Here is a 55,640-nt window from a genome sequence, read left to right on the forward strand (position 1 = left end):
CCCGCGCGGTGGGGGAGGGGCGCCGTACGCCTGAGAAGGGGAGTTGCGCGCCGGGGAGGGGCGCCGCGCCCGCGCGGGCGTCCGCTCTTGCTCTTGTTTCCACCGAATGACACCCTGTGCCGGGGACCGGTCCGGTGGCGCGACCGGCGCGGTGGGGGTGCCATGATCCTGCGAGTTCCGGCGAACGGCATCGAGATCGCCTACGACTCCTTCGGCTCCCCGGGAGGCCGTCCGCTCCTGCTGATCATGGGGCTCGGCTCCCAGCTGATCCACTGGGACGAGGAGTTCTGCGAGCTGCTCGCCGGACACGGGCACCGCGTCGTACGGTTCGACAACCGGGACGCCGGGGAGTCCACCCACTTCCACCACGCCGAGTCACCCGTTCTCGGCAGTGACGAGGCCCCCTACCTGCTGGACGACATGGCCGACGACACCGCCGGGCTGCTCGACGCGCTCGGCTGGGAGTCGGCCCACCTGGTCGGCGTCTCGATGGGCGGCATGATCGCCCAGCTGACGGCGATCCGGCACCCGAACCGGGTGCGCAGCCTCACCTCGATCATGTCCACCCCGAGCCCGCAGGCCGCCCCGCCGACCGACGCGGCGATGGCGGCGCTCACGGCGCCGCCCGCGCCGGACCGCGAGGCCGCGATCCGGCGCGCGCTGGCGGCCTGCGACGTCCTCGGCTCGCCGGGCTACCCGCCCGACCTCGAGCGAATCGCCCGGACCACCGGGCTGGGCTACGACCGCTGCCACGACCCCGCCGGGGGAGCCCGGCAGCTCGCCGCGATCGTCGCCTCCGCCGACCGCGCCCCGCGGCTCAGGGAGCTCACCGTCCCCACCCTGGTCATGCACGGCCTGGACGACCCGCTGGTGCCGGTGGCCGGCGGGATCGCCACCGCCGAGGCGGTCCCCGGGGCCAGGCTGCTCACCTTCCCCGGCATGGGACACAACCTGCCGCGCCCGCTCTGGCCCGAGTTCGCCGCCGCGATCGGCGAGCTCACCGCCTCCGCCGAGGTCGTCGCCTCCGAGGGATGAGCCCCGGTACGGCCCGCGCCTCCCCGGGGCGTGTGCCGTACCGGAGGATCAGATTTCGAGCCGCTCCTCGATGCCGCGCAGGATGTGCCGCGCGAGCGCCAGGTTGGCCCGGCCGCGGTCGAGCGCCATGTAGAGGAAGAGCCCCTTGCCGTTGCGGCCGGTGATCGGGCGGATGATGTGGTACTGGTTGGTGAGCGTGATCAGGATGTCCTCGATGCCGTCCTTGATGCCCAGCGACTCCATGGTCCGCATCTTGGCCCTGACGACCTCGGTGTTACCGGCCGCGGCGACCTGGAGGTCGAGCTCCTTCGAGCCGCCGATGGCACCCAGGGCCATGCCGCTGTTGTAGTCCACGACCACCGCGCCGATGGCACCGTCGATCGCCATCATCTCCTTGAGGGAGATGTCCATGTTGCCCATTCATGCCTCCGGTCACTGGGTTGTCCACGTACGGGATGTGATGGCGGCCACGTTCGCCGCCGTCTTGCGCCCCTCCAGTCGCAGCAGCCCGAGGTTTGTCCCGGGACGGGCGAGAACTGTGAGGACGATCTTGGGTCCGGCCGCGTAGAAGGCCGCGTAGCCGTTGGTGCCGGAGATCAGCGTCTCCTCGAAGGTGCCCTTGCCCACCATGTCCGTCATCTGGCGGCTGAGGGCCAGCAGCGCGGAGGACAGGGCGCCGGTCTGTTCGACGGCGCCGTTCAGGTCACTGGCTATCGTCAGGCCGTCCACGCTGCAGGCGACGCTTCCGTCGACGTCGGGTATCCGCTCGCGCAGCAGCGTCATCTCCCGGCGCACCTCGTCGCACAGCTCCACTGGCATCCTCCTTCCGGTCCGCTTCAGCGTCCGTAGCCTTATCGGCATCGGTCCGGGCTCATGTGAGTGCCTCCAATGCGTTTCTCAGGCGGATGAGCAGGTTCACGTCGCCGGGGTTCCCCGTCGTCGCCGGGAGCCACTGCGCCGCCCCGGACGGGCGGGGCGTGTCCGCCACCGCCCCTCTGATCTCCCCGGCGCCCGCCACGCGCCGGGGCAGCGCGTCACCGGACGCTCCCGGGCCCCCGGGCGTTGCGGGCCCCCCGGACGCTCCGGGTCCGGCGGGCGTGCCGGCGCCGGGAGAAGGACCGGGCAGGCCGGGAGGGACGGGCTCGGCGGGGGGCGTGGGGGCGGTGGGGGAGGTGGGCGCGGTGGTGAGCTCGCCCCGGGGGACGCGGAGCAGCCCGGCCGCGGCGAGCTGCCGTACGGCCAGCAGCACCGAGTAGGCCGGGCGTCCGAGCCGGTGGGCCAGGTCGGCGGGGGTGGCCGTCGAGTCGGCACCCGTCACGACCTCCCACTGCAGAGCGGTCAGCACCACCCGCTGCGCGGGCACGCGGCCGACGGGGACGACCGGAAGCGAGTCCAACTCGGCGGACGGCCAGGTCCGGTCCAACTGTGTCCTCCTTCGCTTGCACTCCCGGAGCAGTCCGGCCACGTCGAAGTAGCAATGGGGGCCGAGCCAGTGCCGCTCTCCGGGCCGGAACTTCGGCCGCCGTCCCGGGGGATCCGGCGGGTGGGGCGGTTCGAGCAGGAAGTACACGGCGTCGAGCACCGCGCAGAGCACGCACAGCTCCAGCTCGCCCCTGGTGAGCACGCCCTGGGAGATCAGCAGCTCGCCGCCCTGCCTGCCCTCCTCGGTGGCGTGCATGGCCTGCCGTACGGCGTGGCCGGAGACCCTGCCGCAGGCGGCCAGCAGGTCCTCCACCCGCGGGGCGGCCGGACTCTCGGCGTAGGTCACGCGTCCGCCCGTGAGGTAGAACGTCCCGGCCCCTCCCAGATGGAGGGCGCCGGTGGCGCGGTGGGCCGCGAGCCCGCTGAGTACGTCCTGCACCGTGGGCATCGCTTCACATCGTTACGAGGCGGCCGGACAGTGCCTGAAGCCGGTGGCGTGCCAGGGCGAGGTTGGAACGCTGTGAATCGAGGCGAAGATAAATCACCAACGGGCCGTCGAACACGGTTTCAATGGGTTTTAGTAAATGGTGTCCGTCATCGGTGGTTATCATCACATCGCAGATCCGGACGGTCGCCCCGGCGGAGGACGCGGCGAGCCCGTCGAGTATGGCCCGGAGCGTTTCCCCCAGTCCCGCGGCCGCTCTTTCCGTGTCGGCGTCACTGGTTCCGCCGCCGGTCGCCAGGGCCGTCCCGCTGGTCTGATCGATCAGGATCGCGTCCAGCGCGCCGGGGATGGCCATGATCTCAGTCAGGCAGTCTTCGATTCCGAGCACGGGATCTCCCTCGCCAACGACTTCACAACGTCGCCCGGTCAGCGTAGGGACATCCCTTGCGACCTGAGGGTCTTAATGAAAAGTCGGATATGGCGAGGGAGGTGATTGTCTGTCGTGGTAGAAGATTGTTCATTCAGAGTGGAAGATATTTCCCTACTCTTCGGGAAGAAGTGCCTTTTCGTCCCGTTTGTAAACAAGAACATTCTTCACGTATGACTCCACCGCGGCGGGCAGCCCGACGTCCTGTCCGGCCGCCTCCGACATGAACCAGCGGTGGTCGAGCACCTCGTGGAAGACCTGGGCGGGCTCCAGCTTGCGCCGCATCTCCACCGGGACGGCCTCGACCGTCGGCTGGAAGACCTCCGCCAGCCACCGGTGGGCCACGATCGCCTCGTCCTCGTGGCGCAGCCCCCGCGCGACCCGGAAGGAGTCGAGGTCGTTGAGCAGCCGCCTGGCCTGGTTCTCCTCCACGTCCAGGCCGGTGAGCCTGAGCAGCCTGCGCTGGTGGTGACCGGCGTCGACGACCTTGGGGCGGACGATCAGACGCCCGGTGCCCGCCTTGCGGCGGACCATCATCTCGGCGACGTCGAAACCGAGGTCGTTCAGCCTGCGGATCCGCTGGTCGATCATGTGCCAGTCCACCTCCTCGATGATCTCGTCGGAGGTGAGCTCGCCCCAGAGCCCGTGATAGCGCGCGCAGACCGAGTCGGCGACCTCCTCCGGGTCGATCGAGGAGTGCAGCAGGCCGCCCGCCTGGAGGTCCAGCATCTCGCCGAAGAGGTTGGTGTGCGCGAGGTCGATGTCGTACAGCCGCTGGCCCTCGCTGATCATGGGGTGCAGCTCGCCCGTCTCGGCGTCGACCAGGTAGGCGGCGAAGGATCCCGCGTCCCTGCGGAACAGCACGTTCGACAGCGAGCAGTCACCCCAGTAGAACCCGTTCAGATGCAGCCTGACCAGCAGTACGGCCAGCGCGTCGAGCAGCCGGTTGAGCGTCTCGGGGCGGACCGTCCCCGACATGACCGCCCGGTAGGGCAGGGAGAACTGCAGGTGCTGGGTGATCAGCGCGGAGTCGAGCGGTTCCCCGCCGGGGGTGGTCCGGCCCGTGACCACGGCGACCGGCTCGACCGAGGGGGTGTCCAGCCGGTTCAGGTCCCACAGCAGGCGGTACTCGCGCTTGGCGTAGTACTCGCTGATCTCCTTGATCGCGTAGACCTTGCCGGAGATCCGGGCGAAGCGGACCACATGCCGGGAGATGCCCCGGGGCAGGGACACCAGATGGTGGGACGGCCACTCCTCCAGGGGGACGTCCCAGGGCAGCCGGATCAGGTCCGGATCGTTCGGTGTGCCGGTGAGCTGGAGGGGCATCGTGTCAGTCCTCGTGTCGGAGGGCCCGGGATCGGGGCCCCGGAGGGGAGTGCGGCAGGCGCCGGGAAACCCGGGGGAGGGCGGACTCGGGGGAGGCTCGGGGGAGGGGGACTCGGGGGAAGGTGGAGCCGGGGAGGGCGGGACGGGTCTCCGGGCGGGTCTCAGCTCTCCCGGCGGGAGAACGGGGCGGGGGTCATGCCCCGCCGCGCGACCGCGGCCAGCTCTTCCTCGGTGAGCACGCGAGGTTCCCCGACGGCCCTGGCGCGCACGTAGACCTCGCACAGCCATTCGAGCAGCCGGGTGGCCTCGAAGGCCTGGGCCAGGTCGTCGCCGACGGTCACCCCGCCGTGGTTGGCGAGCAGTACGGCCCGCCTGTCCCCGAGGGCGGCCCTGACGTTGGCGGCCAGTTCCGGGGTGCCGTAGGTGGCGTAGTCGGCCACCCTGACCGTACCGCCCAGCAACATCGTGTTGTAGTGGACGGGCGGAAGCTCGGCCATGGTGGCGGAGACGACGGTGGCGAAGGTGGAGTGGGTGTGCACCACGGCGCCGGCGTCGGTCGCCGTGTAGATCGCCAGGTGCAGGGGGGTCTCGGAGGACGGCTGCGCCTCCCCCTCGACCGGGTGTCCCTCGATGTCGATCACCGGGCAGATCCCGGGCTCCAGGCGGTCGAGGGCGACCCCGCCCGGGGTCACCGCGACCAGGTCGCCGAGGCGGACGCTCAGGTTTCCCGAGGTTCCGATGACGAGCCCGGTCTGGACGGCCCCGCGGCCGTACTCACACAGCAGCCGACGCTGCTCCGCCAGCAACATGTCCTAAAAGTAGGGTCTTGCGGTACTACGCGGCAAACCACCATTATCTGGTCTAGACCGGCCGTCCCCGGTAGATTGCCGGAGCACCACGGTCCTTTACTCACGTGCAGGTCACGAGTCAATGGTCATGTGCGAAGTATCGGATATTGTGTGGAAATCTGTCAGGGCTCGGATGGGTTTGGTGCCTGGTTGCTACCGGATTTGTCGCGAGGACATCACGGCTCGGTCTAGACCGGCTGCGAACTCTTGACGGTGGACTCCGGGGCTACGTACCTTCAGGCAAACGTTTAGGAAACTTTCCTAATTGATCCCCCGCCCAGGAGGGTTACAATGTCCTACTCGGCCGGTACGCCCGGAGATATCACCCGGCGGCAGATGCTCCGCCGGATCGGCCTGACCGCCCTGGTGGCAGGTCCCGCAGCCGGGCTGCTCAGCGCGTGCGCCACGGGCGGCAGCTCCGCCCCCGCCGCCACCACCTCGGCCGCTCCCTCCTCGGGTGGGGCGGTCTCGGCCGCCAACCCGTTCGGTGTCGCCGCCGACGCCCCGCTCGAAGTGGTCATCTTCAAGGGCGGCCTCGGCGACAGCTACGCCACCGAGATCCACGAGCCGCTGTACAAGAAGGCCTTCCCCCAGGCCACCGTCAAGCACGTCGCGACCCAGCAGATCGCGCAGACCCTGCAGCCCCGCTTCGCCGGCGGCGACGTGCCGGACATCATCGCCAACTCCGGCACCGACCTCATGGACAACGGAGCCCTGCAGCAGGAGGGCCAGCTGCTGGACCTCACCGAGCTGTGGGACGCCCCCTCGATCGACGACCCCAACAAGAAGGTGCGCGACACGGTCGCCCCGGGCACCGTCGAGTCGGGCCTCATCGACAAGAAGCCGTACCTGATGAACTACGTCTTCTCGGCGTACGGCCTGTGGTACGACTCGGCCCTGTTCGAGAAGAACAGCTGGACCCCGCCGAAGACCTTCGAGGAGTTCAAGGCCTTCTGTGAGAAGGCCAAGGCCGCCGGCATCACCCCCTTCGCCTACGCGGGCAAGAACGCCTCCTACTACGCGTACTGGATGATCCTCATCTCCGCCGCGAAGATCGAGGGCAACCAGTTCCTGATCGACATCGACAACCTCGTCGACGGTGTCTGGAAGCGTGACTCGCTCAAGCAGTCCGCCGCCGCCTGGGCCGAGATCGGCAAGTACATGGACAAGTCCTTCGAGGGCCTGATCCACACCGAGGTGCAGACCCGGCAGAACCAGGGCAAGGTCGCCCTCTACCCGTCGGGTTCCTGGCTGGAGAACGAGCAGAAGAGCCAGACCCCCAAGGAGTTCAAGTACGCCCTGACGCCCACCCCGAGCGTCACCGCCGCGGACAAGCTGCCCTTCGAGGCGATCCGCGCCGCCGCCGGCGAGGCCTACATCGTCCCCGCCAAGGCCAAGAACCCCAAGGGCGGCCTGGAGTACCTGCGCATCATGCTCTCCAAGGAGGGTGCGCGCGGCTTCACCGAGAAGTCCGGCAACATCACCGTCGTGACCGGTGCCGCCGACGGCCTGGACCTGTCGCCGGGCAACGCGAGCCTCAGCGCCGCGCAGACCGCCGCGGGCCAGAACATCGTCACCCGCAGCGACTTCGAGAACTGGTACAAGGAGCTGGAGACCGAGCTGCGTAAGCAGACCAACGCGCTCATGTTCGGCCGCATCTCCGCCGACGAGTTCTGCGACAACATGCAGAAGGCCGCGGACAAGACCAAGGCCGACTCGTCCATCACCAAGCAGAACCGGACGGTGTAGGTCGCCATGCGGCACGGCAGGTATCGGTTCATCGTCGGCTTTCTCGCCGCGCCGGTGATCCTCTACGTGGTCTTCGTGATCAGCCCGTACATACAGGCTTTCTACATCTCGTTGACCAACTGGAAGGGCATCTCGGCAAACCCTCAGTTCATCGGCCTGGAGAACTACACCCGGCTGCTGGACGACGAGGTCTTCTGGGCCGCGGTGCGTCACCACGGTGTTCTGCTGCTTGTCATGCCGCTGGTCACCATTGTGATCGCCCTGTTCTTCTCCTTCCTGCTCAACCTGAGCGGAGGGCAGCGGGGCGGTCAGATGACCGGGATCTGGGGCTCGAAGGTCTATCGTGTGATCTTCTTCCTGCCCCAGGTCCTGGCGGTGGCAATCGTCGGTGTGCTCTTCCAGGCGATCTACCGGCCTGACGAGAGCGGTGTGATCAACGGCCTCCTCGGCCTGGTCGGCATCAAGCCCGTCGGCTGGCTCATCGACCCCAACCTCGCGCTGTGGTCGATCATCGGGGTGATGGTCTGGCAGGCGGTCGGCTTCTACGTCGTACTGTTCTCCGCGGGCATGTCCTCTATCCCCAAGGACGTGTTCGAGGCGGCCGCGCTGGACGGCGCGGGCCGGTACACCCTCTTCTTCAAGATCACGCTCCCGCTGCTGTGGGACACCATGCAGGTCGCCTGGGTCTACCTGGGCATCGCCGCCTTCGACGCCTTCGCCCTGGTGCAGGTTCTCTCGGTCGACCGGGGCGGTCCCGACAACTCCACCACGGTGCTCCCGCTGGAGATCTGGCGGACCGCGTTCAACTTCTCCAAGTTCGGCTACGCGTCGGCGATGGGTGTGGTGCTGTTCTTCTTGACCATCACTTTCGCGGCGCTCACTCTGCGCGTGACCCGGCGCGAGAGGATCGAGTTCTGATGGCTATGGAAACGGCGTACAAGCAGGCCTCGCGCTCCGGGGCCTCCCATGGCCGGCCGAGGCGCAAGCGCGGGAACCAGATGGGCGCCTTCGGCGCCCTGTCCCACCTGGCGCTGCTGGTCTGGGCGATCCTGATCATCGGCCCGATCCTGTGGACCTTCCTGGGCTCCTTCAAGACCAACACCGAGATCTTCGGCGACCCCATCACGCTCCCGGCGACCTACCACTGGGACGCCTGGGGCCGGGCCTTCCAGAAGGCCCACATCGGCCAGTACATGCTCAACACCATCTTCGTGGTGGCGTGCAGTACGGCCCTGACCATGCTGCTGGGCTCGATGGCGGCCTACGTGCTGTCGCGCTACACCTTCTTCGGCAACCGGGCGATCTACTTCCTGTTCGTCTCCGGCATGACCTTCCCGGTCTTCCTGGCGCTGGTCCCGCTGTTCTTCGTGGTGCGCAACCTCGGCCTGATCGACACCCACCTCGGGGTGATCCTGGTCTACGTCGCCTACTCGCTGCCCTTCACCGTCTTCTTCCTGTCGGCGTTCTTCAAGACGCTGCCGACCTCGGTGGCGGAGGCGGCGATGATGGACGGCTGCTCGCACACCAGGACGTTCTTCCAGATCATGGTGCCGATGGCCAAGCCCGGCCTGATCAGCATCACGATCTTCAACATCCTGGGCCAGTGGAACCAGTACCTCCTGCCGATCGTGCTGCTGTCCGGCAACGTCGAGGACAAGTGGCTGATCACCCAGGGCGTGGCGAACATCTCGACCAACGCGGGCTACGAGGCCGACTGGCCGGGCCTGTTCGCCGCGCTGAGCATGGCGATCATCCCGGTCATGATCATCTACATCATCTTCCAGCGTCAGATCCAGTCGGGCCTGACCTCCGGCGCCGTCAAATAATGTCACTTCGACGGTAATCCGGACGGGGCACGAGGGAGTCGTTCTTAATCGTGACGAACCCCGAGTACTCCGGAGATCCGTACATGCCAGATCTGGAACCCCAGGCCTTCCCCTTCCCGTTCTTCGGGGCGGGGGAGGCCGGTTACTACATGTGGGCCGAGGTCCACGTGCGCTTCGGCCGTGAGCCGTCGTGCACCCAGCGCGAGACCATCGTCGGCACCGTTCCGGTCCCGCTGCGCGGCACGGTCGACTGGTGCGAGGGCCGCCAGCTCATGGTGGCCAGCGACCTGTTCCTGCACGGCGCGGTCGCCCGCGCCTACCCCGCGGCCGGGGACGAGACGGACCGGATCGGCGACGACGGCTGGCTGTACGCGGCGCCCTCCCGGATCGCGGCGCTCAACGCCGACATCGAGGCCTGGCTCGGCCTGATCCACGCGCAGTGCCCCGTCCTGCTGGCCTACCGCGCCGAGGACCCCGACGGGGGCGGTACCCGCCTGTCGCCCTGGCACGACTGGAGCCTCACCCGGGTGCCGGTCCTCATGCCGGAGCTGGAGCGGCTCCTCGACCAGACCCGCCACGCCGCGACCATGGCCAGAGGGGTCATGGCGATGGCGCGGCGCGCCGGAATCCTGCCCCGGCTTGGCGTCACGTCCGCGGACGTGATCTCCTGGAGCCATGGACCTGCTTGACGACCCGGCGATCGAACGGAAACTGGCCGGGGTGCCCGACTGGAGCCGTGAAGGCGACGAGATCCGCCGGACGATCACCGCTCCGGACTTCCCCACCGCCATCCGCATCGTCGACGAGATCGCGGTGGAGGCCGAGCGGCTCAACCATCACCCGGACATCGACATTCGCTGGCGCCGTCTCCACCTGGTTCTTTCCACGCACGACGCGGGTGGTCTGACCGAGCTGGACTTCAGCCTCGCCGCGCGCATCGACGAGATCGCCGCCTCGCACACCTGAGGCACGCCCGCGCCTCCGAGTCGTTCCCGCGCGGTGGAGCCCTCCCGGCGCGGCCGGGAGGCTCTCGCGCTGCCGGGGCGCCCGTGCGCTCCCGGGACGCGGGGGCCGCGGGCGTGTCCGAGGCGCGGGACCCGGTGCCGCGCGCCTCGGACGCGGGGATGCCCGTGCGGCCCCCGCGAGATCATGAGGGCACGCCGCTCGCGAGCCGTTCCTGCTCGGCCAGCAGTTCGCGCAGTTGCTCCGCGCCGTCGGCGTAGAGGGTCATGGCCAGGTCGGCGTCCAGCTGGGCCCGTGACAGGGCTCTTGTCAGCCGGGTCGCGTACCAGCGGCCCGCGTCGCTCCGCCAGATGGACCACGCGTCGGCGTACTGCCCGCGCATCCGCTCCCAGTCAGCTTCTTCCACAGAGAACCGCACTGTGTCACCACCTTCGTGCTCGGTGTCGCACGGCCCATGATGAGTTCGCCGGAAGCGGGCCGGTAGTGAGAGATGCTCTCCGTGAGTCCTGGAGAAGCGCTCTCCGAAGGCGGAGAGGGGTCTTCCTGAGATGCTCCCGCACCTGCGGGTTCGGTGGCCCGCCGCACCGGAGGCACGCTCTCAGGGCACGTGCGCGGCGTCCGGTCCCGCGCCGCCGGCGTCAAGATGCGGTCGCGGGCCCCCGAGTCCGCGGCCGCACCGTGATCAGCCGGTGTAGGACGGCCTGACGACGGCGGGCTCCTTCGGGCCCGCCGTCTCCGTGAGCGTGGGCCGCTGGTCGGCCGGCACCGGGCTGGGCACGAGGGACGGCTCCTTGGGATCGGCCGCGGCCGTGCCCGAGAGGCTCGCGAGGCCCGCGGTCAGGGCCAGCACGGCGCCGATGCCGATGAGCGTGGCTTTGATCTTCATGGGGTTCTCCTGTTCACTCAAGTCGGGCCTCAGCCCTGTACGACGACCGGAGTACCGATCGCCAGGTTCTTCGCCATCCAGGTGATGTCGTCGTTGCTGACCCGGACGCAGCCGTGACTGGCCCGCGTGCCGATGGCGGAAGGCTTGTTCGTCCCGTGGATCGCCAGCTGGCCCGGGCCGCCGGCGAAGCTCTTCAGCACCGGCGAGAAGCCGCTCAGCCCGAATGCGTAGGCGCCGTAGGCCCCGTTCCGGTCGGCGGGCCTCACCAGCTCGGTGAAGAAGTAACGACCCGGGGGCGTCGGCGTGCCCGCTTCGCCCGTCGCGACCTTGCCCGTCCTGACGACCCTGTCGCCGTCGTAGACCGTGAACCTGAACGCCCCGCGGTCGATCTCCACCCGGTGGGCGGTCTTCGCGAGCGTCACGTCGGCGGCCCTGATCCAGCCCTTGCTGCCGTTCGGCCGGATCGGCAGCAGCACCCGGAGCCACTCGCCCTCGTCACGTTCCACCAGGAAGACGCGCGCCGCGCCGTAGTCGTTGGGGCTCGTGATCGTCCTCCGCGCCGCCCCTCCCTTGGTTCCGTAGACCGTGATCCGAGATCCCCTGACGGTGGCGATCTTCGAACCGGCGACAGGGGTGATCTTCGAACCGGCGCCGGTCACCGGCTCGGGCCGTACGGCGCCGCCCGCGCCGCCCGTGCTGCCCGTGCTGCCCGTGCTGCCCGTACTGCCCGTACTGCTCGCGCCGCCCGCGCAGCCGGTCAGCAGGAAGGCGAGTGTCGTCGCGGCGGCCGTACGAAGCAGGTTGGTTCTCACCCGCCGCAGCATGGCGGCAGAATGTGTGAAACCTGTTTGGTTGTCATGTTGATCTCATTTGCACCCCTGATATGGGCATAGCCTCAGCCCATGTGCGCGCACGTGCTGGTCGCCGAGGACGATCCCAAGCAGGCCGAACTGCTCAGGCGGTACCTGGAGCGGGAGGGCCACGAGGTCCTCGTCGTGCACGATGGGCGTTCCGCGATCGACGAGGCGCGGCGGGTGGATCCCGACCTCGTGGTGCTCGACGTGATGATGCCGGGGGCCGACGGGCTGGACGTCTGCCGGGTGCTGCGCGCCGAGTCCGATCTGCCGATCCTGATGCTGACCGCCAGGTCCACCGAGGACGACCTGTTGCTGGGGCTCGACCTCGGTGCCGACGACTATGTCGCCAAGCCGTACAGCCCGCGTGAGCTAATGGCCCGCGTGCGGACCCTGCTGCGCCGCACCCGGAGGTCTCCGGAGGCGGATCGGCAGGTGTTCCAGGTGGGCGATCTCCTCGTGGACCCGGTCAGGCACACCGTCACCGCGGCGAACACGCCGGTGGACTGCACGCTCGCGGAGTTCCGGATCATCGAGACGATGGCCGCCGAGCCGGAGCGGGTGTTCACCAGGCGGCAGTTGCTGGAGCGCATCCACGGCTTCGACAGGTTCATCACCGCACGCACGGTCGACGTGCACGTGATGAACCTGCGCAAGAAGATCGAGCCTGATCCGCGCCGCCCGGTCCGGCTGCTGACCGTGTACGGAGTCGGCTACAAACTGACCTGCGCATGAGGTCGTTGTTCGTCAGGTTGCTCACGAGTTCGGCCGTCGTGGCGGTCTGCTCGATCACGGCGACCGCGTGGCTGGCCGCCAGCAGTACCTCCGGCGCCATCCAGCGTGAGCAGGGCCAGACGCTGGCCAGCGACGCCCGGATCAACAACAGCCTGCTCGGCTACGCCTCCCGCCACCCGGACTGGTCGGGGGTCGCCGCCACCCTGCGCGACCTCGCCGCCCGGAACGGCCGGCGCATCGCGCTGGCCACCGAGAACGGCACCCTCATCGCGGACTCGGCGACCGCGGGGACCCCGCTGCCCGCCAAGGTGACGGCGGTCGTCGACCCGCTGGCGGTGGACGTGACCCTGGTGCCAGGGGCGGCCAAGGACCGTATCGATCCGCGCGCGACGGGTCCCTACCTGCTGTCCGCCCGTGATCGCGACCGGCTGAGGAAGGCCGCCGACACCTATGCCGTCTGCATGGGCCGCACCGGGCAGGCCGTACGGGTGACCGTCTCGAACACCGGCAGGCCCCTCGTCACGACGCTCAGCCAGGGGGTCGGTCAGAGGCCGAGCCCGATGCCGGTCGAGGTGCCCACCATGCTGGAGGTCTGCGACGCCATCCCTTTCAACACGCCGACACGCACCGAGAAAGCCGCGTTGAGACAGCTCAACCTCCTGGTCGGCAGATGTCTCAAGGGCAAGGGCAAGGGCGTGGGGAGGGGCTCGGTCGGCCTCGACTTCACCTGGGTCTCCAGGGAGAAACAGCCGGCGCCGCCGGTCGGCGAACCAGACCAGGCGATCTCCTCCTGCGTCGCCACCGCCCGCAGAGAACAACTCGACCCCTACGTCGCCCCCGCGGCGTACCTCTACATCGGCTTCCCCGCCGAGGCCACCGGCCAGCGCATCCCGCTGTCCTCGATCGCCGGTGTCGCCCTCCTCGTGCTCGTACTGACCGTGAGCGTGAGCGTCATGGCGGCCAGACGCCTGGTCAGGCCCGTCAACGCGCTCACCCACGCCGCGCGGCGGATGCGCGACGGGGACGGCTCCGCCCGCGTCACGGTCAGGACGACCGGCGAGATCAGCGAGCTCGCCACGGCGTTCAACGAGATGTCGGAACACCTCCAGCGCATGGAGGAGCAGCGCAAGGCCATGGTCAGCGACGTCTCCCACGAGTTGCGCACACCGCTGAGCAATCTCAGGGGCTGGCTGGAGGCCGCCCAGGACGGCGTCGCCGACCTGGATCCCGCGCTGATCGCTTCGCTGGTCGAGGAGATCCTGCTGCTGCAGCACATCGTCGACGACCTTCAGCAGCTCGCCCTCGCCGACGCGGGCAAGCTCCGCCTGCATGTCGAAACCGTCCACCTCGGCGACCTTCTCGACCAGGTGACGACCGCCCACCGTGGCCGGGCCGAGGCCGCGGGGCTCACGCTGACCACCGCGGTCACCGGTGACCCTCCGCTGACCGCTGATCCGGTACGGCTCCGCCAGGCCGTCGGCAACCTGGTGACCAACTCCCTGCGCTACACGCCACGCGGCGGGCACATCACGCTGGGCGCCCGCCAGGACGGCGACCAGGTCGTCGTCGAGGTGACCGACACGGGGATCGGGATTCCCGCCGAGCACCTCCCGCACGTCTTCGACCGCTTCTGGCGGGCGGAGAAGTCCCGCAACCGCCAGACCGGCGGCAGCGGGCTCGGACTCGCCATCGTGCGCAACCTGGCCGAGGCGCACGGTGGCACGGTCACGGTCGCCAGCGTGCCGGGTGTCCGTACGACGTTCACCCTGCGCCTTCCGGCGTAGCGGACCGTGGCGGGCCCGCGAGTTCCGTCCGGGCGGGTTCGGCCCGCCCGGGTGGTAGAGGCCGGCGGATCAGGCGTGGCCGGCGGGGATGGTGCCGAGACGGCCGGCCTGGTAGTCCTCGAAGGCCTTGGTGAGCTCCTCGTGGGTGTTCATGACGAACGGCCCGTAGTGCGCGACCGGCTCGCCGATGGGCTCGCCGCCGAGCACGATGATCTCCAGGCCCGACTTGGGCGAGGCGGTGATCGTGATGGTCTCGGCGTCGGTGCCCAGGCCGGACCGGTTGCCGAAGCCCTCGAAGACGGCGAGCTGGCCGCTCGTGATGGGGGCCTTCTCCGCGCCGACGCCGCCCTTGCCGGACAGCGCGTACACCAGGGCGTTGAAGTCCTTGCGCCAGGGCATGGTGAGCTGAGCCCCGGGGCTGATGCTGGCGTGGAGCAGGGTGATCGGGGTGTGGGTCGCACCGGGCCCGGCGTGCCCGGCCACGTCACCGGCGATCACGCGGACCAGGGCGCCTCCGTCGTGGCTGCTGAGCAGGGCGACCTTGGCGCGTCCGATGTCCTGGTACTTCGGGGTGAGCATCTTGTCCTTGGACGGCAGGTTCACCCACAGCTGGATGCCGTGGAAGAGGCCGCCCTGCTGGACGAGCCACTCCGGCGGGGCCTCGATGTGCAGCAGGCCGGATCCGGCGGTCATCCACTGGGTGTCCCCGTCGGCGATGACACCGCCACCGCCGTGGGAGTCCTGGTGGACGAACGTTCCGTCGATGATGTAGGTGACGGTCTCGAAACCGCGGTGCGGGTGCCAGGGCGTGCCCTTGGGCTCGCCCGGCGCGTAGTCCACCTCGCCCATCTGGTCCATCATGATGAACGGGTCGAGATACTCGAGCTTGATCGCGGCCAGGGCCTTGCGGACGGGGAAGCCCTCTCCCTCGAAGCCGCTGGGCGCGGTCTCGACGGCGAGCACCTTCCGGCCGATCCCCAGGTTCTCCGGGATGCGGGGCAGGGCCAGGATGTTGTCGACGGTTACGGCGGGCATGTCAGCGCTCCCTTCAGCGTGCTTCGCCACCCACAACTAAGTTGATACTTCAACTATTCCAGGGGTGGTCCGGGACGCCGGACCAGGCGTGCCGTTGGCCGACGTGGCACCGGCCGCCGGCGGCGACCCGGCCGAAGTGAAGAAGGCGGACGGCTGAGAACAGAACAACGGCCCCCCGGATGAGGGGAGCCGTTGTGGCGGGGAATGTCTCAGTCGTCGTCCTCGGTGTCGTGGTCGCCTGAGCCGTCGCCGTGGTCGCCGCCTCCGCCGCCGGACCCGGTGGCGCTGTCACCGTCGTCGTCCTTGTCGGCCTTGCCGGTGATCAGGGAACCGGTTTCGGCGTCGACGGTGAATTCGTGCTCGCCGCCGTTGTCGCTCCTCACCTCGATCTCCCAGGTCTGGCGGCCGTGTTCGGTCTCGAGCTCGGCGGAGGTCACCCAGCCCGCGGGGACCTGGTCCAGGGCCGTCTTCTCCGCCTGCGAGCTGGAGATCTTGGGGGCCGTGGCGGTGCCGTGATCATCGGAGGGGCTCGATGTCGTGGCGGCGGGAGTGGGCTCGGCGTCGGCGGCCGCCATGGCGGCTCCGCCACCTGCCACGAGTACGGCCGCCGTGGCGATACCAGCGATGATCATGGGCTTGCGCATATCCGAACCTCCGGTGCGGTCGACGTCCTTGCTGACGTCTCCAAGCCTGCTGTGACGGGTGATAGCGCGGGCCTGTGGCAGTCCTAAAGGCGGGTTAACGTGGGCCGGGCCCGAACTCCACGGTGATGTGGGCGCCGCCGGCGGGGCCGTTGGCCGGTGTCATGGAACCGCCGGATCGTTCGGCGGTACGGCGGACGATGTCGAGACCGAGACCGGTGGAGGACGCGCCGCTGACTCCGCGCACCGCGACGCCGGGGTGCTGAAATCCTGGCCCCTGGTCGGTGACGACGAGTACGGCTCCGCCGCCCGGACGAGCCGACAGCCGTACCCCGAAGCCCGTGCCCTCCGGGGTGTGGGCGAAGACGTTCTCCAGCAGGGCGTCGACGCAGGTGGTCAGGGCCTCCTCGCCGATGCCCACCGGCAGAGGCGGATCGGTCAGCTCACGGCTGACCAGGCGGTCCTGGTCACGGGCGAGCATCGACCAGTGCTCCAGGCGTTCGGCCACGACCCGGGCGGCGTCGCATTCCCCCGGCGCGTCGTGGCGGGCGCGCCGTGCCTCTTTGATCACCCGCGTGACCATGCGTTCCATCGACTCCACGGCGGCGCCCACGCGGGCGGCCTGCTCGCTTTCGGGGAGCCCGTCGGCTTCCAGCCGCAGCACGGTGAGCGGGGTGCGCAGCTGGTGGGACAGGTCGGCCACCGTCTCCCGTTCCTGCGCCAGCAGGACGCGGATGCGCTCGGCGAGATGGTTGAGCGCTCCGGCCACCTGCCGAAGTTCCTCGGGGCCCTCGCCCGGTGCTCTGGCGGTGAGGTCTCCGGCCGCGAGCCGGTGGGAGACCTGTGCGATGCCGGTGATGAGGCGTATCTGCGAGCGGGCGAGCCGGTCGGCGACGACCAGGCTGACGGCCAGCACGCCGGCTCCGACCAGCGCGAGGATCAGCCAGGCACGCCTGACTCCCCTGGTGAGGTCGGCGTCGGAGACGAAGGCGCGGATGACCGTGGTGCCCGCCGAACGGCCTGCGACGGCGACGAGGATCTCCCGGCCGCCCTGTGCCTGGGCGGTCAGGCTGCGTCCGGTGAAGGCGAGTCGCACGGCCTCGGAGCGGGGGGCGGGCTCGCCCAGGACCACGCCGCTGGGCAGGAAGACCGTCAGGGGGTGGCCGCGGGTGCTGTTGGCCTGTTGCACGGCCACTTCCAGGGCGGGGCCTGTGCCGGCCGAGGCCACGGGGACCAGCGACTGTGCGCGCACGAGCGCGTCGGCGGTGGCGCGGTCCGCGGCCAGCGTGAGCGCCAGCAGCGCCAGCGGCACCAGGAAGGCCACCAGTGCCAGGGACACCATGGAGGCGACCAGGATGAGCAGGCGGCGTCTCATGTCGCCGGATCCACCAGTTTCACACCCACCCCGCGGACGGCGCGGATGTAGCGCGGCCGCTGCGCGGACTCGCCCAGCTTGTTACGCAGCCAGGACAGGTGGACGTCGACGGTCTTGTCGGCGCCGCCGTAGGGCAGTTGCCATACCTGCGTCATCAGTTCGCGTTTGCTGACCACCTGGCCGGGCCGGGCCGCCAGGTAGCACAACAGATCGAACTCCTTCGGCCGCAGGTCCAAGGCGCGGCCCGCCAGCGTGACGTGGCGGCTGCGTGGGTCGACGCGCAGCTCGCCCACCACCAGGGGCTGGGAGGCGTCGTCCTCTCCCTGGAGGCGGCGAAGCACGGCGCGGATGCGGGCGTCGAGCTGGACCGCGCCGAACGGTTTGACCAGGTAGTCGTCGGCGCCGGCGTCCAGGACGCGGGCGATCTCCCGCTCGTCGTCGCGGGCGGTGGCGACGATGAGCGGCACCGGGCTGACCGCCCGCAGCATGCGAATGACCTCGTACCCGTCGATGTCGGGAAGGCCGAGGTCAAGGATGATCAGATCCGGGCGGTCGTCGACGGCCATGCGCAATCCCGACATGCCGGTGACGGCCGAGGTGACCGCGTGGCCGCGCTCGGTCAGGGCCCGCATCAGCGCGGAGCGTACGGCGGCGTCGTCTTCGACGAGGAGTAGCTGTGCCATCGCCTCCACCGTACGAGCATCGGGGAGCGTCCCGAACGGTTCCCCCGTGGCGTTGAGGTGGCGTTAGGCGGGCGTTAGGAGTGGGCATGGCAGGCTGGCACGGTGAAACGTCGCTCTCTTCTCGGGGTGCTCGGCTGGGTGGCGGTCGCCTCCGCCACGACGGTGACCACCACCTGGGCGATCACGCTGTTGGGGCAGGGGCTGAGTCAGCAGGTCGTCTCCCCGATGAGCCATGCCCAGATCACCCAGGCGCTCGCCCGGGCCACGACGGCCGGTGAACCGGGTGGCCCGGTCTCCCCCACGGAGGGGGCCGGGGGGGTCAGCAGGGCCTTCACCACCCCCGGGGGGTCCGTCGTCGGCAACTGCGCGGCCGGCCAGGCGTCTCTGCTCGCGTGGAGTCCGGAGCAGGGGTACGCCACCGACGATGTGAGCGAGGGGCCGGGTCCTTACGCCTCGCTGGAGTTCGAATCCGAGAGCGACAAGATCACCGTCAGGATCACCTGCGTTCGAGGTGCTCCCTCGATGACCTTCAAGGGCGACGGCGACAGGCACGGCGACTAGGCGCCCCCTGCCGCCTCACCGGCCTGAACCGGTCAGGCCCGCTCCCCGGCCGGCCTCGGTGAGGGACCCCGTCGACCACCGGATGACCCCCCGTCCTCGGCCGCTCCCGGCCACCGCCCTCGCCTCAGAGCACCGTTGACATCTCCCGGAGCAGGAAGGCCCCGAGGTCGACGAGGCGGGTCGGTGGCATGCGGGAGGTCGGCCCGGACAGGGCGATCGAGCCGATGCACCTGCCGCCGTGGTTCAGGGGTGCCGCGACGCAGGACGCGCCGACGAGGGTCTCGTCGAGATCGAGGGCGAAGCCGACGCCGCGGGTCTCCTCGACCCGTTGGCGCAGCTCCAGCGGTCCCTTGGGGGCGCGCTCGGTGCCGCCCGAGTAGTTCAGGGTGCCGAGGACCTCGTCGAGGGCGCTGTCGTCAAGTGTCGACAGGTAGGCCCTGCCCACCGCGGAGCAGTGGATGGGCCGTACGGTGCCGAGCCGTTCGCGAAGGGTGAGCACCTCCGACGAGGGCTGGTACTGGACGTAGACCATGTTGCCGCTGGCCGGGGCGGCGAAGAGCGACGCCTCGCCGGTCTCGCCGGTCAGCCGCTTGAGCAGAGGCCCGACCTTCTCTATCAGCTGCTCGTGGGCCGGGTGGTTGACGATCAGCCCGTAGAACCGCTCCGGGCGGATGGTGAACTCCTTGGTGGCGTCGTCGCGGGCGACGTAGCCGGCGTCCACGAGGTCGCCAAGGATCCGCAGCGCACTGCTGCGGTTCACATTGACCAACCGCCCTACCTCGGCCGCCGTCGCAGACTTCGTGGCCAGTTGCTCAAGAACCATGAGACCGCGCCTGATGTGCGACATGCTCCCGAGGTCGCCGTTGTCCTCTGATCGCTTGTCTGGCATAGAGAAATTCTCCCCTTACCAAGATCTGGACTGATCGTTTTCTCGGAATCTTCTCAATGCGCCGTGGGACGTGCCACGCACTGAGGTGTGTTGCGCTCGCGACAACATATCACGCTCACTGAGAGCGGGGAAGCGTCCAGATCCCTGTGTGTATCGGTCCCTGTGTCCATATTTATGCCACTTCATCGCGGGTGAACCCTTGACACGCCTTCCGGGGCTGCCTATGTTCGTCAGCCATACGCGTTGCATTGATTGCAACTTTATCGAGGAGTTGAGGATGTCCGAGATGGCGGAGGGCGTCCAGGTCGCCGACCAGGTCGCGACGGGCGGTGAGGTTGAGTTGGACGGCCTGACGAAGAGATACGGAACCGTCGAGGCGGTGCGCGGTGTCTCGCTGAACATCCGCCGCGGCGAGTTCCTGGCGATCCTGGGTCCCTCCGGCGCGGGAAAGACAACGCTGCTCAACATGCTCACCGGCTTCGAGATACCCACGAGCGGTGCGATCCGGATCAACGGCCGGGACGTCGCGCGGCTGGCGCCGCACAAGCGCGGGATCGGTGTCGTCTTCCAGCACTACGCGCTGTTCAAGCACATGACCGTCGCCCAGAACGTGGGATTCCCGCTGCGCATGCGACGGATGCCGCTGAAGGAACAGCGCAGCCACATCCAGCACGCCCTTGAACTGGTCAAGCTTGAGGGGTACGCGACCCGCTTCCCCGACCAGTTGTCCGGTGGCCAGCAGCAGCGGGTCGCACTCGCCCGCGCCATCGTGTTCCGGCCGGCGCTGCTCCTCATGGACGAGCCGCTCGGGGCGCTCGACAAGCGTCTGCGCGAGCACATGCGCGTCGAGATCAAACGCCTCCAGCGAAATCTCGGTGCGACCGTCATCTACGTGACCCACGACCAGGGCGAGGCGCTCACGATGGCCGACCGCGTCGCGGTGATGAACGACGGCACCGTCGAGCAACTCGGAACGCCCACCGACCTGTACGAGAGGCCGGCGAGCGCCTTCGTGGCCGACTTCGTCGGGGAGACCAACTTCTTTCACGGCCGGTCCGTGCTCGACACCGACGGCCGGGTCCGCGTCGTTCTCGACGGCGACCGGCTGGAACACCGCCGAGAGGTGGACAACGCGGCCTCGCTCAAGTCCGACGGCGCTGTCGAGGTCGGGGTGCGCCCGGAACAGGTCTCGCTGCTGCCCGTGGAGGACGCCGACGAGCTGGCCGTACCGGGCACGGTGAGCGAAGTGCTGTACGAGGGCGCGACGGCCCTGCACGTCGTCGAGACGGCGATCGGGAACCTCAACGCGCGCCTCTCGCTCAAGAACCTCCGAGAGCCCCGATGGGCCGTAGGCGACCAGGTCGCCGTTCATTGGGACGCCCGGGCGGCGCGGGGCTATCACGTCGCGGGGTGAGGTTCACCCCCTCGTCGTGACACCGCGGTCACGCCTTCGGCCCTGGATGCCGACCAGGGCTCCAACCCGCGTCAGAGATTTGCATGACAGAAAGGTTCGGCTGATGAAGTTTTCTCGGAAGACCGCGCTGGGGGCCGCGGTGGCGGTCAGCACACTGCTCGCGACCGCCGCCTGTGGAAGCGGCGGCGACTCGGAAGGTGCCCCTTCCGCCGGTAAGGTCGTCGTCCCCGACCCCGGCGGTGACCTGGGCAAGGCGATGAAGAAGGCGTTCTTCGACCCGTTCGAGAAGAAGACGGGAATCGACGTCGTGCTCAGCTCCGGTGAGTTCGACGCCGCCGTCGTGCTCGCGGGTGTCAAGGCCGGCGCCCCGGCCTACGACCTGATGAACCCCAACGGCGCGGTGCTCCAGCGCTTCCGCGAGAGCTCAGCGCTCGAACCGATCGACTACACGCTCTGGCAGGACGGGATCCGCGACAAGATCTCCCCGGTGAAGGCCGCCGCCGACGCGGTACCGGCCTACTACATCTCCGTCGTTCCGGCCTGGAGCACCGCCAAGCTCGGCGACCAGGCGCTGACCTCGTGGGCGGACTTCTGGAACGTCGGCAAGTTCCCCGGGAAGCGCACCCTCGCACCGGGCTCGTGGGGAGCAGGCGGCGCGACGTTCGAGATCGCGGCGATGGCCGACGGCGTGGCGGCGAAAGACCTCTACCCGATCGACTACGACCGGGTGTTCGCGAGCCTGGACAAGCTCAAGCCGAACCTGGTGAAGTTCTGGGAGACCGGCGCCGAGCCCATCCAGTTGCTCACCGGCGGTCAGGTGACGGCCAGCAGCGCGTGGAACGGCCGTGTCGCCGGAGCCCAGGAAAAGGGCGTGCCGGTGGCCGGCACGTGGAACCAGTCGATCCTCCAGTACGACAACTGGGCGATCCTCAAGGGCTCCAAGAACGCCGAGAACGCGCAGAAGCTCCTGGCCTTCATGATGGAGCCCCAGCCCCAGGCGGACTTCGCGAACGCGATCACCTACTCGCCGGCGAACTCGGCGGCCTTCGACCTGCTCTCCGCCGACCGCGCGGCCCTGCTGCCGACGTCGCCGAAGAACGTCGAGACCGCCGTGACCCAGGACTACGACTGGTGGACCGCCACCGCGCCGGGGACAGACAAGAGCAATGAGGAAGTCGCCATCGAACGCTGGCAGGCGTGGGTCTCGAAGTAGCCCACGGTCTGTCTGCGATCAAGACGACCTCGATCTAGGAGATCCATGTCGGTCGACAGCTCCCTGGAGCGGTTCGCCGGTGGTCTGGCCGCCCGTCCGCGGCGCCGGCCAGACCGCCGGTGGCTCACTCTCGTGCCGCTCCTCGCAGTCCTGATCCTGCTGTTCGTCGTCCCGCTGTGCTCGCTGCTGGTCGACAGCTTCCGCGGCGCGCAGGGATTCACACTGGAGAACTACCGCGAGCAGGTGACCTCGCCGGTCTTCTGGCGCGCGATGCGCCGCACCCTGGTCATCGCCGCGCTCTCGACGGTGATCTGTGTCGCGCTCGGGTACTGCATGGCCTACGCGCTCACCCGTATGCCCAAGCGTCTGCGGGGCGTGCTGATGGTCGTGGTGCTCGTGCCGTACTTCACGAGCATCCTGATCCGCTCCTACGCGTGGATCGCGATCCTGGCGCCGAACGGGCTCGTCGCCCAGACGCTCGCGCTGTTCGGTGTGGACACTCCCCCCGAGATGGTGTTCAACCAGACCGGCATGCTGATCGGGACCGTGCAGATCCTGCTGCCGCTGGCGCTGCTGCCGATCTACAGTGTGATGAGCGGCATCGACCGCGCCGCGGTACGCGCCGCGCAGAGCCTGGGAGCCTCGCCCGCCGTCGCGCACTGGCATGTGTACCGCCCCGCCACGTCGTCGGCGGTCATGGCGGCCGCCGCCCTGGTCTTCATCAGCACCCTCGGCTTCTACGTGACGCCCGCGCTGCTCGGCGGACCCGGTGACGCGCTCATCGCGCAGTCCATCCTCGTGCAGTTCTCCAACCTCGTCGATCCCGCCGGGGCCGCGGCGCAGGCCGTACTGCTCCTGCTGGTCGTCCTGGCGCTGTTCGCCGTCCTCTTCCGTTACCTCGCGCCCTCGCTCTCCGTCGAGAGCACGGAGAAGACGCCGGCGACCACCGCGCGGCCCGGCCGGCGTCTTCTTCGCCGCACCGAGGGTTCCTCCGAACGGCAGGACGAACTGCGCGCCCTGCGCGCGCGGATCCTCGACACCGTTCTCGACGTCGTCGGGCGGCTACGCCTGCCCATCCTGCTGGGCGGCTGGATCCTGGGCGCGGCGCTGCTGGTCACGCCGCTGGTCGTGGTGGCCATCTGGTCCTTCAGCGACGCGACGTACCTGACGTTCCCGCCGGAGGAGTACTCCACCCGGTGGTTCGCCGACTACTTCGCCGACGACGCGTGGATCGGCTCCACGTTCCTCAGCCTGGGCATCGCCTCCGCCGCCGCCGCGGTCAGCGTCGTCATCGGCGGCTTCGGGGCCTTCGGTCTCGTCCGGGGCCCGGAGCGCCCGCGGCTGCCGATCGCGATCCTGGTCGCGATGCCGCTGATCGTCCCTCCGATGATCTACAGCCTCGGGTTCTTCGTGTTCGTGGCGCCGCACAACGTCGTCGGCACGCCCGCGGGCCTGCTCCTGCCCTACGTGGTCCTGGGACTGCCCTTCGCGGTGTCCATCACGGCGGCGGCGCTGCGCAACCTCGACCAGCGACTGGAGAACGCCGCGCGCAGCCTGGGCGCGGGGCCGGTGTCGGTGCTCCGGCACGTCCTGCTGCCCGCGCTGCGGCCGGCGCTGATCAGCGGCTTCGTGTTCGCCTTCCTGGCCGCGTTCGACGACGTCGTCGTCGCCACCTTCATGTCCGGGCCGACGGCGGTGACGCTGCCGCTGCGGATGTTCCAGGACATCAAACTCGAAGTGAGCCCGAGGACAGCCGTGGTCGCCGTCGTCCTGCTCGGAGCAGGAGCGGTCGCGGTACTCCTCCGGTTCGTAACGGCATGGCTCGTGCGCGCCGTACGGGTGGCGCTGAGCCGAATGGGAGCCTCATGAACACCACAGCGAAGAACGACCCGGCCGCGGTCATCGCGGAGATGACCGCACCCTATGTCGAACACCAGGAGTTCCCCGGCATCGTCTACCCGACCTCGGTCACGGCCACGCTGGAGGCCTTCCGGCGATCGTTCCCGGCCGCGAGCCGGCTCGTGCCGGAGGAGGACGACGGGGCGGCGGCGCTGAGCGTGCACAGCCGCGACTACGTCGACTTCGTCAAGGAGGGCAGCCGGCGACCGGAGGGCGCCACGAAGTTCCCCCTGAACGTCATCGCGCTCCCCGAGCTGAGGGTCTCCGAGCCGCGTACCTTCGAGGGGCGGCACACGCGGTACTTCTTCGACGAGGTCACGCGGGCCACGCCCGCGGTGTGCGAGGGAGCGCTGCGCAGCGCGGCGGCGTCCGGGCAGGGGGCCCGCTGGCTCGCCGACACGGTCGCCGCGCAGGCGGCGGAGCCCGCCGGCCGGTCGTCGCAGGCGATGGTGCTCGTGCCGTCCCGTCCTCCGGGTCACCACGCCCTGCCCACCGTGGGCGGTGGCCTCTGCCTGTTCGCGAACGCCGCCATCGCGGCCCGCGAGCTCTCCCGCAGCGGCCGGGTCGCCGTGCTCGACATCGACCAGGACCACGGCAACGGCACCCAGGCCGTGTTCTACGACGACCCGTCGGTCCTGACGGTCTCGATCCACGCCGAGGGCTGGCCGCACGTCGCCGGGTTCGCCGAGGAGACCGGAGGCCCCAACGCGCCCCACAGCAATCTCAACCTCCCGCTGCCCACCGGCTCGGGGTTCGCCGCCTACGCGCCCGCGTTGGAGACCGCGCTGGAGGCGATCGCCCGCTTCGAGCCCACGTACCTCGTCCTCGCCCTGGGCTACGACGCCCAGAAGGAACAGGGGTTCGGCGCGCTCCGCCTGGAGACGGAGGAATTCGGCGTCCTCGGCCGCCGTATCGCCGACCTGCGCCTGCCGACGCTCGTGACGACCGAGGGGTGCTACGGGTACTACGAGTCGACAGCCGTGGCGGCGAGCCTCTTCTTCGAGGGGTGGGCGGAGCGATGGCGGTGAGCGCCACCATGCGCGCGGCGCTCCTGACCGGGATCGGCCGGCCGCTGGAGATCCGCGAGGTCCCCGTCCCCCGGATCGGGCCCGACGAGGTCCTGGTCCGGACGCTGTCCAGCGGCGTGTGCCGAACGGACCTGCACATCCAGGACGGCCTGGCCTACGTGCCCGGACTGCCGCACATCATGGGCCACGAACCCGCGGGCGTCGTGGTCGAACGCGGCTCGGCGGTGTCGGAGGTCGAGGTCGGCGAAGTGGTCGTGCCGCATCTGTTCGTCGCGGACGGGGAGTGCCGCTTCACCCGGGCCGGCGCCGACGCGCAGGCACTGCACCTGCGAGGAATCCTCGGCGTGACGCTGCCCGGAGGGTTCGCGGAGTACTTCGGCGCACCCGCCCGGAACCTCCTGAGGGTTCCCGAGGGACTCGATCCCAGGATCGCCGGGCTCTCCAGCTGCGCGGTCGTCACGGCCCTGCACGCCTACCGCCGCGGCACGGTGACACCGGTGAGGACCGCGGTCGTGATCGGCGCGGGCGGTATCGGGCAGATCCTGCTCCAGCTCCTGGCCGACGGCGGCGTGTCGGCCGCGGCCGTCGACGTGCGGGAGGACAACCTGGCACTCGCGATCCGCAACGGCGCCGACCACACCGTGTCGGCGTCCGCGGCGGACCGCGTGCCGGCCCTCCGCGCCTGGGCCGAGTCCCGGGCCGGCGACACCGGCGCCGCCGACGGCGTGGACCTGGTGATCGACCTGGTGGGGTCGTCGGCCTCGATGGCCGACGCCGCGCAGTACGTGCGCCGCCGGGGCCGGATCGTCGTCGTCGGCGAGGAACCCGACTTCCCCGGCATCAGCTCGACGATCCTCGCCCAGCGCGAGCTGGAGATCATCGGTTCGCGCAACGGTGACCGGAGCGATCAGCACGACGCGCTGCGGCTGCTCGCCGAGGGGGTCATCACTCCGTCGCTGGACGAGGAGTACCCCCTGGAGCGTGCCAACGAGGCACTCGCCCGCCTGCGAAGCGGCCGAGCGAACGGCCGGGTCCTCATCACGCACGAGGCGTTGCGCCGGCACCGGGGCGACTGACATGACGACGCCCGTCGCGGGGCCTGCGGGGCCTGCGGGGCCTGCGGGCGACCGGCGGCGACCGGCGGCGCAGTGTGAAACACGTGAGACAGACAGGCCTGTCGTGGACAGGAACAACGATCAGCGAGGAGCGAGATGAAGATCGCGACTGACACGTGGATGCTACGTCCACAGCCGATAGACACGGTGTTCTCGACCGTACGGGAGGCGGGCTTCGAGTATCTGGAGCTCTCGCCGCGGCCCGACGTGATGCCGAGCTACGGAGGCAGGCGGGCGTCGAAGGCCAAGATCGCCGAGATCGCGGAGGCGTCGAAGACCCACGGCGTCGAGGTCGCGTCCATCTTCATCGAGCAGGCCTGGGGAAGCTCGGAGGAGGACATCCGGCGGGCGGCGGTCGGCTACTGGAAGCAGACCGTCCAGCTGGCCGTCGACCTGGGCTGCGACCGGATCAACTCCGAGTTCACCGGGCGCCCGACCGCCCCGCAGGCCGGCGAGGCCGCGATGCGCCGCTCCCTGGAGGAGGTGCTGCCGCTGGCGGAGTCCGAGGGCATCACGCTCGCGCTCGAACCGCATCCGGGTGACTGGGTGGAGTCCGGCATCGAGGCCGTCGACTTCATCCGGGGCCTGCAGAGCGACTACGTCACCTACCTGCACTGTGTGCCGCACACCTACTACCTCACGGGCGTGGAGGACGAACGCGGTCACCTCAAGGGCGTCAACCGCGACATCATCACCTACGCGGGCGACACCATGGACCACGTCCATCTGGCGGACACCCTGCTGCCCGGACGTACCTTCCTCAATCCCGGGAGTCCCGGGGTGCGCAACCACCAGCACCTCGACATCGGCCACGGCGACATCGACTGGGACGAGGTGTTCTCCGCCCTCCGGGAGGTCGGGTTCGACGGCGTCGTGTCGGTGGCGGTCTTCCGGCACGAGTCACGGGTGATGGAATCGCTCACCCACAACCGGCGCATCATTCGCGAACGCCTTGAAGGGGGTGTCGACCAGTGACCGAATCGGTACGCTTCGGCGTCGTCGGCCTTGGAGAGATCTACCAGCTCGCCCACCACCTCGCCTACCAGCGGGCGGACGGCCTGGAGGCCGTGGTCGTCTGCGACCTCGACCAGGACGTCGCCGGGCGGACGGCGCAGTCACTCGGCGCGGAGGCGAGCACCGACTACCGCCGGCTCCTCGAGGACGACCGGATCCAGGCCGTCGACCTCGTGCTTCCCCACAACGTGCACTACAAGGTCGCGCGTGAGTTCCTGGAAGCGGGCAAGCACGTTCTGATCGAGAAGCCCATGACCGTCGACGCCGCGCACGCGCGCGAACTCGTCGACCTCGCGGCCGCCAAGGGCCTCAGGTTCACCGTCAACGAGAACACGCGGTTCATCCCCGCCTACCAGGCGGCTCTCGACGCCGTCAACGCCGGCGAGATCGGGGACGTGACACTCGTCCGCACCCTGATCAGCGGCAACGAGTTCGAGCGGCTCGGCAACCCGAAACTGTGGAAGGGACGCCAGGACGGCTCGGGCGGCGGCACCATCATCGACGCCGGCGCGCACTCCTTCTACCTGCTGAAGTGGATGTTCGGCGAAGTCGCCTCGCTACGGGCTCTCTCCGAGCGTCTCGTCGACGCCAGCCAGGTCGAGGACTGGTCGATCGTGTGCGGCCGGATGGAATCGGGCGCGCTCTTCTCAGTGGAGTCCACCTTCACCTCCGGGGGGCCGTGGAACGAGCGCCTCGAGGTGCACGGAACCGAGGGGCTCATCGTCGTCGACCAGCACCAGGACCCTCCGGCCATGCTTTTCCGGGGCAAGCGTGACCACGCCGGATCGCCGCTGCCCGGCACGGCGTACGAGCCGCGTACCTGGAAGTACAACTCGATCGCGGCCGGGATCGAGAGCTTCGCCCGTTCGATCGCGAACGACGAGCCGACCGACGTCGCGCCCGAGGACGGCGCGTACGCGGTACGGATCATCGAGCTCGCCTACGAGTCGGTGGCCACGGGCCAGGCCGTCAAGGTCTGACCGGCCCGGCTCCGGCACTCCGGCTCCGGTACTCCGGCTCCGGTACTCCGGCCTGACCGGCCGGACCCCGCCGGTCCGGTCTCACGGTACGGCCGTACCGGTCGGACCTCAGCGGTCGGACGTCACCCGTCTGACCTCAGCGGTCGGACCTCGGCCGTCAGACCTCAGCGGTCAGACCTCAGAGGTCCAGCCCCGGGCGTCGGAGTTCCTCCCGCCCAGGGCGTGGCGCGCGCCGCCCGCGTCGACGCGCCACGACGCAGCACCCATCACCCACGAGCAACACCACCAAAACGCACAGGAAGCGACAAGGAGACCCCATGGATCCCCTCATCATCACCGTCACGGTCGACAGCACGATGTCCTATCCCGGCTACAAGGGCATGCCGGCCATCGAGGACACCGACAAGGTCGGCCAGGAGTACATCGACTCGGTGAACGCGGGCGCGACGCTCTGCCACCACCACGGTGTCCACTACCTGGAGGACGCCATCCAGGCCGACGGCAAGAAGCTGTCCAAGATCGACTTCGAGGGCTGGAAGAACCTCACCGAAAAGATCCGGACGGTGGGCACCGACCCGATCATGCAGTTCGGCATCGCCAGCGCCCGGCTCCCCGAGAAGGTCGAGCTCATGTCGCTCAAGCCCGACATGATGTCCTACGCCTTCAACGTGCACGACGAGTACTTCCAGCCCGACCCGGCCTACCCCGCCAACGAGATGTACTCCCTGCACCCGCGGGACGAGCTCGTCGAGTTCGTCACGGCGGCGGAGGCGAACGGTGTGAAGCCGGAGATCGAGTGCTTCTACACCGGAGCGTTCTGGAACCTCGAGTTCGTCCGGCGGCAGGGCCTGCTGAAGGAGAAGGCGTGGGCGACCCTGTTCTTCGGCTGGCAGGGCGGCGCGTGGACGCCTCCGACCCCGGACGCGCTCATGTACATGGTCAACCACCTCCCGCCGAACACGAACTGGAACATCAGCGTGATGGACCCGATCGCGCAGTGGAAGCTGCTGCCGCTGGCCATCGCGCTGGGCGGCCACGTCCGCGTCGGCTGGGAGGACAACCCCTACCTGCCCGGCGGTGAGCCCTCGCGCAGCAACGCCGAGCTGGTGGAGGTCGTGGTCAAGATGGCCGAGCAGATCGGCCGTCCGATCGCGAACGTCGAAGAGGCTCGGCGCATCGCCGGGGTGAGCCGGTGACGACGGCCCCGACCCCGGGCGCCTCGGCCCCGTCCACGGTGCGAGGTCTGGCGCGCGCCCGCCTCAACGGCCAGGTCGTGCTCGTCCGGATCTCGCAGGGCCACGCGACGGTGCTCGCGACCGAGTCCGACCATCCCGCCGCCGACGTCCTGCGGGAGGCGCTGCACACCGGTGCGTGGCGCGCGGACCGCGATGACGCCGGTGACGCGAGGGTTCCGGTCGAGGATCTCGAACTGCTCGCTCCGGTCGCGAACCCCTCGAAGATCCTGTGCGTCGGCCTCAACTACCTCGACCACGCGGACGAGTCAGGAGTGCAGGCCCCGGCCAGGCCGCTCCTGTTCGCGAAGTTCCCCAACGCGCTGCGCGCCGACGGGGATGTCGTCGAGGTACCGGGCGACCTGTCCGGCGAGCTCGACTACGAGGGTGAGCTGGCCCTCGTGATCGGGCGCCGGGCGAGCAACGTCACCCCGGACGAGGCTCTCGACCATGTCCTCGGTTATGTCGCGGCGAACGACCTGTCGGCGCGGGACGCCCAGTTCTCCGACGGTCAATGGCTCCGCGGCAAGTCCGCCGACGGTTTCTGCCCGGTCGGGCCGATCGTGGTGCTCGCCGAGGACGTCGAGGATCCCCAGGCGCTGAGCATCACCACCCGGCTCAACGACCGGGTCGTCCAGGACGGCTCGACGGCTGAGATGATCTTCTCCGTGGCGGAGATCGTCTCCTACGCCTCGCGCTACCTGACGCTCGAACCGGGAGACCTCATCCTGACGGGTACTCCGCCGGGTGTGGGCTTCGTGCGCAAGCCCCCGCTCCTGATCCGGGACGGCGACGTGGTGACGGTGACCGTGGGGGGCATCGGCAGCGTCGCCAACCGGGTGCTCGTCACATGAGACGACCGGCGGCCGGCCCACGGTGATCGTGGCACCGGACGGGTTCCGGCGCCGGTGCGTTTGACCGACCGGCTGTTCGTCAAGACCTGACGACGAGGCAACGGGACTCCCGCCGATCGTCCTGCGACCGGGCAGGAAGATCAACGGGAGTCCCGTTCGCCCGTGCGGGCCGGTCATCGTGGAAAACATCCTCTGGGCGACGATCGGCGGGAGACATCGGGAGACATCAGGTGAGCCATGACATGACAGGGATCACGGCGGGGGTCACGGTGGGGGGCACGGCGGGGATCACAGCGGGGCGGGTCGTCGTCGCGCCGGACAAGTTCCGCGGGTCGCTGACCTCTCCGGAGGTGGCCGCTCACGTGGCCGCCGGGCTGAGTTCCGCCGCTTCGGGACAGGTGCGCGTCGTCCGGCTCCCGATCGCCGACGGCGGCGACGGCACCGTCGACGCGGTGGTCGCGAGCGGGTTCACCCGGGTCGGGACGGAGGTGACCGGGCCGGTCGGTGAGCGGGTTCCGGCGGCCTACGCCGTACGCGACGAGCCGGACGGCCGGGTCGCGGTGATCGAGCTGGCCGAGGCGTCGGGCCTGCGGCGGCTGCCGGAGGGAGCCGCACCGGCGCCGCTGACCGCCACAAGCCGCGGTACCGGCGAGCTCGTCGCCCACGCCGTACGGCACGGCGCGACGCGGATCGTGCTCGGCCTCGGCGGCAGCGCCTGCACCGACGGCGGCGCCGGCATGGTCCAGGCGCTCGGTGTGCGGCTGCTGGACGCGGCCGGGAACGACCTGCCGCCGGGCGGGGCCGCGCTGCGCGACCTGCACGCGATCGACGTCTCCGGCCGGCTGCGCGGCTTCGAGGTCGTCGTGGCGAGCGACGTGGACAACCCGCTGCTCGGGCCGTACGGCGCCGCGGCCGTGTACGGCCCGCAGAAGGGCGCGACCCCCGAGGACGTGGCCGTGCTGGAGGCCGGCCTGGCCAGGCTGGCGGCCGTCGCCGCGCGCACCCGCGGTCTGGCGGGTACCGCCGAGCACGGCGGCGTCGTACGCGCGACGGACGTGGCAGGGCGGCCGGGCGCGGGAGCCGCCGGAGGGACGGGGTTCGGCGCGCTGGCCTTCCTGGCGGCGGAGATCCGGCCGGGCATCGGCTATCTGCTGGACCTGGTGGACTTCGACCGGCACGTGGCGGGCGCCCGGCTGGTGATCACCGGCGAGGGCTCGATCGATGAGCAGACGTTGCGCGGCAAGGCCCCCGTGGGCGTCGCGGCGGCCGCGGCCAGGCACGGTGTGCCGGTCGTGGCGGTCTGCGGCCGGCGTTCGGTGGGTGACGAGGAGCTGCGGGCGGCCGGCATCGAGGCCGCGTACGCGCTGACCGACGTCGAGCCCGACGTGCGGCGGTGCATGACCGAGGCCGGGCCGCTGCTCGAACGGCTCGCCGGACGGATCGCCGCCGCGTTCATCAGAACTCCTTGAGTGTGGAGACCCCCGCCTTCAGGCGTGGGAGGAGACATCGCGACCTGAAACGACCCGCCGAGGGCTGTGGGCGGCGGGCTCCCCGCGGTCACGGCGGGCATGCGGGACCCTCTGCCGCGGGTTCCGCCGCCGCGGACCACGTTGATTCCCCTGCCGTCCCGCGACGGCGGGACCGCGGTCGGGGAGCGCCGCGGTCCCGGAGCCCGGACCGGCTACCTCGCCCTGACGAGGGAGAACGCCCCCTTGGTCAGGGAGATCAGCTGGGGGACCACCGTGCTCTCGTCGAGAGCCTTCTTGGGGTCGTTGGTCAGCGAGGTGACGACGTAGGTCCTTCCCGAGGCGGAGCGTCCGAGGTAGCCCAGGCTCAGCACCCCGAGCTCGGAGCCGCCCTTGAACCAGACGGTCGGCCACTTCTTGCGGTCGAGGTCCAGCCCGTCGGCGCCGGACAGCGCGTCGTCCAGCTGCCTGGAGTACAGACCGCCCAGGCCCACGTAGGCACGGCAGACGTCACGCGGGGAGCCGAACCACTCGATCGTGCCGATCTCGCGGGGCTCGGTCCCCTGCCTGATGTCCGTCAGCGCCTGTTTGGCGACGACGTTCTTCAGGTACGCCCGCTTCTTCGCCGTGCCGAGCGCCAGGTAGGTCCTGGCCTGCTGGGGGTGGTTCACGCCCTTGAGCAGGAAGAACTCACGCGTGGTCAGGAAGGGGATGTTCTGCTTGGCGTGGTCCGACCACTGGCGGACCTTGGCCTCGACGGCCGCGCGGCCGACGGTGTGGATGAGCAGGTCGGTCGCGGTGTTGTCGCTGATCGAGATCATCAGCTTCGCCGCCTCGCGGACCGTCGTGGTGCTGTTGTCCGGCCGCTCCCACAGGCCGCCCTCGCTCGGGCTCTTCCACTCCGGCCTGATCGTGAGCTTGGTGTTCCAGCGCAGCTCGCCGTCGCGGATCTTCTCCGCCACCGCGCCCAGCACGTAGAGCTTGAAGATCGAGCCCAGCGGCTGCGGCCGGTTCTCGTTCACGCCGTGCACGACCCGGCACCGTCCCCCGTCGATCTCGGCGGCCAGGAAACCGACGTTGGGCGCGACCTGGCGCAGCCGGGTGTCCAGCTCGCCCCAGCTCTTGGGGAACGGCGGGACGGGCCCCGGCGCCGGGGGCAGCTGCAGTCCGTTGATCTTTCCGGCGTCGTCCACGGAGATCGCCAGGAGGAACCTCTGCTCGCCGAGCGTCGCCGTGCCCTGTAGCGCCGTGGGCTTGACGGTGGTCAGACTCTCCAGCGTCAGCCCCTTGAGGGTCCCGGCGAACTTGTTGATCTCGTCGGCCGGAACCGCCGTCAGGAAGCTCTCGGTGAAGTGCTCCCGCAGCTCGTCCTCCGCGATGGGCGTCCGGGACAGGGCGTCGAAGAACCAGGTCAGCTGCCTGCCCGCCGGGCTGTCCGGGATCTCCGGGGCGGAGACGACGGTCCGGGCGGTCGCGGTCGCGGTCGTGGTCACGGCCGTGGTCGAGGCCGCGGTCACGGTCGCGGCCGTGGCCGCGCTCTGCCCGCCGCCCGCGAGGACGGCCGCGGGTACGACCGCCGTGACGAGGGCCAGGGCCGGCAAACGCGTCGATCTGAACGGCAATCTCACGAGGAGCTCCTTGTCGGAACCTGTTGGAACGGAAAGTCGCGGCCACCCCCCGGCGGCCTCGATCCGAACCTAGGTAGGCCCCCCTCCCGCGGACCACCAGGCCGTCCTCCGTTCTGCGGGGTGCGGCAAACTGCACCGGGTGTGCGGACAACCTCATGGACGGCGCCCGTCGTGGTGGGCCACGCTGCGAGCCATGACTCGCGCGACCCCGGCCCCCGCCCTCGCCGCGTCGCTGGCCGCGGTGTCCGCGGCCGGGATCGTCTCGGGCGGGCTGCTGGAGACCGGCCTGCCCGCGCCGCCCGGCCAGTGGCTGTTCATCGTGATGTGCCTGATCCTGCCCACGGTCGGCTGGCTCGTCGCGGCCAGGCGGCCCGACAACGTGTACGGCTGGCTGATCCTGGCCGCCGCCGACTGCCTGGGACTGGGCGCGTTCGGCGCCGGCGCGCTGCTCAACGATCCGGCGGCCCGCGGCCCGCTGGACGGTGTGGCCACCCTGCTCGCCTCGCTGTTCACCGTCTTCTACGGCCTGACCTGGGTCTTCCTCCCGCTGTTGTTTCCCGACGGGCGGCTGCCCTCGCGTCGCTGGCGCATCGGCGCCTGGATCGCGGTCGTCTCGATCACCGTCCACTGGGCGGGCGTCCTGCTGAGCCCCGACGAGGTCTACGAGACCATCTTCTCCAGGGACAACCCGCTCGGGCTCGACGGGCCGGCCGGGCTGGTCGCCCTGCTCATGGGTACGGCGGGGCAGCTGGTGACCTACCTGGTGGCGCTGGCGGTGCTGGTCTCCCTCGTGCTGCGCTGGCGGCGGAGCGCCGCCGTCGAACGCCGGATGCTCCGCTGGATGATTTTCGGGTCCGCGAGCACCCTGGCCGGGTTCACGCTGGTGGGGCTCCTCCAGTTCGACGTCTACGGCGTGGGCCTCGGGGTGGGGCTTCTGACCTCGATGGTCACGCTGCCCGCGGTGATCGTCGCGACCGTGTTCCGGCACAACCTGCTCGACATCAGGGTGGGCGTCAGGGGGTCCAGGCTCTTCCTGGTCTTCGACCTGCGGCCGACGGTCGGCGAACTCCTGACCGAGCTCGGCCCGGTGCTGGAGGAGGCGGAGCCGGTGGAGCAGCTGAGCAGGCTGGCGGAGGCCGTACGGGCGGGGCTGGAGACCCGCTGGGCCGCCGTCACGCTCGCCGACGGCACACGGCTGGTCGCGGGGCACGAGGAGGGCGAGGCCGCGCTCACCGTGCCCGCCGGGCTGGGGCGCATCTCGTGCGGCCCCAAGACCGTCGGGCGCCTCACCGCCGAGGACGGGCGGCTGCTCGGGGCGCTGGCGGTGCCGATCGGGCTGGCGATCCAGAGCGCGGGACTGGCGGCCAGGCTGGTCAACGCGCAGGAGGCGGAGCGGCGGCGGATCGAGCGCAACATCCACGACGGGGCGCAGCAGCAACTCGTCGCGCTCATCGCCGGGCTGGAGCTGGCCCGGGCGACCGGCGGCGGCCCCGACTCCCTGGCCGTCCTGCGCGAGCAGGCCCGCCAGACCCTCACCGACCTGCGGGAGTTCGCGGCGGGCATCCATCCGTCCGTGCTCAGCCAGGGAGGCCTGGTCGAGGCGGTCGAGGAGCGCTGCTCACGGCTGCCGGTGACCACCACGGTGACCGCCGACCCCGGGTTGCGCGCGCGGCGCTTCCCCGACGAGGTCGAGGGCGCGCTGTACTTCACGGTGAGCGAGGCGGTCGCCAACGCGCTCAAGCACGCCGAGGCATCCCGGATCGAGGTACGGCTGACGCAGGCCGACGGACGGATCCAGGCCGTGGTCTCCGACGACGGGAAGGGGTTCGACCCGGAGACGACGGACCGCCGGGGGCTGGGAACGCTCGCGGACCGGATGAGCGCGCTCGGCGGGGGACTGCGGCTGACCGGCGGCCCCGGAGCGGGCACGCGGGTGCGGGCCTGGGTGCCCTCGCAGGCCTGAGGCGCTGAGCCGGAAGGCGGAAGGCGGAAGGCGGAAGGCGGGAGCCGGGAGCCGGAAGGCGGGAGCCGGGAGGAGCTCTTCGCGACACCGGTGACGCGGGGGCGCTCCCGCCTCAGCCGAACACCTCGGGCGGGGGGACGGGGATGACCACGGCGTCGCCGTCGCGCAGCGGGGGCGCCCCGGCGACGAATCTGGTCAGCTCCTCCCCGTACAGGCACCGGGCCTGGACGAGGCCGCCCGCGGCCCGGCGGGTCAGGCCCGCGAAGGGAAGCTCGACGCGGGAGGCGGCGACGATGAGGTTGCCGAAGCGGCGCCCCCGCATGACGCCGGGATCGGCCAGCAGCACGGTGTGGCGGAAGGTGCCGCGGACGGTGGAGAGCAGCCGGCGGGCGAAGGCCAGCCCCTTGCCGTCGGCGACGTTGGCCACCAGCGTCCCGGCCGGGCGCAGGACCCGCGCCACGTCGCCCATGTACTCCGAGGTGGCCAGGTCGATCGGCATCGTGGCCCCGCTGAAGGCGTCCAGCACGACCAGGTCGGCGGAGGAGTCCGGCAGGGCGGCGGTGGCCGTACGGCCGTCCAGGACCCTGACCTTGAGCCGGGGTACGGACTTCAGCCTGAGCTGGTCCCTGACCAGCTGAACGAGCCCGCCGTCCGGTTCGGCGACGATCTGCCGCGATCCGGGCCGGGTCGCCGCCACGTAGCGGGGCAGGGTGCAGGCGCAGCCGCCCACGTGCACGGCGTCCAGCGGGCCCTCGTCGAGCAGGTCGATCACCAGCGCCATCAGCTGCACGTACTCGAAGTCGAGATACGTGGGATCCTCCAGGTCCACGTAGGACTGGGGCACGCCGTCCTTGGAGATCACCCATCCGGAGGGGCGGTCGAGGTCCCCCAGGAGGTCGACCTCGCCGAAGCTCACCGGATAGCGGCCCGGCATCGGCCCCGGTGGTTCCCGCCTTATCACTTTTGCCCCGCTTTCCAGTGCCTCTGCTGTACAACCGAGGGGGACACCCCTGGGAGAAACCGTATGCGTACTCGAGCTGTCCTCACGCTTACCGCCGTCGTGCTCCTCATCGTGGGGGCGGGGATCTTCGCGGTGCTGAGGCCCGGTGAGCAGAGGGCGCGCGCCGCGGCGGTGGCCGGTCCGGAGGAGACGGGCAGGGCCTACCTGGACTCCTGGCAGGACAGCGACTTCATCACGATGCGGGACATGGTCGCCGACGCGCCCGCCGACTTCGTCCAGCGGCACGTCACCTTCGGCCGCGACCTGGACATCGAGTCGCTGAAGCTCACCCCGGGCACGCTGCGACGGCGGGGCGAGCAGGCGGCGGAGCTGCCCTTCGAGGGGGTCAGGAAGGTCAAGGAGCTCGGCGAGTGGCCCTTCGCCTCCACACTGCGCCTGGCCCTGCGCGACGGCCGGTGGAAGGTGCTGTGGCGCCCGGACACGCTCCACCCCGCGCTGGTGAACGGCGGCCGGATCGAGCTCAAGGAGGTCCCCGCGCCCCCGGCCGAGCCGGTCACCGACTCCGGGGAGCCCTTCCCCCGCGACAGCGGCGCGGAGAGTTACTTCGGCGCGTTCGGCGCCGGCGCGAAGGAGAGCGAGAGCGGCTACGCCCTGGAGGCGATCCAGGCGGACGGCAGGACCCGGGAACTGGTCGCGTTCAAGCCGCCGCACGCCAGGAAGGTCCCGACCACCGTCTCCCGCTCGGTCCAGGCGGCGGCCGCCCGCGCGCTCGACGGCGTGGACCTGCCCGCCGCGATCGTCGCGATCCGGCCCCGCACCGGTGAGGTCCTGGCCATCTCCGACCGGCTGGGCGACCGGAACAGCGGGCGCAACGCCTTCCTCGGCTACTACCCGCCGGGCTCGACGTTCAAGGTGATCACCGCCACCGCCCTGCTCACCGGCGGTCTGAGCCAGGACGCGCAGGTGCCGTGCCCGGCCACCTACACGCCCCCTCAGGGCAGGGAGTTCGGCAACGCCGGGGGGCGTACCGTCCCCGGGACGATCACCCTGACCGGCGCCTTCGCGATCTCCTGCAACACGACCTTCGTCGAGCAGTCGGTCCGGCTGCTACCCGACGGCGCAGGCCTGGTGCGGGCCGCCGAGCTGTTCGGGTTCAACAAGGACATCGACGGCCCCGGGGTCTGCGGCAGGATCCAGCCCCCCACGACCGTCGACGAGCTGGCCTCGGACGCCATCGGCCAGGACTCCGTGGTGGCCAGCCCGCTCTGCATGGCCCTGGTGGCGGCGGCCGTACAGGACGGCGCCTGGCACCAGCCGGTCATCGTCAAGGGACGCCCGCCGTCGGCGGGGCCGGTCGCGCTGCCGCCGAAGGCGGTCGAGGGCCTGCGCGCGATGATGCGGGCGGTCGTGTCGGAGGGCACCGCCGCCTCGGCCGCCTTTCCCCCCGGTACGGCCGGCAAGACGGGAACCGCCCAGGCGGCCGGGGGACAGGAGCACTCCTGGTTCATCGGCTACCGAGGGGAGGTGGCCTTCGCGGTCCTGGTCGAGAACGGCGGGAGCGGCGCCGAGGCGGCGGTTCCCATCGCGGCCAGGTTCCTCAGGGCCCTCTGACGGCCACTGACGGCCACTGACGGCCACTGACGGCCCCTGGGGGGCGCGTGAGGCCGGGCCCGGTGACGTGGGACATCCGGTGGGGCGCCGTGGACGTCACGGCCGTCACGGCCGCCGTTGAGGGTGATCCGCCCTCTTCGCACCGGTTCGGGATTTCCATGTCGCACCGGGCGGGGCGGCGTTAGATTCGACGCGACGGGGTGCGGGCGTCCGCGCCGTCGGGGGCCTTCGCACCGAAGGCAGGGGGAGCTTTCCGCATGGATGTGGATCGTGTTGCTCCGGAGGGCGGCCAGCGGGTCCGGGCGTACGACCGGGCACAGCAGGCCGCGCAGTACGGCGGAACACAGATCAACAACTTCGGGGGCGGGGCGCCGCGCCGGCTGGAGGGGGCGCTGGACACGCTGGTGCCACCGCCGGCCACGATGGTCGGGCGTGAGAGGGAGCTGGCCGGCCTGCTGGCGCTGGTGGAGGAGGCGTGCTCGGGCGAGCGCCCCGTGACGGTCTCGGTGGTGCACGGCATGGGCGGAGTCGGCAAGACCGCGTTGGTGCGCGCCCTGACCGCCCGGGTCCGGGACCGGTTCGCCGACGCCCGGATCGAGCTGGACCTGTGCGGCTTCACCCCGGGGGAGGAACCGCGCGATCCGGGGGACGTGCTGTCGGAGCTGCTGGGGCTGGCGGGGTTCCCCGCCTCGGAGGTTCCGGCGGACACGGCGGGCAAGTCGCGGTTGTGGCGCGCCTGGCTGGCCGACCGCCGGGTGCTGCTGGTGCTCGACAACGCCCACCGGGCGGACCAGGTGCGGCCGCTGCTTCCCGGCCACGCCCGGCACTGCCTGGTGCTGGTCACCAGCCGTGACCAGCTGGGCAGGCTGGGCCAGCTGGACGCCCACCGGGAGCTGAAGGTCGAGATGCTGTCCGAGGCGGACGCGGTCGCGCTGCTGGCGGCCGCCGTCGGGGGCGTCGCGGGGGACACCACGGGGGACACCACGGGGGACACCACGGGGGACACCACGAGGGACACAGCGGGGGACACGAAGAGGGGCACGGCGAGGGACGGTGCGGGGGACGGCGTGGGGGACGGTGCCGCGTCGCGGGGGCCCGACCACCGGGCGCTGGCGAAGCTGGCGCGGCTGTGCGGATACCTGCCGCTGGCGCTGCGGCCGGTGGGCGCGCTGCTGGCCGAGCTGGATCCGGCGGACCTCGTGGAGGCGATGAGCGACGCCGCCGGGCCGCTGCGGCACATCCGCGACGGGGAGAAGGTCGCCCACGACGCGTTCGACCTGTCCTACCGGGCGCTGGAGGAGGACCTGCGGGACCTGCTGGACGCGTGCGCCCACCATCCGGGGCCGGACTTCGACGCCGCCTCGATCGGGGCGCTGGCCGGTCTGCCCCGCCCGGTGGCCGGGGTCGGGCTCGCCGAGCTGGCCAGGCGCAGCATGCTCCTGCTCGCCATGCCGGGCCGCTACACCTTCCACGACCTGTTCCTGCGCTACGCGCGCGGGCAGGCGGATCTCCGGCACACCGCCGCGCGGGCGGGCCGGGCCAGGGCGCGGCTGTACCGGCACATGTTCCAGGCGGTGGACGGTGCGACCGAGGTCCTCCTCGGCCGCCGGTCTCCGCGGAACACGAACGTCGCGCCGCGGTCCGCCGGTCCGGCGGAGGTCAGGGCCTGGCTGGTGGCGGCGACCGGGGAGCTGCGCGCCTGCTGCGCGGCCGCGCTGGACGACCGGTGGGAGCGGGCGGCGAGGTTCGTCGAGGTCGTCACGTGGTGGCTGCTGCTGGAGGGACGCCCCGACCAGGCCCACGCCCTCGTCGCCGCCGCCCACGAGGTGGCGCTGGAGACCGGCGACCTGTGGGGGCAGGCCAGCGCGTTGCAGAGCCTGGCCGCCGTCGCGGGGAAACGCACCGACTACGATCGCGCCGCGGACGACTACCGGCGGGCGCTGGTGCTGTACGAGAAGGTCGGCGACCGGCACGGCCAGGCCGACGCGCTGTGCGGTCTGGCCGAGAACGCCCGGCTGCGGGACGAGTACGACCACGCCGCCGACACCTACCGGCGGGCGCTCGCCCTGTCCGAGGAGATCGGCGACCCGCTCGGCCAGGCCGACGCGCTGTGCGGCCTGGCCGAGGTCGCCCGGCTGCGGGACGAGTACGATCACGCCGCCGACGCCTATGGGCGGGCGCTGGCGCTGTTCGAGGAGGTGGGTGACCGCCTGGGGCGGGCCAACACGTTGCGCGGCGCGGCCGATGTCGCGCGGTTGCGCGGTGACCACGACCGGGCCGTCGACACCTACGGGCGGGCGCTGGCGCTGTTCGGGGAGATCGGCGACCGGCGCGGGCGGGCCGACGTACTGCGTGGCCTGGCGGAGAACGCCCGGCTGCACCGCCACCACGGGCGGGCCATGGACGCCTACGAGCGGGCGCTGGCGCTGTTCGAGGAGATCGGCGACCGGCACGGCCAGGCCAGCACGTTGCGCGGCATGGGCGACGTCGCCCGGTCGCTCGGTGACCACGACCGGGCGATCGGCGCCTACGGGCGGGCGCTGGCGCTGTTCGAGGAGGAGCGGCTCGGCCAGGCCAGTGTCCTGCTGGCCGTCGCCAAGGTGGAGACGGCCCAGGGATTGTGGGAGAAGGCCCGCCAGACCTACGGGAGGGCCGGGGAGATCTACGCGGGGGTCGGGCTGGCCGACTGGGCGGAGCACTGCGCGAGGAGGGCCGCCGAACTCGGTCCCGGCTGACGCCGCGGGGGTGAGGCGGTAGGTGGGGTGGATCGTGAGGCGTCGTGTAGGACGGATCACAACCTACGCGCCCGTAAGTTACGCTACCGTAGGTTCATGGCCACGACCGCAGCAGAGGGTTTCGCGCTCCCCGGGCCGCCCAGGCCCCGCCTCAGGGGCTGGTTGCACGCCGGAGCCCTGCCCGTCGCGCTCATCGCCGGATTCGTCCTCGTCGCCCTCGGGCCGACCCTGCAGGCACGGCTGGCCGCGGTGGTCTACGCCGTCACCTCCGGCCTGCTCTTCGGCGTCTCCGCCACCTATCACCGGGGCGCGCTCTCCCCGCGCCTGGCCGGGGTGCTGCGCCGCCTCGACCACGCCAACATCTACCTGATCATCGCGGGCACCTACACGCCCTTCGCGCTGCTGGCCCTGGACGGGCCCGCGAGGGTGGCGGTCCTCGCCGTGGTCTGGACCGGAGCGGTCGCCGGGGTGCTGTTCCGGGTGCTGTGGATCACCGCCCCCAGGTGGCTGTCCACCGCGCTCTACATCGCCCTCGGCTGGACGGCCGTCTTCGTGCTCCCCCAGCTGGTGGCGGGCGCCGGGGTGGCCGCGCTGCTCATGGTCTTCGCGGGCGGCCTGCTCTACACCGCGGGCGGCGTCGTGTACGGCCTGCGCCGCCCCGATCCCTCGCCCCGCTGGTTCGGCTTCCACGAGGTCTTCCACGCCCTCACCGTCGCGGCCTACCTGGTCCAGTACGTCGGGGTCTCGCTGGTGGTCTACGCCGCGGCGTAGGGTGCCGTGCATGACGACGATCGAGGAGCTGGCCGCGGAGCGGTACGTCTCCGTGACGACCTTCAGGAAGAACGGCACGGCGGTGCCGACACCCGTGTGGGCCGCGTGGGACGGTACGGGCATGGTGGTCTGGACCCAGGCCTCCTCGGGCAAGGTCCGGCGCATCCACGCCGACCCCCGGGTCGTCGTGGCGGCGTGCGACGTCCGGGGCAGGACGCGCGGCGAGGAGGCCGACGGCCTGGCGCGGGAGCTGTCGCCCGAGGAGACCGAGCGGGTCCGCCACCTGATCGTGAGGAAGTACGGCCTGCTCGCCAGGGTCCTGATGGCGACGAGCAGGCTTCGCGGCGGCCGCGGGGGGACGACGGGCATCCGGATCGTCCCCGGCGTCTGAGGCCCCGCTTCCGCTTCCGCTTCCGCTTCCGCTCCCGCTCCCGGCTCGGGAGCGGGGGTCAGGCCGTCGCCGGCTCCAGGCGTCGTGCCGCGAGTTCGGCGTAGAGCGCGGCTCCGTCGGGCAGCACCGCGTCGTCGAAGACCGCGTCCGGGGCGTGGTTGTAGGCGGCCTTCTCCGGGTCGGCGCCGGACGGGCACGCGCCGAGCGCGACGAACGCCGAGGGCACCCGGTCGCAGACGTAGGAGAAGTCCTCGGATCCGGTGAACGGGTTCGCGGCCCTGAGGAACCGCTGCTCGCCGTAGACCTCCCGGACGGTCGCGGCGACGAAGTCGGCCTCGCCCTCGTTGTTGATCGTGACCGGATAGTTCACCCGGTAGTCGGCCTCCACCTCCAGCCCGTGGGCGGCGGCTATGCCCTTGACCAGGCTCACCGCCCGCTCCTGGAGCCGCGCGTGGGAGTCCTCGGAGAACGACCGGATCGTCACCTCGAAGCGGGCCTCCTCGGGGATCACATTGTTGACGGTGCCCGCGTGGAAGCTGCCGACGGTGACGACCACCGGGTCGAACACGTCGAACCCCCGCGTCACCATGGCCTGCAGCGCCATGACCATCTCGCAGGCGGCGGGGATGGGGTCCTTGGCGCGGTGCGGGGCCGAGCCGTGGCCGCCCGCGCCGCGCACGGTCACCACCAGGTCGTCCACGGCCGACATCATCGGGCCGCCCTTGGTGAGGAACGTCCCCTGGGGAATCATCGCACTGGTCACGTGCAGGGCGTAGGCCGCGACCGGAAGCTCGCCCGACGCGTCGAGCGTGCCTTCGTCGATCATGAGTTTCGCGCCGCCGTACCCCTCCTCGCCCGGCTGGAACATGAAGACCACGTTCCCGGCGAGCCGGTCGCGCCTGGCGGCCAGCAGGTGCGCGGCCCCGGTCAGCATGGCGGTGTGCAGGTCGTGGCCGCAGGCGTGCATCCGGCCCTCCAACCGTGAGGCGATCGGCGTGTCTCCGCGTTCGGAGACCGGCAGGGCGTCCATGTCACCCCGCAGCAGCACGGTGGGGCCCGGCCGTGTCCCGCGCAGCACCGCGGTGACCGAGCTGAGCCGCTCGCCCAGCCGTACCTCCAGCGGCAGGCCGGAGATCGCCTCCAGCACCTTCTCCTGGGTGCGCGGCAGGTCGAGGCCGAGCTCGGGCTCCCGGTGCAGGGCGTGCCTGAGGCGGATCAGCTCATCCCGCATGTCGGCGGCGGATTCACGAAAGGACATCGATCATTCCTCCTGGCGGTTGCACGGCTGGCGGTTGTACGACTTGATCGCACGATAGCCCGATTTAACCGAATTGTGGTCTCGCGTTGCCGGACTGCTGGAAATGAATCGATCACACGGGACCGAACACACGGGAGGGGCCATGGAAGAGCTGTCGCGCACCTGGTGGGTGTATCTGGTCCGTGGCGTCTGTGCGCTCCTGTTCGGGCTGCTGGCGATCTTCTGGCCGGCCATCACGGTCCTCGCGCTGGTCGTCGTCTTCGGCGCCTACGCCATCGTGGACGGCGTCTTCGCCCTGTTCGGCGCGGGACGCGGGGCGGGGGCCGGCTCCCGGGGATGGATGATCTTCTACGGCGTCGTCAGCGTCCTGACCGGCGTCGTGGTCTTCATCTGGCCGGGGATCACCGCCCTGGTCCTGCTGCTCTTCATCGCGGCGTGGTTCGTCGTCACCGGCGTCCTGGAGATCGTGGCGGGAATCCGGCTGCGCAGGACCGTGGTGAACGAGTGGATGTTCATCGTCGGCGGCGTGCTGTCGCTGCTGTTCGGAATCCTGCTGTTCCTGTGGCCGGCGGCGGGCGCGCTGGCCGTCGTCTGGCTCATCGGCATCATGGCCATCCTGTACGGCATCGCGCTGGTGGTGCTGTCCTTCCGGGTCAAGGCGCTCGGCGCCCGCAGGCGGGGCCCCTCGGGCACCCCGCGCGTCGTCTAGGAGGGCGGGGCGTCCATCCGCCGGGCGAGGGTACGGCGGGGGCGCGACGGGGGTGCGGCGGAGATGCGGGCTGCCCGGGGCTGCCTTGTGGATGATCTAGGAGATACAGGATAATCTCCAGAAAAATCAGCATTTACACGTAATGTCTCCATATAGATGCGTCATTAACGGGGAATCATCTTCCCATCCCACCGTGGAGGAGACGTGGAGGAGACATGGACGTGCACGGCCGCCTCGCGCGACATCTGCTCGTTGACGGCTACCGGCTGGTCCTGGACCTCGAACGGAGCCGGGGCTCCCGGCTCGTCGACGCCCGCACCGACCGGAGTTATCTGGACTTCTACACCTTCTTCGCCTCGGCGCCGCTCGGTGTGAACCCCTTCGACGACGATCCGGAGTTCCTGGCCCTGCTCGGCCGGATCGCCGCGAACAAGCCCGCCAACTCCGACCTCTACACCAGCCACCTGGCCGACTTCGCCGAGACGTTCAGCCGGGTGCTCGGTGACCCGGAGCTGCCGCACCTGTTCTTCGTCGAGGGCGGGGCCCTGGCCGTCGAGAACGCGCTGAAGTGCGCCTTCGACTGGAAGAGCCGCCGCAACGAGGCGGCGGGCCGTTCCCCGAGCCTGGGCACCAGGGTGCTCCACCTCACCCGCGCCTTCCACGGCCGCAGCGGCTACACCCTCTCGCTGACGAACACCGACCCGGTCAAGACCGACCGTTTCCCGATGTTCGACTGGCCCAGGATCGAGGTGCCCGCGATCCACTTCGGCGACGTCGAGGCGGCCGAGAAGCGGGCACTGGCCCAGGCGCGGGCCGCCTTCGACCGCCATCCGCACGACATCGCCTGCTTCATCGCCGAGCCGATCCAGGGCGAGGGCGGCGACAACCACATGCGGGCGGAGTTCCTGCAGGCCATGGAGGGCCTGTGTCACGAGCACGACGCGCTGTTCGTCATGGACGAGGTGCAGACGGGCGCGGGGATCACCGGCACCCCCTGGGCCTACCAGCAGCTCGGCCTGCGCCCCGACATCGTGGCCTTCGCCAAGAAGATCCAGGTCGGCGGGGTCATGGCGGGCCGCAGGGTCGACCTGGTGCCGGACAACGTGTTCCGGGTCAGTGGCCGGATCAACTCCACCTGGGGCGGCGGGCTGGTCGACATGGTCCGCTCCCGCCGGATGCTGGAGATCATGGAGCGCGACGCCCTGATCCCGCGCGCGGGCGAACTCGGCCAGGACCTCCTCGGCGCGCTGCTGAAGATCCAGGCGGGGTTCCCCGGACTGGTCCGCAACGCCCGGGGACGCGGCCTCATGTGCGCCTTCGACCTGCCCGATCCGATCACCCGCGATCGCCTGATCGCCCGCCTCAGACGGGACGAGGGTGTGCTCGTCCTGCCCTGCGGCGAGAGGTCGGTACGGCTCCGCCCCGCGCTCTCGGTCAGCGCCGAGGAACTCAGGGAGGGAACGGACGCCATCCGCCGGGCGCTGGACGCTTCTCAGAACCTGAGGCTGTCGGCGTGATCCGGCGCCGCCCGGCGGCGCCGCGGGTCGGGCGCCTTCACGGGGGTGGTCGTCGTTGCTGGGAGTCCTCGCGGCCGGTCCGGCCCCGCCACAGACCGATCGCGGCCACCCGGGAGTCGGCGCCGAGCTTGGCGTAGATCCGGTTGACGTGGTTCTTCACGGTCTTCTCGCTGAGGAACAGATGCTGGGCGATCTGTCCGTTGGAGCAGCCCGTGGCGATCAGCTCCATGACCTCGGTCTCGCGCCTGCTCAAGCCCGTCACGACTGTGGGTTCGGCGTCGAACGGTGCGTCGTCGACTCTCATCCGGCCTCCGTGGAAGCAACACGTTCAGGTCGCCGAAACCCCCCCGTCGTACGGCGCAAGCGATAGCAGCGAGCATAACCCGCCATGTCCATCTTTGGTGGATAAGTCTGAGGTGAGGAAAACGCGAACGGCCGGTCCCGTAGGACCGGCCGTTCATCTGGGGTGAGTGAAGGGACTTGAACCCTCGGCATCCAGGACCACAACCTGGCGCTCTGCCAACTGAGCTACACCCACCATGTCCGCCGCAGCGGCACATGAAAAGTGTAGCGGTCTTTGGGAGTCGTTTCGCACCCGATTTCGCGGTGTCCGTCCGGCGGGTGTCCGTTCAGGTGTCGGAGGCCGAGATGGTCTCCGCCAGTTCGCGGGCCCTGGCGGAGTCGGGACCCGGCTGGGCCACGAAGATCGCCGCGCGGTAGTAACGCAGCTCACGGATGCTCTCGGTGATGTCGGCCAGTGCCCGGTGGCCGCCCTGCTTCTCCGGCGAGGCGAAGTAGACGCGGGGATACCACCGCCGGGCGAGCTCCTTCACCGACGACACGTCGATCATCCGGTAGTGCAGGAACGTGTCCACGGCAGGCATGTCGCGCGCGATGAACGAGCGGTCGGTGGCGATGGAGTTGCCGCACAGCGGAGCCTTCTTCGGCTCGGGGATGTGCCGCTTGATGTACTCCAGCACCAGCGCCTCGGCCTCGGCCAGCGTGACGCCTCCGCCCAGCGTCTCCAGCAGCCCGGAGGCGGTGTGCATCTCACGGACGACCCGCGACATCTGCTCCAGTGCCTCGGGCGGGGGCTTGATGACCACGTCCACCCCCGCGTCAAGCTGGTTCAGCTCGCCGTCCGTGATCACGCAGGCCACCTCGACCAGCGCGTCTCGGCCGAGGTCGAGCCCGGTCATCTCACAGTCGATCCAGACCAGCAGGTCACTCATAGCCTTCAGGGTAGTACTCCCTTCAGGAGATCTTGAGCGAGTCGATGACCCGGCTGACGACCGAGGTGCCGACGTTGTCGGGTACGGACAGGTACATCAGCGCCGGGCGCATGCCCGCCCCCCGGTCCACGATCACGAAGGCGGCCCGCTCCGTCTTCCACTTCCAGCCGTTGGCCTTGGCCTGCTCGGAGAAGTCCAGGTCGAACATGAACAGCCAGCCGTCCTTGCCGCTCACCTTGATCGCCTCGTCCTTGACGATCTTCCGGCGGTGCGGAGGGCTGTAGAAGCTCGGTTCGGTCGCGGTCAGCAGCGTCGCGGCGACCGAACGCATGCTGCGGACGCCGTCGTAGCCGAACACGTCGGGAAGCTCGCCGGTGAGGACGTTGGCGACCCAGTTGTGCTTCATGCCGTCGTAGTTCTCCTGGGCCGTCTTCACCGCCCCGCTGGTCCACACGAACCCGAGCGGATCGGCGCCTCCGCCGGGTATCTGCCACGAGTCGTCGGGGAAGATGTAGGACAGGCCGGTCACGGGGTCCTTGATGCGCCCGTCCTGCGGCTGGGGAAGCCGGCTGGTCGGCTGCGGCTGCGGGGTCTCCTGCGGTTGCGGGGTCTCCTGCGGCGGTTCGGTGGACGGCGCCGAGGGCGGGGGTGCCTCCGTCGTCTCCACGGCCGGGGGCGGGGAGTCGTCCAACGCCGTGTTACGCGCGGGAGTGATCAGGAACATGGCCGCGACCACGATTCCGACGACCAGGATCACGCCTCCGACGCCGCCCAGGATCCACGGCAGCCGGTTGTTCTTGCGCGGCGGGGCGCCGGCGGGCAGGCCGTACCCGGCGGTGGGCAACTGCATCGTGTTGCCGCCGGGGGATCCGCCGCCCCAGTTCGGCTGCTGCGGCTGCGCGTTCCCGGGCTCCTGGGGGCTGTTCCAGGGGGCCGTCTGTCCCACGGGGCCGGGCGGCGCTCCCGTGGGCGGGAGACCCGTGGGCCGGGGGAGGGGGCCGGTTCCCGGCCCCTGCGGGGCGGCCTGCGGGGCCTGGGCGTCGGTCGGGTGTGTGGCGTCGGTCCACTGGTCGCCGTCCCACCATCGCAACTGCGGTGAACCGTAGGGATCGGGGTACCAGCCGGAGGGGGTCTGCGTGGTCATGGGCGTCAGAGTAGTAAGAACCGGTATGCCATGCATTGTGGACTTTGTGGGCGATCATGGACATTTGTAAGTGAAACTCGCTTTGTCCTGGAGCTTCTTGCCCTCCGGCAGCGGCGAGATCACCCGCAGGGTGGCCGTTCCCCGGAAGCCACCCTCGCCCTTGACCGTCCACTCCAGGCTCACCTCGTGCGAGGTCTTCCCGGCGGGCACGGTGTCCGTCTGGTCGATCGGGGTCTTCCGGTCACTGCGCTTCCACTGGTAGTGGATCTCTCCCGCCGAACCGTTGGTCGTGAACGCGCCCGTGATCCTGACGGTCGTGTCGCAGCCCTGCGTCTTCTTCGGCGCGCCGACGTCCACCCCGGTGACCGCCAGCGGCGGCGCCGAGCCGCGGAGCAGCCAGGCGGCCACGACGCCCACGATCATCAGCGCCAGGATCACCGAGGCGATGGCCGTACGGCGGCGCCGCCGCCTGGCGGGCGCCCTGAGCGCCTGCAACCTGTCGGCGGGCAGTTCGGTCTGCTGCTGGTCCCGGCCCGCGCGCCAGATCTGCGCCGCGGTGGTCTCCGTCGGCACACCGGGGCCGAAACGCATGACCACATCCCCGGTGTCCGCGGTGCTCCCGGCGTCGTCGGCGCCTTTCCGGCCCGAGAGGTCTCCCGGCCCCCCAGCGCCGCCGGGGGATCCGGCGGCCCCCGGGACGCGCAGCAGCGTGACGATCTCCCCCTCGTCGGGGACGGGCGTCGGGGCGGCGGCCTGCCCGGCCGGATACGCCGCGCCGGGGGAGGACCATCTCCGCACGGCCTCCGCCAGTCCGTCCCGGGTGAACCCCGGCAGCAGGTCGCGTCCGGCGAGCAGGACGTCGCGGGCCCGGGCGAGTCCCTGCTCCCGAGCCGTGGCGGCCGCCCGCTCGAACAGCTCGGCCGCGCCCGGGTGCTCGGTGGCCCGGTTCGCGGCCAGGCCGCGGGCGAGCGCCGCCCAGGCGGCGACGTCGTGCTCGGGGAGGGTGAGGCGTCCGTACAGCGCGTCGGCCAGGCCCCGTCCGGCGAGCAGCGCCGACCCGTCGGCGGCGATCACCACCGTGCCGGGGCGCACCGCTCCGTGGGTGAGCCCGGCGGTGTGCAGGGTCAGCAGCGTCTGCGCGGTCTCCAGCAGGACGGTCGCCAGGCCGCCCGCGCCGGGCCGGGAGGCGCCGGCGGGCGCGGAGAGCAGGTCGCCCAGGGTCGGGCTCGCCGGTTCCGCGGTGAGCAGCCAGATCTCCCCGCGGGCCGAGACCAGGTCGGCGATCGGTACCAGCCCGGCCGGACCTCCGCGGAGCAGCCCGCGATCGGCGAGCACGGCCGCGACCAGCCGGTCACGCGCCGCGGGATCGGTGGTCGCCCGCGGGTCGAACCTGAGCGCACCGGCCTGCCGGCCGTCCGGTGTGAGCGCGGACGACCAGGTGCCCAGTTCGTCGGTCCAGCTCCGGCCGGTCAGCCGGAACCCGGCGACGTTCCCCCGTTCGGTGTTCATGGAAGTCCCCGTCCCACTCCGCCGTCTACCGCCTCCGCCGTCTCCTGTGCCGGCCGGCGGCGCCTCGTTTCACCGCCAGCGTGAACGGTATTGCGCCACCTGTCACCAGACCGAACGCCAGCAGCGTCGGCGGGGCGGTCTCACCGGGGGGCGTGGGGGTGGCGGTCAGCCTCGGCCCCCCGCCGTCGGTCGAGGTGTTGGACGGTTCCGGGCTGCTGGGGGTCGCGGTCGGGCTGGAGGGCTCGGTGGTGGGGGTCCGCGTCGGCCGTGAGGTCTGGGTCGGCCGCGACGTCGGTCGCGGCTCCGAGGTGGACCTGGTCGGGGTGGGCGTCGGGGCCGGGGGCTTGGTCGGGGGCTTGGCCGGGGAGGAGTGATCGGAGTCGCCGAGAGGCGAGTTGCCCTCCTCCGTGGGGGACGGCGTGGGGGTGGGCGGCGGTGCCGGGCTCTTGGTCGGCCTCCGGGTGCGGGTCGGCGACGGTTTGGGCGTCGGGGTCGCCGCCTTGGTGGGGGCGGTCGGCGGGAAGGTGGCCGCGGAGGTCGCCGCCGGCGTCTCCGTCGGGGCCGGCTTGGGGGTGCTCTCCTTCGAGGGCTTCTCCGTCGGCTCCTGCGTGGGCAGGTCGCTGTCGGCCGGGAGGATCGACTCCACCGCCTCGGGCGAGGTGGGGCTCTCCGAGGTGACCAGGCTCTGCGGCTTGATCTCGGTACTGCCCGCGGAGTTGACCAGCACCGCGGTCACCCCGCCGATCACCGCGATGCACCCGACGCCGACCAGGATCTTGACGCTCAGCCTGCTGAGCGAGGACGACGACCTGCGGCGCCCGCCGAGCTTCGTCTCGGCGACGGAGGTGCCGCCCCCGGGCTTCGGGGTCTCCAGCGGGAACAGCGCGGGCAGCAGCGCCGCGAGGCCCGCCAGACGGCGACGGCCGCGCTCCTGCCAGTCCGGGCCGTAGGCGTCGGCGGCGACGGCCTCCAGCTCGGTGAGGAAGGCGGTCGCGGTCGGCGGACGGTCGGCGGGATGCTTGGCGAGTCCCCGCTCGACCAGGCCCTGCAGGGCGGGCGCCACCTCCTCGACGGGCGGCGGCATGGTCTGGTGCTGACGGGCCAGGGCGGCGACGTTCGTCGCGCGGAAGGGCCGGGTGCCCGTCAGGCACTCGAAGAACACGACGGTGGCGGCGTAGACGTCGCTCGACGGCCCGGCCGGGGCGCCCGTCCACTGCTCGGGGGCCATGTAGGGCGGCGTGCCCGCCGGGGTGTCGTCGTCGCCGGAACGGATCGCGACGCCGAAGTCGACGAGCTTGCTCGTGCCGTCGGCCTCGACCATCACGTTCTCGGGCTTGAAGTCGCGGTGGACGACACCGGCCGTGTGCGCGGTCGAGAGCCCCAGGAGGGCGCCCTTGAGGACGACCAGCGCGGCCTCGGGGCCGGTCGGTCCCTCGGAACGCAGGATCGCGCGCAGCGCGACGCCGTCGACCAGCTCCATGACGATGGCCGCGCCCTCGCCCGTCTCGACGTAGTCGTAGAGCCGGACGGCGTGCGGGCTGTCCAGGGTGTTGAGCACCCTGGCCTCGTGCCGGAAACGCGCGACGAATCCGACGTCGCTCCTGAGCTCGTCGGACAGATACTTGATCGCGACCATGATGCCGTCGACGTCGTGCCGCGCCATCACCACGCGACCGCCGGCACCCGCCCCCAGCTCGCGTAGCTCGGTGTATCCGGGGACTCGCCAGGAAGAAGGCGTGCCGTACATACCGGTCTCCTCAGTTGTCTGGGCCCCCCACCCACAACAGACGGACCGTAGCTTAGCGATAGATCACGAAATTTCGCTCATGAATCACAAATCAGTCTCAGAAGCCTGGATAACAGACGTATGCACACGGCGGGAGCGCCCCCGTCGCCACTCGGCCCCCGCGCGCCCCCGTGCCCCGCGCGTCTACCGGCCCGGTGCCGGGCGGGACGTGATGTGCGCGGGGACGTCCACGTCCACGGTCAGGGCGGGGTCGGTCTCGGGAGCGCCCCAGGACTGGCGCAGCGGGAGCACCCCGGCCCAGATCGGCAGCGAGTAGTCCTCCGGGTCGTCGCTCGGCGGGCCCTGCCGTACCTTCACCGACGCCTCGGCCAGGGAGAGGGCGACCACGGCGGTCGCGGCGAGCTCCTTCCTGGTCGGGGCGCGCGTGGCGTCCCACTGGCCGGGGGAGAGCTGCTCGGTGATCGCGCGCAGGCCCGCGAGGCGCTCCTCGTCCTCCACCACGAGGCGGGGCCGGCCGTAGATCATGGCGGAGCGGTAGTTCATCGAGTGGTGGAAGACCGAGCGGGCCAGCACCACGCCGTCCAGGTGCGTCACCGTGACGCAGACCTCGCCGGTGCCGCGCAGCGAGGCGGCGCCCGTCGAGCCGTGCAGGTAGAGGGTGTCGCCGATCCGGCCGTAGCCGGTGGGGACGACCCTCGGGGACCCGTCGATCACGACGCCCAGGTGGCAGACCAGCCCGGCGTCCAGTACGGCGTACAGGTCCTCGCGGTCCGTGCGGCCTCTCTCCTTCGAACGGCCGAGAGAGGTACGGGAAGTCGTGGAGAGCATGGCTCTAATCTAGGAAGAAGTGGACACAGAAACCACGTCCACTTCATGCCGCCTTCGGGAGACCACTTTGCCGCGCACCTCCGTCGACCTGCCCCTCTCGGTGGACCGTCAGGCTCCTGTGGCCCTCACGATCCAGCTCGGCGACCGGCTGCGCGCCGCCATGCGCGACGGCACCCTCAAGTCCGGTGAGCGGCTGCCCTCGACCCGGGCCCTCGCCCGCCAGCTCGCGGTCAGCCGCACCGTCGTCACCGAGGCCTACCAGCAGCTCTACGCCGAGGGCTGGCTCGACGGGCGGCACGGCTCCGGCACCTACGTGGCGGACCTCACCCTCCACGTCCCCTCCGGCACGCCGGGACAGGCCCCCGACGCCGCAGCCCCGCCGCCGGACGGGGACGGCCCGCGGACCGGGCACGACGACGCCCGGGACCCGGCCGCCCCCGGCCGGGACGGCGGACACCGCGAGCCCTGTGGGCCCCGCGAGCCCCGTGGGTCCCGTGGGGGCGGCGGGCACGCCGGGCCCGTGATCGACCTGCGGCCCGGCCAGCCCTGGGTCCGGGACTACGACGAGGCCGCCTGGCGCAGGGCGTGGCGCGCGGCCGCCGAGCTGCCTCCCGGGGACAACCCCGACGCCTACGGCCTGCCCAGGCTCCGCCGCGCGCTGGCCGATCATCTGCGCAGGAGCAGGGCGGTCGCCGTCGGCCCGGAGGACATCATGGTCACCCGGGGCACCGGCAACGGCCTCGACCTCGTCGCCGCCACGCTGCTGCGCCCCGGGGACAGGGTGGGCGTCGAGGACCCCGGCTACCGCGTCGCCAGGAACGTCTTCGCCGCGCGGGGCGCCGCGATCGTGCCCTGCCCGGTCGACGGGGACGGCGTCGTCGTCGATCTCCTCCCCGACGACCTGCGCGTGCTGTACACCACCCCGGCGCACCAGTACCCCCTCGGCGGGCGCCTGCCCGTGCCCCGCAGGGAACGCCTGCTCGCCTGGGCCCGCCGTACGGGCGCGATCGTCGTCGAGGACGACTACGACGCCGAGTTCCGCTACGACGTCGCCCCGCTGCCCGCCCTGCACGGCCTCGACCCCGGCAGGGTGGTCCTGCTCGGCACCCTGTCGAAGTCGCTCGCCCCGGACGTCGGCGTCGGCTGGCTGGTCGCCGCGCCCCACCTGCTGGCCGCCGTCGCCAGGACCCGCTACGACCTGGGCGACCGCACCAGCGGCCCGGCCCAGCAGGCGATGGCCGTACTGCTGGAGCGGGGCGACCTCGACCGGCACCTGCGGCGGATGCGGCTGGAGTACGCCCGCCGCCGCGCCGCGGTCGTGGACGCCCTCGGCTCGCTGGTGACGGGCGACACCGCGGGGCTGCACGTCATGGTCGAACTGCCGCAGGAGCTGGTCGGCCCCCTGGTCGGCGCGGCCGCCGAACACGGCGTGCTGCTCGACGCGGTGAGCAGCCGCTACCACCACGGCGTCCCCACCAGGCACGGCCTGGTGATCGGGTACGGCTCCGCCTCGCTGCAGGACGTCAGGCGGGGGGTGTCGACGGTCGCCGAGCTGATCGAACGGCTCGGTCACCGGGTGGCGGCGGAGCCGCGGCGAGCTCCCTGACCACCGGCAGGGCGCGGTGGGCGTAGAACGGGTCGACGGGCAGCGCGTGCCGTCCCCACCACCGCGCGACCTCGGGCTCCGGCGAGAGCTCCACGAAACCGGGCAGGTAGTCGTCGTAGGGAGGGTCGTAGAGGTAGCCGGTGGACACCCCGCGCCGCTCCAGCTCCGCGATCGCGGCCTCCCGGTCCGCGACCAGCAACGGCACCCGGAACAGCGGCTGGTCGAGGTGGCGGTGGACGGCCCCGGCCACCGTGGGCAGCTCGGCGAGCGCCCGCACCCCGGCGATCCGCCGCGCCCGCTGTCCCGGCAGCGTCCGCAGCCGCCTCGCCTGGTACAGGCGGGAGAGCCCGCCGCGCCGGGCCCGGTAGTCGTGCAGGTCGGCCTGGACCCAGGAGTCGAACGGCGGCAGCTCCGGCACGTGCTTGAGCGCCTCGTCCAGGTCGCCGGGGCGGGGCGCGATCCGGTGGCCCTCGCGTTCCTCCTCCATGCCGAGGGCGCGCATGGCCCACAGCGCCGGTCTGACCAGGTTGAGGCGGACCGCCGTGTGCCTGGCCACGGAGGTCAGCACCGAGCGGATCTCGGCCGCGAGCACACGAGGCTGCAGCAGCCGGTCCCGCTCGGCCTCCAGGGCGCGCAGGTCCTCCTCGTGCTCGACCGCGATCACTCCGCCCGAGCCCGCCCCGGCGTGCTTGGAGAGGCTGAACACCCCGGCGACCCCGAACGTGCCGAGCTGCCTGCCTTCGACCGTCGTCTCCATGGCGTGGGCGACGTCCTCGATCACGGTCTTGCCGGCGAAGGCGGTCACCCGGTCGGGCAGGCCGTACAGGTTGGTGGTCAGCACGGCGTCGACCAGGTCGAGATCGACGGCGCCGACGTCGATGTTGCCGTCGTCCGGTGAGAGCGGCGCGATGACGGGCCGCAGCCCGGCGGCCAGCACCAGGAAGAGGATCTCGTCGGCGGAGATCGGTGACATCAGCAGCCGCTGCCCGGGAAGACACCAGTGCCGCAGCGCGAGGTAGAGGCCCAGCCGGTTCGACGGCAGGGCCAGGCAGTGACGTCCGGTCCGGGCGGCCACCAGGCCTTCGGGGCTCATCGGCCGCTCACGACGACTGCAGCGAGGTGCGCAGGCGGCCGAAGGTCTTCAGCGCCCGGTCGGCGGTGGTGCGCAGGAGCGGGTTGGCCAGGACCGTGCCACGTGCCTTGCGGACCGGCACGCGCAGCATCCAGTGCAGCCCGGCGCCCGCGCTCGGCCTGGCGATCCGGCCCTCGGCCACCTCGTACTCGCCGTTCTTGAGCTTCTCCTTGTACTCCTTCTCGCCGCGGCCCATGTCGATGACCTCGATCCCCGCCTTCGCGGCCTTCTCGGCCATGGCGAGGTGGTGGATCAGGCCCGGGGAGTACTTGGCGAAGGCGGTGTCGTAGGCGGGGAACCAGCCCGCGAGGGTGGTCGCGGTGCGCAGGCCGAAATGGCCGGCCACCGGGCGCCCGTCCACGTAGAGCATGTCCAGGACACCGCCGAAGCTCTCGGTGTCCGTGGCGAGCAGCCGCTCGACCAGCTCGACGATCCACGGGTGGGCGAACCGGTCGGAACGTCCCGTCCTGCGGTACTGGTCGGTCTTCCAGCCGAGGAGCGTCCGCAGCGCCTCGGTGTCGGTGATGGCGTAGTCGTGTTGGAGCGGTCCTACGTCACGTTGGAGCTTACGCGTCTTGTATGCGGTCGATCGGTAGGTTTTGCCGGAGGTCTGCTTGATCGTCTCGATGTAGGAGTCGTGACCGTCCCGCAGGTCGATGATCGGGGACGGATGGCGGCTGTGCCGCGCTCCCAGCAGCGGCTGCCCGGCCACCAGGTGGTCGAACTCGAACACCCCCAGGCCGCAGGCCCTGATCAGCCGCTGCGGGTCGAGCTCCAGGTCCTTGGCGTACACCAGTCCCTGCGCGTCGGTCAGTCCGGCGGCCACCGGTTTGCCGATGCCCATCGCATGTCGTTCGAACGGGAAGAACCCCACGATGTCGGGGCCGTCGTGCAACACCGCCACCCTGACCTGCTCCTGCAGGTCACCGACGGCGATCGTGAACTCCGGGGATAGGAACGGGCTGTCGAAGGCGGGGTCGGCTTCCTGCAGTTCCCGCCACCTGCCGACATCGGGCTCGGCGAGATCGCGGGGTTGAACGATAGAGACGCGCATGAGCTCCTACTGGGGTGTGCGGTTTCCCCGACGCCTTCCAGCATGGATATGGGCAGGACGTGCGTACGCCCTAAGCATGCAAGACGGCGCGTAATGTAACGGTAAAGGATGTGACGTGCGGCCGGGCCCGCGGGGTGACAACGTT

At 70.9% G+C, this 55,640-nt stretch carries 52 protein-coding genes and 1 tRNA gene; 27 read left to right on the forward strand and 26 right to left on the reverse strand.

The window, feature by feature from the left end; translation table 11 throughout:
- Positions 1 to 162: 162 nt before the first annotated feature.
- Entirely contained in the window at positions 163 to 1,035 is an 873-nt protein-coding gene (locus tag AB0N02_RS15870; protein ID WP_363946389.1) for an alpha/beta hydrolase, read from the forward strand.
- 48 nt (positions 1,036 to 1,083) lie between these two features.
- On the opposite strand, the gene AB0N02_RS15875 is transcribed toward AB0N02_RS15870, so the two are convergent.
- The 6 genes from AB0N02_RS15875 to AB0N02_RS15900 form a co-directional block, all read right to left on the reverse strand.
- A complete protein-coding gene (locus tag AB0N02_RS15875; RefSeq protein ID WP_363946391.1) occupies positions 1,084 to 1,455 on the reverse strand; it encodes a hypothetical protein in 372 nt (123 codons plus the stop codon).
- A 12-nt stretch (positions 1,456 to 1,467) separates the two neighbouring features.
- Positions 1,468 to 1,854 carry a roadblock/LC7 domain-containing protein gene (locus AB0N02_RS15880; protein WP_363946393.1) on the reverse strand — a complete coding sequence of 129 codons (387 nt, stop codon included), beginning with the start codon at positions 1,852 to 1,854 and terminating at the stop codon, positions 1,468 to 1,470.
- Between the two features lie 52 nt (positions 1,855 to 1,906).
- Entirely contained in the window at positions 1,907 to 2,905 is a 999-nt protein-coding gene (locus AB0N02_RS15885) for a hypothetical protein (protein WP_363946395.1), read from the reverse strand.
- A 4-nt stretch (positions 2,906 to 2,909) separates the two neighbouring features.
- A complete protein-coding gene (locus AB0N02_RS15890) occupies positions 2,910 to 3,290 on the reverse strand; it encodes a roadblock/LC7 domain-containing protein (protein WP_363946397.1) in 381 nt (126 codons plus the stop codon).
- 153 nt (positions 3,291 to 3,443) lie between these two features.
- The gene (locus tag AB0N02_RS15895) at positions 3,444 to 4,655 is read right to left on the reverse strand and encodes a DUF4032 domain-containing protein (RefSeq protein WP_363946398.1); all 1,212 of its coding nucleotides are present in this window, start codon (positions 4,653 to 4,655) and stop codon (positions 3,444 to 3,446) included.
- A 161-nt stretch (positions 4,656 to 4,816) separates the two neighbouring features.
- Positions 4,817 to 5,464, reverse strand: coding sequence for a class II aldolase/adducin family protein (locus AB0N02_RS15900; RefSeq protein ID WP_363946400.1), 648 nt, complete (start codon positions 5,462 to 5,464; stop codon positions 4,817 to 4,819).
- 330 nt (positions 5,465 to 5,794) lie between these two features.
- Between AB0N02_RS15900 and ngcE the strand changes: the two genes are divergently transcribed.
- Genes ngcE through AB0N02_RS15925 form a run of 5 tightly spaced genes read left to right on the forward strand, consistent with a single transcriptional unit; the run spans position 5,795 to position 10,044 of the window.
- Entirely contained in the window at positions 5,795 to 7,252 is a 1,458-nt protein-coding gene (gene ngcE, locus AB0N02_RS15905) for an N-acetylglucosamine/diacetylchitobiose ABC transporter substrate-binding protein (protein WP_363946402.1), read from the forward strand.
- Positions 7,253 to 7,258: 6 nt separating this feature from the next.
- Positions 7,259 to 8,170 carry a sugar ABC transporter permease gene (locus AB0N02_RS15910; protein ID WP_363946404.1) on the forward strand — a complete coding sequence of 304 codons (912 nt, stop codon included), beginning with the start codon at positions 7,259 to 7,261 and terminating at the stop codon, positions 8,168 to 8,170.
- The gene (locus AB0N02_RS15915; protein ID WP_363946406.1) at positions 8,170 to 9,078 is read left to right on the forward strand and encodes a carbohydrate ABC transporter permease; all 909 of its coding nucleotides are present in this window, start codon (positions 8,170 to 8,172) and stop codon (positions 9,076 to 9,078) included. Before AB0N02_RS15910 ends, AB0N02_RS15915 begins: the two co-directional genes overlap by 1 nt.
- Positions 9,079 to 9,128: 50 nt before the next feature.
- On the forward strand, positions 9,129 to 9,767 hold the full coding sequence (locus AB0N02_RS15920) for a hypothetical protein (protein ID WP_363946408.1): 639 nt from the start codon (positions 9,129 to 9,131) through the stop codon (positions 9,765 to 9,767).
- Positions 9,754 to 10,044 (forward strand): 4a-hydroxytetrahydrobiopterin dehydratase, encoded by a 291-nt coding sequence (locus AB0N02_RS15925; protein WP_363946410.1) that lies wholly within the window; start codon positions 9,754 to 9,756, stop codon positions 10,042 to 10,044. Before AB0N02_RS15920 ends, AB0N02_RS15925 begins: the two co-directional genes overlap by 14 nt.
- 181 nt (positions 10,045 to 10,225) lie before the next feature.
- On the opposite strand, the gene AB0N02_RS15930 is transcribed toward AB0N02_RS15925, so the two are convergent.
- From AB0N02_RS15930 to AB0N02_RS15940, 3 genes are all read right to left on the reverse strand, one after another.
- Positions 10,226 to 10,447, reverse strand: a complete 222-nt coding sequence (locus AB0N02_RS15930) for a hypothetical protein (RefSeq protein WP_363946412.1) — start codon at positions 10,445 to 10,447, stop codon at positions 10,226 to 10,228.
- A gap of 276 nt (positions 10,448 to 10,723) precedes the next feature.
- On the reverse strand, positions 10,724 to 10,927 hold the full coding sequence (locus tag AB0N02_RS15935) for a hypothetical protein (protein WP_363946414.1): 204 nt from the start codon (positions 10,925 to 10,927) through the stop codon (positions 10,724 to 10,726).
- Positions 10,928 to 10,956: 29 nt separating this feature from the next.
- A complete protein-coding gene (locus AB0N02_RS15940; protein ID WP_363946416.1) occupies positions 10,957 to 11,739 on the reverse strand; it encodes a L,D-transpeptidase in 783 nt (260 codons plus the stop codon).
- Positions 11,740 to 11,829: 90 nt separating this feature from the next.
- Between AB0N02_RS15940 and AB0N02_RS15945 the strand changes: the two genes are divergently transcribed.
- Positions 11,830 to 12,516, forward strand: a complete 687-nt coding sequence (locus AB0N02_RS15945) for a response regulator transcription factor (protein WP_363946418.1) — start codon at positions 11,830 to 11,832, stop codon at positions 12,514 to 12,516.
- Entirely contained in the window at positions 12,513 to 14,300 is a 1,788-nt protein-coding gene (locus tag AB0N02_RS15950) for an ATP-binding protein (RefSeq protein WP_363946420.1), read from the forward strand. Before AB0N02_RS15945 ends, AB0N02_RS15950 begins: the two co-directional genes overlap by 4 nt.
- 69 nt (positions 14,301 to 14,369) lie before the next feature.
- Here AB0N02_RS15950 and AB0N02_RS15955 read toward each other — a convergent pair whose 3' ends face one another.
- The 4 genes from AB0N02_RS15955 to AB0N02_RS15970 form a co-directional block, all read right to left on the reverse strand.
- Entirely contained in the window at positions 14,370 to 15,335 is a 966-nt protein-coding gene (locus AB0N02_RS15955) for a pirin family protein (protein WP_363946422.1), read from the reverse strand.
- A gap of 209 nt (positions 15,336 to 15,544) precedes the next feature.
- The gene (locus AB0N02_RS15960; protein ID WP_363946423.1) at positions 15,545 to 15,979 is read right to left on the reverse strand and encodes a PepSY domain-containing protein; all 435 of its coding nucleotides are present in this window, start codon (positions 15,977 to 15,979) and stop codon (positions 15,545 to 15,547) included.
- 94 nt (positions 15,980 to 16,073) lie between these two features.
- Positions 16,074 to 17,351 (reverse strand): HAMP domain-containing sensor histidine kinase, encoded by a 1,278-nt coding sequence (locus AB0N02_RS15965; protein WP_363946425.1) that lies wholly within the window; start codon positions 17,349 to 17,351, stop codon positions 16,074 to 16,076.
- The gene (locus tag AB0N02_RS15970; protein WP_363946427.1) at positions 17,348 to 18,034 is read right to left on the reverse strand and encodes a response regulator transcription factor; all 687 of its coding nucleotides are present in this window, start codon (positions 18,032 to 18,034) and stop codon (positions 17,348 to 17,350) included. The genes AB0N02_RS15965 and AB0N02_RS15970 overlap by 4 nt, the downstream gene beginning before the upstream one ends.
- Before the next feature lie 102 nt (positions 18,035 to 18,136).
- Between AB0N02_RS15970 and AB0N02_RS15975 the strand changes: the two genes are divergently transcribed.
- A complete protein-coding gene (locus AB0N02_RS15975; RefSeq protein ID WP_363946429.1) occupies positions 18,137 to 18,595 on the forward strand; it encodes a hypothetical protein in 459 nt (152 codons plus the stop codon).
- Between the two features lie 124 nt (positions 18,596 to 18,719).
- On the opposite strand, the gene AB0N02_RS15980 is transcribed toward AB0N02_RS15975, so the two are convergent.
- Positions 18,720 to 19,484, reverse strand: coding sequence for an IclR family transcriptional regulator (locus tag AB0N02_RS15980; RefSeq protein WP_363946430.1), 765 nt, complete (start codon positions 19,482 to 19,484; stop codon positions 18,720 to 18,722).
- 277 nt (positions 19,485 to 19,761) lie between these two features.
- Here AB0N02_RS15980 and AB0N02_RS15985 point away from each other — a divergent pair, with 277 nt between their 5' ends.
- From AB0N02_RS15985 to AB0N02_RS16030, 10 genes are all read left to right on the forward strand, one after another.
- Complete coding sequence (locus AB0N02_RS15985; protein WP_363946432.1) at positions 19,762 to 20,898, forward strand: ABC transporter ATP-binding protein; 1,137 nt, start codon at positions 19,762 to 19,764, stop codon at positions 20,896 to 20,898.
- A 103-nt stretch (positions 20,899 to 21,001) separates the two neighbouring features.
- A complete protein-coding gene (locus AB0N02_RS15990; protein ID WP_363946433.1) occupies positions 21,002 to 22,111 on the forward strand; it encodes an ABC transporter substrate-binding protein in 1,110 nt (369 codons plus the stop codon).
- A gap of 45 nt (positions 22,112 to 22,156) precedes the next feature.
- Positions 22,157 to 23,980 carry an ABC transporter permease subunit gene (locus AB0N02_RS15995; RefSeq protein WP_363946435.1) on the forward strand — a complete coding sequence of 608 codons (1,824 nt, stop codon included), beginning with the start codon at positions 22,157 to 22,159 and terminating at the stop codon, positions 23,978 to 23,980.
- On the forward strand, positions 23,977 to 25,038 hold the full coding sequence (locus tag AB0N02_RS16000; protein WP_363946436.1) for a hypothetical protein: 1,062 nt from the start codon (positions 23,977 to 23,979) through the stop codon (positions 25,036 to 25,038). The genes AB0N02_RS15995 and AB0N02_RS16000 overlap by 4 nt, the downstream gene beginning before the upstream one ends.
- A complete protein-coding gene (locus tag AB0N02_RS16005; RefSeq protein ID WP_363946437.1) occupies positions 25,035 to 26,114 on the forward strand; it encodes an alcohol dehydrogenase catalytic domain-containing protein in 1,080 nt (359 codons plus the stop codon). The genes AB0N02_RS16000 and AB0N02_RS16005 overlap by 4 nt, the downstream gene beginning before the upstream one ends.
- A 135-nt stretch (positions 26,115 to 26,249) precedes the next feature.
- Positions 26,250 to 27,128: a sugar phosphate isomerase/epimerase gene (locus tag AB0N02_RS16010; RefSeq protein ID WP_363946438.1), complete on the forward strand. Its 879-nt coding sequence runs from the start codon at positions 26,250 to 26,252 to the stop codon at positions 27,126 to 27,128.
- On the forward strand, positions 27,125 to 28,147 hold the full coding sequence (locus tag AB0N02_RS16015; RefSeq protein ID WP_363946439.1) for a Gfo/Idh/MocA family oxidoreductase: 1,023 nt from the start codon (positions 27,125 to 27,127) through the stop codon (positions 28,145 to 28,147). The genes AB0N02_RS16010 and AB0N02_RS16015 overlap by 4 nt, the downstream gene beginning before the upstream one ends.
- A gap of 317 nt (positions 28,148 to 28,464) precedes the next feature.
- Positions 28,465 to 29,343, forward strand: coding sequence for a 3-keto-5-aminohexanoate cleavage protein (locus tag AB0N02_RS16020; protein WP_363946440.1), 879 nt, complete (start codon positions 28,465 to 28,467; stop codon positions 29,341 to 29,343).
- Positions 29,340 to 30,233, forward strand: a complete 894-nt coding sequence (locus AB0N02_RS16025) for a fumarylacetoacetate hydrolase family protein (RefSeq protein WP_363946441.1) — start codon at positions 29,340 to 29,342, stop codon at positions 30,231 to 30,233. Before AB0N02_RS16020 ends, AB0N02_RS16025 begins: the two co-directional genes overlap by 4 nt.
- A gap of 242 nt (positions 30,234 to 30,475) precedes the next feature.
- A complete protein-coding gene (locus tag AB0N02_RS16030) occupies positions 30,476 to 31,702 on the forward strand; it encodes a glycerate kinase (RefSeq protein WP_363946442.1) in 1,227 nt (408 codons plus the stop codon).
- Between the two features lie 212 nt (positions 31,703 to 31,914).
- On the opposite strand, the gene AB0N02_RS16035 is transcribed toward AB0N02_RS16030, so the two are convergent.
- Positions 31,915 to 33,327: a serine hydrolase gene (locus AB0N02_RS16035; RefSeq protein ID WP_363946443.1), complete on the reverse strand. Its 1,413-nt coding sequence runs from the start codon at positions 33,325 to 33,327 to the stop codon at positions 31,915 to 31,917.
- Between the two features lie 193 nt (positions 33,328 to 33,520).
- Here AB0N02_RS16035 and AB0N02_RS16040 point away from each other — a divergent pair, with 193 nt between their 5' ends.
- The gene (locus tag AB0N02_RS16040) at positions 33,521 to 35,290 is read left to right on the forward strand and encodes an ATP-binding protein (protein WP_363946445.1); all 1,770 of its coding nucleotides are present in this window, start codon (positions 33,521 to 33,523) and stop codon (positions 35,288 to 35,290) included.
- Between the two features lie 112 nt (positions 35,291 to 35,402).
- On the opposite strand, the gene AB0N02_RS16045 is transcribed toward AB0N02_RS16040, so the two are convergent.
- Positions 35,403 to 36,224, reverse strand: a complete 822-nt coding sequence (locus AB0N02_RS16045) for a fused MFS/spermidine synthase (protein ID WP_363946446.1) — start codon at positions 36,222 to 36,224, stop codon at positions 35,403 to 35,405.
- 90 nt (positions 36,225 to 36,314) lie between these two features.
- Here AB0N02_RS16045 and AB0N02_RS16050 point away from each other — a divergent pair, with 90 nt between their 5' ends.
- The 4 genes from AB0N02_RS16050 (at position 36,315) to AB0N02_RS16065 (ending at position 41,759) form a co-directional block, all read left to right on the forward strand.
- A complete protein-coding gene (locus AB0N02_RS16050; RefSeq protein ID WP_363946447.1) occupies positions 36,315 to 37,862 on the forward strand; it encodes a penicillin-binding transpeptidase domain-containing protein in 1,548 nt (515 codons plus the stop codon).
- A 257-nt stretch (positions 37,863 to 38,119) separates the two neighbouring features.
- On the forward strand, positions 38,120 to 40,597 hold the full coding sequence (locus tag AB0N02_RS16055) for a tetratricopeptide repeat protein (RefSeq protein WP_363946448.1): 2,478 nt from the start codon (positions 38,120 to 38,122) through the stop codon (positions 40,595 to 40,597).
- Between the two features lie 96 nt (positions 40,598 to 40,693).
- Positions 40,694 to 41,368, forward strand: a complete 675-nt coding sequence (locus AB0N02_RS16060; protein WP_363946450.1) for a hemolysin III family protein — start codon at positions 40,694 to 40,696, stop codon at positions 41,366 to 41,368.
- A 10-nt stretch (positions 41,369 to 41,378) separates the two neighbouring features.
- Positions 41,379 to 41,759, forward strand: coding sequence for a PPOX class F420-dependent oxidoreductase (locus AB0N02_RS16065; RefSeq protein ID WP_363946452.1), 381 nt, complete (start codon positions 41,379 to 41,381; stop codon positions 41,757 to 41,759).
- Positions 41,760 to 41,817: 58 nt separating this feature from the next.
- Here the strand turns inward: AB0N02_RS16065 and AB0N02_RS16070 are convergent, their stop codons facing one another.
- Positions 41,818 to 43,017, reverse strand: coding sequence for a M20 family metallopeptidase (locus tag AB0N02_RS16070; protein WP_363946454.1), 1,200 nt, complete (start codon positions 43,015 to 43,017; stop codon positions 41,818 to 41,820).
- A 142-nt stretch (positions 43,018 to 43,159) separates the two neighbouring features.
- Between AB0N02_RS16070 and AB0N02_RS16075 the strand changes: the two genes are divergently transcribed.
- Both AB0N02_RS16075 and lat read left to right on the forward strand, forming a co-directional pair.
- On the forward strand, positions 43,160 to 43,726 hold the full coding sequence (locus tag AB0N02_RS16075) for an HdeD family acid-resistance protein (RefSeq protein ID WP_363946455.1): 567 nt from the start codon (positions 43,160 to 43,162) through the stop codon (positions 43,724 to 43,726).
- A gap of 215 nt (positions 43,727 to 43,941) precedes the next feature.
- Positions 43,942 to 45,243: an L-lysine 6-transaminase gene (lat, locus tag AB0N02_RS16080; RefSeq protein WP_363946457.1), complete on the forward strand. Its 1,302-nt coding sequence runs from the start codon at positions 43,942 to 43,944 to the stop codon at positions 45,241 to 45,243.
- A 37-nt stretch (positions 45,244 to 45,280) separates the two neighbouring features.
- Here the strand turns inward: lat and AB0N02_RS16085 are convergent, their stop codons facing one another.
- The 7 genes from AB0N02_RS16085 to AB0N02_RS16115 form a co-directional block, all read right to left on the reverse strand.
- Positions 45,281 to 45,547, reverse strand: a complete 267-nt coding sequence (locus AB0N02_RS16085) for a response regulator transcription factor (RefSeq protein WP_363946459.1) — start codon at positions 45,545 to 45,547, stop codon at positions 45,281 to 45,283.
- A gap of 158 nt (positions 45,548 to 45,705) precedes the next feature.
- Positions 45,706 to 45,781: transfer RNA gene (locus AB0N02_RS16090), tRNA-His, on the reverse strand.
- A gap of 91 nt (positions 45,782 to 45,872) precedes the next feature.
- On the reverse strand, positions 45,873 to 46,475 hold the full coding sequence (gene orn, locus AB0N02_RS16095) for an oligoribonuclease (RefSeq protein WP_363946460.1): 603 nt from the start codon (positions 46,473 to 46,475) through the stop codon (positions 45,873 to 45,875).
- Between the two features lie 22 nt (positions 46,476 to 46,497).
- Positions 46,498 to 47,619, reverse strand: a complete 1,122-nt coding sequence (locus AB0N02_RS16100) for an APA family fibronectin-binding glycoprotein (protein WP_363946462.1) — start codon at positions 47,617 to 47,619, stop codon at positions 46,498 to 46,500.
- A gap of 54 nt (positions 47,620 to 47,673) precedes the next feature.
- On the reverse strand, positions 47,674 to 49,128 hold the full coding sequence (locus AB0N02_RS16105; protein ID WP_363946464.1) for a hypothetical protein: 1,455 nt from the start codon (positions 49,126 to 49,128) through the stop codon (positions 47,674 to 47,676).
- A 25-nt stretch (positions 49,129 to 49,153) separates the two neighbouring features.
- Positions 49,154 to 50,875, reverse strand: a complete 1,722-nt coding sequence (locus AB0N02_RS16110) for a protein kinase (RefSeq protein WP_363946465.1) — start codon at positions 50,873 to 50,875, stop codon at positions 49,154 to 49,156.
- A gap of 183 nt (positions 50,876 to 51,058) precedes the next feature.
- On the reverse strand, positions 51,059 to 51,703 hold the full coding sequence (locus AB0N02_RS16115) for a pyridoxamine 5'-phosphate oxidase family protein (RefSeq protein ID WP_363946467.1): 645 nt from the start codon (positions 51,701 to 51,703) through the stop codon (positions 51,059 to 51,061).
- A gap of 67 nt (positions 51,704 to 51,770) precedes the next feature.
- On the opposite strand from AB0N02_RS16115, the gene AB0N02_RS16120 reads away from it, so the two are divergent.
- A complete protein-coding gene (locus tag AB0N02_RS16120; protein WP_363946469.1) occupies positions 51,771 to 53,309 on the forward strand; it encodes a PLP-dependent aminotransferase family protein in 1,539 nt (512 codons plus the stop codon).
- Here the strand turns inward: AB0N02_RS16120 and AB0N02_RS16125 are convergent.
- Together AB0N02_RS16125 and AB0N02_RS16130 are read right to left on the reverse strand one after the other, a co-directional pair.
- Positions 53,227 to 54,402: a DegT/DnrJ/EryC1/StrS family aminotransferase gene (locus AB0N02_RS16125; RefSeq protein WP_363946470.1), complete on the reverse strand. Its 1,176-nt coding sequence runs from the start codon at positions 54,400 to 54,402 to the stop codon at positions 53,227 to 53,229. The genes AB0N02_RS16120 and AB0N02_RS16125 overlap by 83 nt on opposite strands.
- Before the next feature lie 7 nt (positions 54,403 to 54,409).
- A complete protein-coding gene (locus tag AB0N02_RS16130; RefSeq protein ID WP_363946471.1) occupies positions 54,410 to 55,495 on the reverse strand; it encodes a GNAT family N-acetyltransferase in 1,086 nt (361 codons plus the stop codon).
- Positions 55,496 to 55,640 lie beyond the last annotated feature (145 nt).

This window comes from Streptosporangium sp. NPDC051022, assembly GCF_040683035.1.
Classification (GTDB): Bacteria; Actinomycetota; Actinomycetes; order Streptosporangiales; family Streptosporangiaceae; genus Streptosporangium.

Coding starts and splice junctions, on each gene's coding strand:
- AB0N02_RS15880 (WP_363946393.1), bottom strand. CDS start 1,854: ATGCCAGTGGAGCTGTGCGACGAGGTGCGCCGGGAGATGACGCTGCTG.
- orn (WP_363946460.1), bottom strand. CDS start 46,475: ATGAGTGACCTGCTGGTCTGGATCGACTGTGAGATGACCGGGCTCGAC.
- AB0N02_RS15935 (WP_363946414.1), bottom strand. CDS start 10,927: ATGAAGATCAAAGCCACGCTCATCGGCATCGGCGCCGTGCTGGCCCTG.
- AB0N02_RS15990 (WP_363946433.1), top strand. CDS start 21,002: ATGAAGTTTTCTCGGAAGACCGCGCTGGGGGCCGCGGTGGCGGTCAGC.
- AB0N02_RS16110 (WP_363946465.1), bottom strand. CDS start 50,875: ATGTACGGCACGCCTTCTTCCTGGCGAGTCCCCGGATACACCGAGCTA.
- AB0N02_RS16060 (WP_363946450.1), top strand. CDS start 40,694: ATGGCCACGACCGCAGCAGAGGGTTTCGCGCTCCCCGGGCCGCCCAGG.
- AB0N02_RS15985 (WP_363946432.1), top strand. CDS start 19,762: ATGTCCGAGATGGCGGAGGGCGTCCAGGTCGCCGACCAGGTCGCGACG.
- AB0N02_RS16045 (WP_363946446.1), bottom strand. CDS start 36,224: ATGCCGGGCCGCTATCCGGTGAGCTTCGGCGAGGTCGACCTCCTGGGG.
- AB0N02_RS16065 (WP_363946452.1), top strand. CDS start 41,379: ATGACGACGATCGAGGAGCTGGCCGCGGAGCGGTACGTCTCCGTGACG.
- AB0N02_RS15875 (WP_363946391.1), bottom strand. CDS start 1,455: ATGGGCAACATGGACATCTCCCTCAAGGAGATGATGGCGATCGACGGT.
- AB0N02_RS16085 (WP_363946459.1), bottom strand. CDS start 45,547: ATGAGAGTCGACGACGCACCGTTCGACGCCGAACCCACAGTCGTGACG.
- AB0N02_RS15915 (WP_363946406.1), top strand. CDS start 8,170: ATGGCTATGGAAACGGCGTACAAGCAGGCCTCGCGCTCCGGGGCCTCC.
- AB0N02_RS15960 (WP_363946423.1), bottom strand. CDS start 15,979: ATGCGCAAGCCCATGATCATCGCTGGTATCGCCACGGCGGCCGTACTC.
- AB0N02_RS15895 (WP_363946398.1), bottom strand. CDS start 4,655: ATGCCCCTCCAGCTCACCGGCACACCGAACGATCCGGACCTGATCCGG.
- AB0N02_RS16130 (WP_363946471.1), bottom strand. CDS start 55,495: ATGCGCGTCTCTATCGTTCAACCCCGCGATCTCGCCGAGCCCGATGTC.
- AB0N02_RS16000 (WP_363946436.1), top strand. CDS start 23,977: ATGAACACCACAGCGAAGAACGACCCGGCCGCGGTCATCGCGGAGATG.
- AB0N02_RS15925 (WP_363946410.1), top strand. CDS start 9,754: ATGGACCTGCTTGACGACCCGGCGATCGAACGGAAACTGGCCGGGGTG.
- AB0N02_RS16125 (WP_363946470.1), bottom strand. CDS start 54,402: ATGAGCCCCGAAGGCCTGGTGGCCGCCCGGACCGGACGTCACTGCCTG.
- AB0N02_RS15885 (WP_363946395.1), bottom strand. CDS start 2,905: ATGCCCACGGTGCAGGACGTACTCAGCGGGCTCGCGGCCCACCGCGCC.
- AB0N02_RS15910 (WP_363946404.1), top strand. CDS start 7,259: ATGCGGCACGGCAGGTATCGGTTCATCGTCGGCTTTCTCGCCGCGCCG.
- AB0N02_RS16010 (WP_363946438.1), top strand. CDS start 26,250: ATGAAGATCGCGACTGACACGTGGATGCTACGTCCACAGCCGATAGAC.
- AB0N02_RS16040 (WP_363946445.1), top strand. CDS start 33,521: ATGACTCGCGCGACCCCGGCCCCCGCCCTCGCCGCGTCGCTGGCCGCG.
- AB0N02_RS15900 (WP_363946400.1), bottom strand. CDS start 5,464: ATGTTGCTGGCGGAGCAGCGTCGGCTGCTGTGTGAGTACGGCCGCGGG.
- AB0N02_RS15980 (WP_363946430.1), bottom strand. CDS start 19,484: ATGCCAGACAAGCGATCAGAGGACAACGGCGACCTCGGGAGCATGTCG.
- AB0N02_RS16100 (WP_363946462.1), bottom strand. CDS start 47,619: ATGACCACGCAGACCCCCTCCGGCTGGTACCCCGATCCCTACGGTTCA.
- AB0N02_RS16115 (WP_363946467.1), bottom strand. CDS start 51,703: ATGCTCTCCACGACTTCCCGTACCTCTCTCGGCCGTTCGAAGGAGAGA.
- AB0N02_RS15870 (WP_363946389.1), top strand. CDS start 163: ATGATCCTGCGAGTTCCGGCGAACGGCATCGAGATCGCCTACGACTCC.
- AB0N02_RS15970 (WP_363946427.1), bottom strand. CDS start 18,034: ATGGCACAGCTACTCCTCGTCGAAGACGACGCCGCCGTACGCTCCGCG.
- AB0N02_RS16050 (WP_363946447.1), top strand. CDS start 36,315: ATGCGTACTCGAGCTGTCCTCACGCTTACCGCCGTCGTGCTCCTCATC.
- AB0N02_RS15965 (WP_363946425.1), bottom strand. CDS start 17,351: ATGAGACGCCGCCTGCTCATCCTGGTCGCCTCCATGGTGTCCCTGGCA.
- lat (WP_363946457.1), top strand. CDS start 43,942: ATGGACGTGCACGGCCGCCTCGCGCGACATCTGCTCGTTGACGGCTAC.
- AB0N02_RS16075 (WP_363946455.1), top strand. CDS start 43,160: ATGGAAGAGCTGTCGCGCACCTGGTGGGTGTATCTGGTCCGTGGCGTC.
- AB0N02_RS16030 (WP_363946442.1), top strand. CDS start 30,476: ATGACAGGGATCACGGCGGGGGTCACGGTGGGGGGCACGGCGGGGATC.
- AB0N02_RS16105 (WP_363946464.1), bottom strand. CDS start 49,128: ATGAACACCGAACGGGGGAACGTCGCCGGGTTCCGGCTGACCGGCCGG.
- AB0N02_RS15995 (WP_363946435.1), top strand. CDS start 22,157: ATGTCGGTCGACAGCTCCCTGGAGCGGTTCGCCGGTGGTCTGGCCGCC.
- AB0N02_RS15945 (WP_363946418.1), top strand. CDS start 11,830: ATGTGCGCGCACGTGCTGGTCGCCGAGGACGATCCCAAGCAGGCCGAA.
- ngcE (WP_363946402.1), top strand. CDS start 5,795: ATGTCCTACTCGGCCGGTACGCCCGGAGATATCACCCGGCGGCAGATG.
- AB0N02_RS15950 (WP_363946420.1), top strand. CDS start 12,513: ATGAGGTCGTTGTTCGTCAGGTTGCTCACGAGTTCGGCCGTCGTGGCG.
- AB0N02_RS16070 (WP_363946454.1), bottom strand. CDS start 43,017: ATGTCCTTTCGTGAATCCGCCGCCGACATGCGGGATGAGCTGATCCGC.
- AB0N02_RS15955 (WP_363946422.1), bottom strand. CDS start 15,335: ATGCCCGCCGTAACCGTCGACAACATCCTGGCCCTGCCCCGCATCCCG.
- AB0N02_RS16020 (WP_363946440.1), top strand. CDS start 28,465: ATGGATCCCCTCATCATCACCGTCACGGTCGACAGCACGATGTCCTAT.
- AB0N02_RS16055 (WP_363946448.1), top strand. CDS start 38,120: ATGGATGTGGATCGTGTTGCTCCGGAGGGCGGCCAGCGGGTCCGGGCG.